The sequence below is a fragment of the Burkholderia sp. YHN3-13 genome (assembly GCF_055810675.1).
Genome location: NZ_JBVVNQ010000018.1, coordinates 56392 through 112470, shown reverse-complemented (window position 1 = coordinate 112470; position 56079 = coordinate 56392). Strand labels below are relative to the sequence as shown.

Below are 56079 nucleotides of genomic sequence, written 5' to 3'. Positions count from 1 at the left end.
CGCCGCGTCCAGCGGGCGGCTCGTCACGCGCAACGCGATCTCGCTGGTGTTTCCGCTGCCCGTCAGCTACGAGAACCGGATCCGCGGCGTCGACGGCGTGACGGCCGTGGTCCGCTCGAACTGGTTCGGCGGCATCTACCGCGACCCGAAGAACTTCTTCGCGAGCTTCGCGGTGTCGGACAACTACCTCGACCTGTATCCGGAATTCATCATCCCGGCGCAGCAGCGCGCCGACTACGACCGCGACCGCCGCGGCTGCCTGGTCGGCCGCCAGCTCGCCACGCAGTTCGGCTTCAAGATCGGCGACGTGATCCCGTTGAAGGGCACGATCTATCCCGGCACGTGGGATTTCGTCGTGCGCGGGATCCTCGACGGCCGCGACGACTCGACGATCACGCGCCAACTGGTGTTCCACTGGGATTACCTGAACGAGACGGTGCGCCAGCGCACGCCGAAGCAGGCCGACCAGGTCGGCGTGTTCGTGCTCGGCGTCGCGAACCCCGACGACGGCGCGTCGATCGCACGCAACGTCGACGCGGTGTTCAAGAACTCGCTCGCCGAGACGCTGACCGAGACCGAGCAGGCGTTCCAGCTCGGCTTCGTCGCGATGTCGAACCAGATCATCGCGGCGATTCGCCTCGTGTCCTACGTGGTGATCCTGATCATCATGGCCGTGATGGCCAACGCGATGGCGATGAGCGCGCGCGAACGCACGGCCGAGTACGCGACGCTGAAGGCGCTCGGCTTCGGCCCCGGCTTTCTCGCGCTGATCGTGTTCGGCGAATCGGTCGTGATCGCGCTGGCCGGCGGCGGCCTCGGGATCCTCGCGACACCGCCCGCCGCGAGCCTGTTCAAACAGGCGGCCGGCGGCATCTTCCCGGTGTTCAGGGTGTCGGCCGGGACGGTCGCGCTGCAGGCCGCATGCTCGGTCGCGGTCGGCCTCGCGGCCGCGCTCGTGCCGGCGTGGCAGGCCGCACGCGTGCGCGTCGTCGAAGGCCTGCGGGCGATCGGGTAACGACGCGCATGGCGATCCCGCTCACCTACATCGCGCGCAACCTGTGGACCCGGCGCCTCACCACCGCGCTCACCGCCGGCGGGATGGCGCTCGTGATCTTCGTGTTCGCGACCGTGCAGATGCTCGACGCGGGGCTCACGCAGACGCTCGTGTCGACCGGCGAAGCCGACAACGCGGTGGTGATCCGCAAGGGCGCCGAGACCGAGATCCAGAGTTCGATCGACCACCAGCAGGCCAACGCGCTCGAGATGCACCCGGCCGTCGCGCTCGGCCCCGACGGCCGGCCGCTCGTGTCGAGGGAAGCGGTCGTGCTGATCTCGCTCGTGAAGACGTCGAGCGGCAAACCGTCGAACGTCGTGATCCGCGGCGTGTCGCCGGCCGGGCTCGCGCTGCGCCCGCACGTGAAGCGCGTGGCCGGCCGGATGTTCGCGCCGGGCTCGTCGGAGATCGTCGTCGGCAGCGCGATCGCGAAAGGCTTCAGCGGCACGCAGCTCGGCGACAGCCTGCATTTCGCGCAGCGCGACTGGACCATCGTCGGCATCTTCGACGCGGGCGGCAGCGGTTTCGATTCGGAAATCTGGGGCGACGTCGACCAGTTGATGCAGTCGTTCCGGCGCACCAGCTATTCGTCGATGGTGCTGCGCATCCCGGGCGCCGACGGCTTCGCGCGCTTCAAGGCCGACATCGACGTCGACCCGCGGCTGACCGACGAGGCGAAACGCGAGCAGACGTTCTACGGCGACCAGTCGAAGTCGCTGTCGACGTTCATCAACATCCTCGGCATCACGCTGTCGACGATCTTCTCGATCGCCGCGATGATCGGCGCGATGATCACGATGTATGCGTCGGTCGCGAACCGCGTGGCCGAGATCGGCACGCTGCGCGCCCTCGGCTTCAAGCGCAGGAACGTGCTCGCCGCGTTCCTGCTCGAAGCGCTGCTGCTCGGCTTCGTCGGCGGCGTCGCGGGGCTCGCGTGCGCGTCGCTGATGCAGTTCGCGTCGTTCTCGACCACCAACTTCCAGACCTTCTCGGACCTGTCGTTCCGCTTCGTGCTGACGCCCGCGATCGTCGTGAAGACGCTGCTGTTCTCGCTCGTGATGGGGCTCGTCGGCGGGTTCCTGCCGGCGATGCGCGCCGCGCGGCTGAAGATCGTCGACGCGCTGCGCGCGCAGTGACGCGCGCCGCCGCTCACGTTCAACGCTCGCGCGGTACCCATGCGCCGTGGAACCCGGCCGGCACGCGGCGCGGCAGGTGCACGGTCGCGACTGGTTCGTCATCGATCGCGCGCGCATCGAGGATCACCACGTCGCTCGTATCGGTCGCCGCGCGGTAGACCATCACCAGCAGCCAGCCGTCGTCCTCGTCGGTGCCGCCCGGGCGCGGCACGAACACCGGCTCGCCGTTCTGGTCGCCGGGCGGCACGGCGTAATGCGTCGTCGTGCCGCGCGCGTGATCGAAGCGCATCACGCCGCGCATTTCCGCGTTGTTCGGCTGCTCGACCGCATACAGGTAGCGGTAGCGGCGCCCCGTCCGGCTGTCGTTGATGCGCGGCAATTCGATACCGCCGTCGGCGAGCGGCCCTTCGTCGACCAGCCCGTTCGCCGTGTCGATCACGTAGCGCCACAGCTCGCCGACCGGGTTGTCGGCGAAGCGGCCCGTGCGCGCATCGAACCGCAGGAACGACGGATAGCGCACCACGTCGAGCACGATGCACGACGCGTCGCAGTCGTATGCGTTCACGACGTGCTGGATGAAGCACGGCTCGACACCGAACCAGCGCACGGCGCCGCCGTGCCGCGGCATCACGCCGATGCGCGCGGGCCGGTCGTCGTGCCAGCGCAGCGGCATCCGGTGGCCCTGCTTCAGCAGCGAGAAGTCGTAGCCGACGTTCAGGTCGAGCAGCAGGCTGCGGGTTTCGGTGATCGCGAGGTCGTGCATCATCGACGGCGCATTCAGGTCGATTTCGACGTCGACGCGCTGCACGCCGTGCGCGTCGATCACGCCGTAGCGCAGCCACGGCGCGCGCCAGTCCGCACGGAACGCGATCAGTTCGCCGGTCACCGGATCGACCTTCGGATGCGCGGTCATTCCGCCGCCGAAGCCCGCGTGCCGCGCCGCCACGCCGAGCGAATCGAGCGCGGGCGTGATCGCGAGGGGCGCGCCGCCCTCGGCCAGCGCGAGCAATTCGCCCGCATGCTGCAGCACGTTCACGTTGGGATTGGTGTCGGGCAGATGCTGCACCTGCCCCGGCGCATGCACGGCGGCCCAGCGCTGCGTGCGCGCCCAGCGGTTCCGGTAGCCGGTCGCGCGGCCACGGTCGAACGCGATCGCGTGCAGCATCGCGGCTTCCGGCCACCACGACAGCATGTCGTTGCCTTCGAAGCGGCCGCCCGGCGGATTCGGGCCGTTGCGCAGCAACGTGCCGTCGAGTTCGCGCGGAATGGCGCCCGTCACGCGCAGGTCGACGACATCGACTTCGTCGGCGACCGGCGCGATCGCGCCGTGGTTCAGGTCGAATGCGGTCATCGCGTCGGCGCTCCGTCAGCAGTCTTCGGCGGACGGCGGCAGGTCGCCGCGCGCCAGCGCGAGCGCGTGGTCGCGCACGTCGTCCGGCCAGCCGGCAACCAGTTCGGCCAGCCGCGCCGGCTCGTTCGCGTACAGCGCCCGCGCGGCTTCCTCGAAACCGGGCAGGTCGCCCGCCATCGCCGACATGAAGTGATAGGCGCGCGCCTGCGCGTCGCGGTGCCGGTCGGCCGCCGCATGCGTGCGCCGCGCGTCCTCGACCAGCTTGCGCAGCGCGACCGACGCGCCGCCCGGCTGCGCGCCAAGCCATTCCCAGTGACGCGGCAGCAGCGTGACCTCACGCGATACGACGCCAAGCTTCGGCCGACCGCGGCCGCGCTGCTCGCCCGCGCCTGCCGGCGCGCCGGCGGCGCCGGGCACGTCGCCCGACGGCGGCGCATAGCGCACGCGGATGTCGTCGTCCGTGCCCCGCAGGTCGAGGTCGATCGAGCGGCCCGTCGCGTCGTCGAAGATCAGGATCGTGCCGTGCGTCGCGTCGCCGGCCGCCTGCCGGACCGCGAGCGCAACTGTCGCGAGCGGCCCCGACGCGAGCCGCCGGTGGCCGTCGAAGGCCGTGTACGAAGGAAGAAGCGTGGAGGTTGTCATCGTGGTCGCCCGCAGGCCGGGATCAGAATGGCGCTATTTTTATCCGGGTATTAATTGGATGTCAATATTATCCGGGTAAAAATTTGACGGCAGTGCCTCCCCCTCGGGCGACCACGGCGCCGGTCAGGCCGCCCGGACGGGCAACCAGGGCGGCTGCAACGCGACGGCGACACCGCCGACGGCGCTCCGCGCTGGCGTCCGGCACGCTCGCGCGCGTCCTGCCGGCTGGCGCGGACGACGCGCGCGCCGGACCGATCGATTCAAATGCTGAATCGATCAAGTCAGCAATTGGCATGAAAGCGAAGTTTTCGACATGACAGAATGGCCCGGACGCCTTGCCCGACTCGGCGCCCGGTGCCCTGCCTCCGGCCGGCGGCACCCATACGACAACATCACGCGCGCGCCGACGCGCCCGCCGCACGACGGCACCTTCCGTCCTTCGGAGGAGACAAGTCATGAATCCGCTTCACGCGCTGCCGGCGTCCGCGTCGGCAACGGTCCGGCGCACGCGCGTGCGCTGGCTCGTGCTGGCCGTCCTGTTCGCGGTCACGACAATCAACTACGCGGACCGCGCGGCGATCGCGATCGCGGGCCCGAGCCTTGCCCGCGCGCTGCACCTGAGCCACGTGCAGATCGGCTTCATCTTCTCCGCGTTCGGCTGGTCGTACGTGGTCGCGCAACTGCCGGGCGGCTGGCTGCTCGACCGCTACGGGTCGCGCATCGTCTACGCGTTCAGCATCTTCTTCTGGTCGCTGTTCACGCTGCTGCAGGGCTCGATCGGTTTCTTCGGCGGCGCGGCCGCGTTCGCGCTGCTGTTCGGGCTGCGCTTCCTCGTCGGCGCGGCCGAGGCGCCGTCGTTCCCGGCCAACAGCCGGATCGTGTCCGCGTGGTTCCCGGCTGCCGAGCGCGGCACCGCGTCCGCGATCTTCAACGCCGCGCAGTACGCGGCGACCGTCGTGTTCGCGCCGCTGATGGGCTGGCTCGTGCACGCGTTCGGCTGGCAGTCGGTGTTCGCGGTGATGGGCGTGCTCGGTTTCGCGTTCGTCATGGTGTGGAACCGCACGATGTACGACCCGAAGGACCACCCGAACGTCAACCGCGCGGAACTCGACTACCTCGCCGAAGGCGGCGCGCTCGTCAACATCGACCAGGCGACGGGCGGACGCGACGGCGGCCCGTCGATGCGTCACGTGAAGGCGCTGCTGAAGAACCGGATGCTGATCGGCGTGTACGTCGCGCAGTACTGCATCAACGCGCTCACCTATTTCTTCATCACGTGGTTTCCCGTCTATCTCGTGCAGGCGCGCGGGATGTCGATCCTGAACGCGGGGCTCGTCGCGTCGATCCCGGCCGTGTGCGGGTTCCTCGGCGGGATTCTCGGCGGCGTCGTGTCCGACGCGCTGCTCAAGCAGGGCCGGTCGCTGTCGGTCGCGCGCAAGGTGCCGATCGTGGCCGGCATGCTGCTGTCGATGTCGATGATCGTCTGCAACTACACCGATTCGCACGTGCTCGTCGTGCTGTTCATGGCGCTGTCGTTCTTCGGCAAGGGGCTCGGCGCGCTCGGCTGGGCCGTCAACGCCGACACCGCGCCGCGCCAGATCGCCGGGCTGAGCGGCGCGCTGCTCAACACCTGCGGCAACCTCTCCAGCATCACGACGCCGATCGCGATCGGCTACATCGTCGACCGCAGCGGCTCGTTCAACGGCGCGCTCGTCTATGTCGTCGCGCACGCGCTCGTCGCCGTGATCTGCTACCTGTTCGTCGTCGGCGAGATCGGCCGCGTCGAGCTTCAATGAACGGCGCGGGCCGCGCCGGCGCGTCCGGCGGCCCGCGCGCCACCGGAACCAGGAGCGAACCGATGTCCGAACCCAGCCGCGCGGGCACGCCGCGCGTCACGCGCATGCAGGTGATTCCCGTCGCCGGCCGCGACAGCATGCTGCTCAACCTGTGCGGCGCGCACGCGCCGTACTTCACGCGCAACCTGGTGATCCTCGACGACAGCAGCGGGCATACGGGCGTCGGCGAAGTGCCGGGCGGCGAAGGCATCCGCCACGCGCTCGAGCGCATGACGGATCTCGTGGTCGGCCAGTCGATCGGCCGCTACCAGGCGACCCTCAACGCGGTGCGTGCGGCGCTGTCCGGCGCGGGTGCCGGGGCGGGCCGCACGATCCGGCACGAGGTGACGTCGGCCGGCGAGGCCGCGGTGCTGCGGCAGCCGCACGAGATCAACCTGCGGCTCGACAACGTGATCACCGCGATCGAAGCCGCGCTGCTCGACCTGCTCGGCCAGCACCTCGACGTACCGGTCGCGGCGCTGCTCGGCGAAGGCCAGCAGCGCGAAGCGGTGCCGATGCTCGCGTACCTGTTCTATATCGGCGACCGGCGCCGCACCGACCTGCCGTATCGCGACGAGGCGCATGCGGCGAACGCGTGGTTCCGGCTGCGCAACGAAACGGCGCTCGCGCCGGCCGACATCGCGCGGCAGGCCGAAGCCGCGGTCGACCGCTACGGCTTCGCCGATTTCAAGCTGAAGGGCGGCGTGATGGCCGGCGCCGACGAGCTGGAAGCGATCGCGGCGATCAAGGCGCGCTTCCCCGATTCGCGCGCGACGCTCGACCCGAACGGCGCGTGGTCGCTCGACGAGGCCGTCGCGCTGTGCCGTGGGCAGGGCCACCTGCTCGCGTATGCGGAAGATCCGTGCGGGCCCGAAGGCGGCTATTCGGGCCGCGAGGTCATGGCCGAATTCCGCCGCGCGACGGGGATCCCGACCGCGACCAACATGATCGCGACCGACTGGCGGCAGATGGATCACGCGGTGCGGCTGCAGGCGGTCGACATCCCGCTCGCCGACCCGCATTTCTGGACGATGCAGGGCTCGGTGCGGCTCGCGCAGCTGTGCCGCGACTGGGGACTCACGTGGGGGTCGCACTCGAACAACCACTTCGACGTGTCGCTCGCGATGTTCACGCACGCGGCGGCCGCCGCGCCCGGCACGATCACCGCGATCGATACGCACTGGATCTGGCAGGAAGGCGACGCGCGGCTCACGCGCGAGCCGCTCGCGATCGTCGGCGGCAAGGTGGCCGTGCCGGAACGGCCGGGGCTCGGGATCGAGCTCGACATGGCGCAAGTCGAGACGGCGCATGCGTTGTACAACGCGGTGGGCGGCACCGCGCGGGATGACGCGGTCGCGATGCGCTATCTGGTACCGGGGTGGGCTTACGATCCGAAGCGGCCGAGTTTCGGGCGGGGGTGAGGGGAATGCGGGATGACGGGTGGCGGTTGCCAAATGCCGAAAACGGCCGCATCCTGCCGGCTGCCCGGATCGGCCCGCGCGGCGGATGGTCGGGCGCTCCCGCTCATCCGCGAAAGAACGCTCTCCATGACGTCATCCGATCCGACACTTCGGCAAATCATCGTCTTCATGCTGTATTCGGTGTTGTGTCTGCCGGCGAGCGTGACCGTCGCCAGCTATGTCGCAGCTCGGATTACGCGCAACGTATCGAATTTCGAAGGCGGTGCCGGTTACGCAGCGCTATGGTGGATCATCCTGCTGACCTGCGCGTTCTATGCGCTATCGATCGTCGTCGGCGCGCTGCTGCGGAAAAGAACGGCGATTCTCGCGGTCGTTACGGTGGGGGCGGCCGTGTTGTCGGTGCCGACGTTCCGGTTGGTTCAGGATCTGGCGACGTAGTCCGCCGGCTATCGGACCCGCAAAAACAAAAAGGCCCGATCTCGCGATCGGGCCTTTCGAATTCCGTTGGTGGAGCGGAGGAGGATCGAACTCCCGACCTTCGCATTGCGAACGCGACGCTCTCCCAGCTGAGCTACCGCCCCAACAGTCGACCATCATACACACGCATTTCTGCGCTTGGCAAGAGGGGTTACATCCCTCCGAGACATTACTTTGACGGCGCGCCGGCCAGCACCCATTCGACCACCGAACGGACATCGGCGTCGGTCATGCGCGGATGCGCGGGCATCGGAATCGCGCCCCAGACGCCCGAGCCGCCGTCCTTCACCTTCTTCGACAGCTTCGCGACGGCCTGCGGATCGGACTTGTAGCGCGCGGCAATATCCTTGAACGACGGGCCGACGAGCTTGCGGTCGACCGCGTGACAGCCCATGCAGGCGTTGCTGCGCGCAACCTTCAGGCCATCGCCGACGTCCGCGTGCGCTGCGCCCAGCGTGCCGACCACGAGCGCCGCGCCGGCGGCGCCCTGCACCATCCACTGTTTCATCTGCTTCATCCGCGCGCCCTTCATTGCGCCGGCGCCTTCGGGTTGCCCGGGTGCACGCTCGACGAATTCGAGATCGGGGCGGGCGACTGCAGCGGCGCGGACTGCACCGACGCGTCGGGTACCGCGCCGACCGTCGCGCTGTCCGCCGGCGCGGCGGCAGCCGGCACGCCGGATGCGCCGCTCGCGGGCGAGGCGGCCTGCAGCGCCTGCGCGTCCTGCGGCTTCACGTACTGGAACACCTTCACGACCTTCTCGACGCCCGGCACCTGGCTCGCGGCTTCCGCGCCGCGATTGCCTTCGTCCACCGTCACGAGGCCCATCAGGTAAAGGTTGCCGCGTTCGCTGACGACCTTGTAGTAGTTCGCCGAGATGCCCTTCGTCGCGATCAGCTCGGACTTCACGCGCCCTTCGAGATACGAGTCGTTCGCGCGCGACGACAACGACGACGCCGGCTCGACCGACAGCTCGTTGACGATGCCGTTCACGTTGTTGATGCCGCGCACGATTTCCTCGGCGCGCTGCTTCGACGCATCGTTCGGCACTTCACCCGTCAGCAGCACGCGGCGGTTGAACACCGTCACGTTCACGTGCGACTGGTCCGGCAGCCCGTTGTTGATCTGCGAAAGCGCCTTGACCTGGATCTCGCGGTCCTCCGTCTGCGCGCCGAGCGTCCGGCGATCGGTCGCGATCAGCGCGCCGCCGCCGGCCGCTGCACCCACGACTCCGAGCACACAACCCTGCAGCGACACGGCGAGGCCCGCCGTCAGCGCGGCGAGCAGCGTGGTTCTGACGAGCGTCTGTTTGACGCGGCTTTGATTCATCGACGGCTCTCCTTCGTTCAATCCTCACCCAGCAGCATCGCGTCGATGCCGTCGCACAGGCAGTGGATGGTCAGCAGATGGACTTCGTGGATGCGTGCCGCGCGAACGGCGTGCACGCTGATCGGAATATCGGTATCGGACAGCGCGGCCGCGACTGCATGGCCATTGCCGCCCGTCAGCGCGACGACGGTCATCTCGCGCTCGTGCGCCTCGTCGATCGCCGCCAGCACGCGCGGCGACGCGCCGCCCGCATCGAGCACCAGCAGGATGTCGCCGGTCTGGCCGAGCACGCGCACCTGCTGCGCGAACAGCTGCTCGGCGGCCGCCGCCCCCATGAGGCCGGCCTGCGACGCATCGGTGGCCAGCGCGATCGCCGGCAGGCCCGGACGCTCGCGCTCGAAGCCGCCGACGAGCGACGCGGCGAGATACTGCGCGGCAGCAGCCGACGGGCCGTCACCGCACGCGACGATCTTGTTGCCGTTCGCCAGCGCGGCGAACATCGCATCGACCGCGGCTGCGATCGGCAACGACAGCGCGTCGGCCGCTTCGGCGTGAAGCGCGGCGCTGTCGTGGAATTGTTGCTGAATACGTTCGACTGACATCGATTCCTGGTGAACTGGGCGCGTGGCACATTTCGCGCGACATCGTGGGTGCGGCGAGTTTACCGTACTCCGGCACCCTCTCCGGGGGTCCGGCAAGAACTCTTTACATCTCGTCACACGTCGCGGCTACGCATCGTCGGTACGAAATGCGTCGCGCAGCCACGCGAGCCGGCCGGCCTCGAACGCGACGACATCGAACCGGCACGCGGCACCGGCACCGTGCCGCGCCCAGAACTGCAGCGCCGCCGCCACGAGGCGCCGCCGCTTGCGCCAGCCGACGCTCGCGGCCGCGCCGCCGTGCCGGACACTGCGCCGTGCGCGCACCTCGACGAACACGAGCATGCCGTCGGGCTCGCGCATCACGAGATCGAGCTCGCCGCCGCGCATCGTCACGTTCGCCGCGACGAACCCGAGGCCGCGGCGCTCGAGAAACTGCCGCGCGCGCTGCTCGAACGCCGCACCGACCGGTTTGGATCGTGCCGCGCGGGAAAAGTTGTCGCCCGCGTGCGGCAATCCGCGCCCGTCGCCCGGGCTGGCCGGCGCCGCGTGGCACAATGCCGACCTTGTTCCGCTTGCGCCGCGATTGCGTGCATTGCCTGCCATGACTGCCCTCCTCGAACTCGCGCACACGCAGCACTACCCGGACGCCGCGCTTTACGTGGTCGCCACGCCGATCGGCAATACGGCCGACATCACGCTGCGCGCGCTGCACGTGCTCGGCCTCGCCGACCGCATCGCGGCCGAAGACACCCGCAACACCGGCCAGTTGCTCGCCCGCTACGGGATCTCGAAGCCGCTCCTGGCCGTGCACGAACACAACGAACGCGAAGCCGCGCAGCGCGTGATCGAACTGCTGCGTGGCGGCGAACGCGTGGCTTACGTCTCGGACGCCGGCACGCCCGGCATCTCGGACCCCGGCGCGCGGCTCGTCGACGCGGTGCGCGAGGCCGGCTTCGCGGTGATCCCGCTGCCGGGCGCGAGCGCGGCCGTGACCGCGCTGAGCGTGGCCGGCGACTGGGCCGGCGCGTTCACGTTCGCGGGCTTCCTGCCGCCGAAGGCCAAGCAGCGCGCCAGCGCGCTGCAGGCGCTGGTGTCGCACCCGTATGCACTGGTGTTCTACGAAGCGCCGCACCGGATCGCCGAAACCGTCGCCGCGCTCGCCGATGCATTCGGCCCCGCGCGTCGGCTGCTGATCGCGCGCGAACTCACCAAGCTACACGAGCAGCTGTTCCAGGGCACCCTGTCCGAAGGACAGACCTGGCTGGCCGGCGATGCGAACCGGCAGCGCGGCGAGTTCGTGCTGGTCGTCGAAGGCGCGCCGGCGTCGAGCGGCGAAGCCGACGACACCGCGCACGACGCGCTGCTCAGGCTGCTGCTGGAAGAAGTACCGGTGAAGAGCGCGGCCAAGCTCGCGGCCGCGCTGACGGGCGCATCGCGCAACACGCTGTATGCGCGTGCGCTCGCGCTGAAGGAAGGCTGACGCGGAACGACGCCGCGCCGAAACGACAAAGGGCTGCCGGAAGGCAGCCCTTTGTACTTGATGCTGGATGCTCGACGCGTGAGCGGACGAACCGCCGCGTTACTTCGCCGAGATCGACGCGAGCATTTCGTCGCGCGCCTCGCGCGCTTCCTGCGGCGACAGCCCCTCGATCTTCACGCGGCCCGTGCCGGCATGCACGAGGCCGATCAGCTTGGCAGCGGCATACGACAGGTCGAGCACACGGCCGCGCTTGAACGGCCCGCGATCGTTGACCTTCACGACGACCCACTTGCCGGTCGACGCATTCGTCACCTTGATGTACGACGACAGCGGCAGCGTGCGGTGCGCGGCGGTAAGCGCGTTCATGTTGAAGCGCTCGCCGTTCGCGGTGCGGCGGCCGTGGAAATCCCGCCCGTACCACGAAGCGCGGCCCGTCTGGCGGAAGTCGGATACATCCTTGCCGTCGATCGGCTCGGCGTCGGCCAGCGACGGCTTCTTCGCGTCCTTGCTGTCCGCGGCCGGCAGCGATGCCAGCGCGGAATCGAAATTGAGCGGCTGCTTGTCGTCGTCCGCCTTGGCGGCCGCGGCCGTCTTGTCGACCGCCTTCTTCTGGTTCACGCTGCCGGTGGTCTGGCTGGATGGCACCGCGCAGCCCGTCAGCGCAAAAAACAATGCAATGGTTCCGAATCGACTCGGAAAACGTAAATTCATCGACGTGTCGCCTTCTGGTTCGGGCCGCTCCGATACAACGCTGCTTCACAACGCAGATACGCGGCCCGGACGGCAAATGCGTGCACGCCCCGCTCGGATGCGAGCAGGCGGCTAGCATGGGCGCGGCTTTCGTCTATGCCGCAACCGTCCTGATTAGTTTTCACGTCTGGCGCAACCTGTCCCCAACAGCCTGACCAGACCCCACATGCCGCCATCGAACATGGCTCCACGTTCGCGCGCGTCGATACGACCAACGCACAGGAACGGCGGCACAGGCCTCATCCGGCGGCGCGGCAGCAGGGCCGCAGGCGGGCGCGCAGCACCCGGCCGGACAAGACGTGAGCACCGAATGCTCGGTGCTGGATACACCGCCGGACTCCCCGGCGGCTGATGCTTGACGGTGAATCGGACGCCTCTTTTAACGGGGCCGAAACACCAGCGAATGGCGTGAAATTCACGCGCAATGGGGCGCATTATACATAAATCAAAACGCCATCTCGAAAAGCACCCCCGACGGACCATTGATTCTCACTATGGCTGTAACAATCGGCATGCTCCGGGAATGCCCTCACCCGCGCGCCGCGGCACGCGTCGCACGAGCGGCAGGCGGCGCGCGCGACCGGTACAATCGCTCCTTTTAGCCGCCGGTGCCTCCATGAAAGTCACGCTCATTCCGGTCACGCCGTTCCAGCAGAACTGCTCGCTGCTCGTCTGCGAGAAAACGGGCCGTGCCGCCGTCGTCGATCCGGGCGGCGATCTCGACCGGATCCAGCAGGAAATCGCGCGGCAGAACGTGCAGGTCGAGAAAGTGCTGCTCACGCACGGGCACATCGATCACTGCGCGGGCGCGAAGACGCTCGCGACGCACTACGGCGTGCCCATCGAGGGGCCGCAGGAAGAAGAACGCTTCTGGATCGAGAAGCTGCCGATGCAGAGCGAGCGCTTCGGCTTTCCGGCCGCCGACACCTTCGAGCCCGACCGCTGGCTGAACGACGGCGACACCGTGCAGTTCGGCGACGAGACGCTCGAGGTCTATCACTGCCCGGGCCACACGCCCGGCCACGTCGTGTTCTTCAGCCGCGCACACCGCATCGCGATCGTCGGCGACGTGCTGTTCGCGGGCTCGATCGGCCGGACCGATTTCCCGCGCGGCAACCACGAGGATCTCGTCCGTTCGATCAAGGAGAAGCTGTGGCCGCTCGGCGACGACGTCACGTTCGTGCCGGGCCACGGCCCGGTGTCGACGTTCGGCGACGAGCGCCGCACGAACCCGTTCGTGTCAGACAAGGTATTCGGATGAACCAGACCGCCATCCCGGAAATCTACGTCAGCACCGACGTCGAGGCCGACGGCCCGATTCCCGGCCCGCACTCGATGCTGAGCTTCGCGTCGGCCGCCTATACCGAGGACAAGCAGCTAATCGCGACGTTCTCGGCCAACCTCGAGACGCTGCCCGGCGCGCAGGCGCACCCGGTGCAGGAAGCGTGGTGGAAGACCGAACCGGAAGCCTGGGCCGCGTGCCGGCGCGACCTGCAGGCGCCCGAGGCGGCGCTGGTCGCGTACGTCGACTGGGTCGAAGCGCTGCCCGGCAAGCCCGTGTTCGTCGCGATGCCGGCCGGCTTCGATTTCACGTTCATGTTCTGGTACATGATGCGCTTCGCGGGACGTTGCCCGTTCTCGTGGTCCGCGCTCGACATCAAGACGCTCGCGTTCGCGATGACGGGCCTGCCGTACCGCAAGGCGATCAAGCCGCGCTTTCCGAAGCACTGGTTCGACGACCATCCGCACACGCACGTCGCGCTCGACGACGCGATCGAGCAAGGCGCGCTGTTCTGCAACATGCTCGCCGACCTGCGCCGCCAGCAGGCCGCGCTCGCCGGCCTCGCCGTATCGGACACCGATCGGTCGGAGCGCGCGGGGGCGGGACAAAACCCCACGGATCCGCGAGCAAATTAGCGAATCTCGCTCACCAGCGCCACGCCAGATTGCCTTTCCTTTCCCGGCCCTCTAACATTCAGCATGTTGTTGCTGCCGCATGGAGGCGCAGGTGACGCTCGATTCCTTTTCGCAAAAAATCCTTCGCCTGTTGCAGCTCGACGCGCGCCGTTCCGTTCAGGAAATTTCCGACCAGGTCGGCCTGTCGAGCACGCCGTGCTGGCGCCGCATCAAGGACATGGAACAGTCGGGCGTGATCCAGCGCTACACGGCGCTGCTCGATCGCGAGAAGCTCGGCCTGCACGTCTGCGCGCTCGCGCACGTGCACCTGACACGCCACAACGAAGGCGGCGTCGAGCAGTTCGAGCGCGAGATCGCGACCTGCCCGGAAGTCACCGAGTGCTACAGCACGACGGGCGAAGCCGATTACATCCTCAAGATCGTCGCGCCGGACATCAAGGCATACGACGTGTTCCTGCACGAGCGCATCTTCAAGATCCCCGCCGTGTCGCAGGTGCGCACGAGCGTCGTGCTGCGCGAAATCAAGTTCGACACGCAACTGCCGCTGTAACGCGCGGGCCGGCCCGGCCGGTGCGCGGCGTGCGCGGCGTGCGCGGCCGCCGGCCGCCGGTCACGCACGCGCGGGCATCGCGCGCGTGAAGCCGATCCGGCGCGCGCCGAACTCGCGCTCCAGCGCACCGACGTCGATCCGGCCGGCCAGCGCCGCATCGGTATCGTGCGGATCGCTGACGAGCGTCACATCGATCTCGAGCCCCGTACTCAGGTAATGCAGGTTGATCGCCGCTGCCTGCAGCCCGCGCTGCGCGAGCGCGGCCTCGAGCCGTGCCGCGATCTCGCCGCGCGGCGGTAGCGCGAGCGCCGGACGGCGCGCCGCGTCGTTCTCCGGATCGACATGGATCAGCGCGTCGAGCACGCGCGGGTCGGACAGCACACGCGCACGCGCGGTTTCGGCAATGTAGTGCCCTTCGGATACGGAAATCTTCGGATCGACGAGGATGTGCGCGTCGACGAGCGCGGCATCGCCCATCTTGCGCGTGCGCAGGTCGTGCACGTCGCGTACGCCGGGCGTCGCCGCGAGCAGCGCGCGGATCTCGGCCGTATCGCCCATATCGAGCGCGCGGTCGGACAGGTCCTGCAGCGCGTCATAGCCGAAAGTCCAGCCCATCCGCGCGACCATGAAGCCGACGATCGCGGCCGCGATCGGGTCGAGCAGCTTCACGCCGGCCAGGCTGCCGACGATGCCGATCGCGACGACCAGCGACGAGGCGGCATCCGAACGCGCATGCCATGCATTCGCGACGAGCATCGCCGAACGCACGCGCCGCGCCTCGCGCAGCATGTAGCGAAACAGCGCCTCTTTCGACACGAGTACCGTCAGCGCCACGACCAGCGCGGAAAAATGGACGGCGGGGATATTGTCGAGATTGACGAGGCGGTCGCCGGCGCGCCAGAGCATGCCGATCCCGACCGCGATCAGGATCGCGCCGAGAAACAATGATGCGACCGTCTCGTAGCGGCTATGACCGTAATTGTGGTCGGCATCGGGCGATGCGCCACTATGACGATTCGCAACCAGCACGACAAAATCCGAGATCAAATCGGATATCGAATGCACACCGTCGGCAATCAACGCCTGCGAATGCGCAATCGTACCGACGACGATCTGAAATGTGGCGAGCACCACATTCAGCACAATACTGACGAGCGTGCTCTTGCGCGCAACCGTGTGCTTATCTGCGCTCTGCGCGTCGCCGGAAAACGTGGACATGAAATATGAGATATCGGTGTGCGATACGCAATTCTATCAAACGCGCGTCGCGAACCCGCTCAATACCCGAAAATTTCTTATTCAAATCAATCGCTTATACGAACGTGTCGCATTTTCATTCACATGGCGATTATTACATTTTCATGACAGTGTTTGCAGGGCGGCTGCGTCCGGAAACAAAAAAGCCGCGCTCCTGAACGGACACGCGGCTCTTTCGAAGCGCAGACGACTTAAACAAACGTTTAAATCGCAAACTGTTCGCGGTTCTTGCCTGCAATCCAGCGCGGCGGCTTGCCACGGCCCGACCACGTCGCGCCCGTTTCCGGATCGCGGTACTTCGCGGCCACGCCTGCGCGCGGACGGCCAACCTTGCCTGCCTTCGCGCGGCTGAGACCGAGTTCGGCGAGCGAAAAGCCGTAGTCGGCAATTTTCTGCTTCACGTCATTCAGCACTTCAGCGTATTCACGCGACTTCGCTTCTTCGATTTGCTTCTCCAGCTTCTCCCGCTGGGCCAGCAGGTCCTTGTAAGAAGACATAGTTTCCCTTTCTATCTGACTAATGGCGCCGGTCTGCAGCCAGCTCACCATTCATGAAATATATGTGCCTCGGATTTTCGAAGGCAGAGATTAGCACAAAAAAGATTTGATAGAAGCGAGATTCACGAAAATCCCGAGATCAATTGTAATTCGCGCATGTCATTTTGACCGGCCGCGGCCTTTTCTCAAATTTTTACGTCTCCGTACAGAGATTAGGACATTAGCGATTGCCTATTCTGACTATCAACATACGCAATTACCCTGTATTCGGGAAAATAGAAGCTTTCATCGGACGACAGCTTTGCGAAAACCACATGACGCGGTTTGCTAAACGGACAAATCACTGACCCGCGACGTCACGTCACACCGCGTGCGCATGCCGTCAGCCGGTCGCGCAGCGCGCCGAGATCGGCCGACGGCGCATCGAAGGGCGTACGCACCCGGCGGCCGTCGTATCGCCAGTCGGCGCCGTGGCAATCGACGCCGAGCAGGTCGAGCCCGTCGCGGCGCGCCTCGCCCGTCTCGTAGGCGTTCCACAGCGCCTGCTCGTCGTCGAACGCGAGCGGCGGCCGTGCATCGAGATGCGGGCCGTCGACCCAGCCCATCCGCCCGAAACCGCCGATATAGCGCAGCCGCTCGATCTCGAGCGCCCAGAACGCGAAATCGCCGAGTGCGAGATAGCGCGCGGCGTCCGGCTCGTAGCGCAGGTAGCGCGCGGCGACATGCGGATCGTCGCCGAGCGGCACGAACCGGCCGAGCAGCGTCGCACGCTCGGCGTTCAGCACGTCGCCATCCGGCGCGTCGACGACCAGGAAGCCCGCGCGCGGATCGGCGGCGAGATTGCGCGTGTGCTCGGCCAGGCCGCTGACGAGGATCACGGGCCGATGGCTTGCATCGGGTGCAAACGGGACGACCGTCGGATACGGGAAACCCTGTGGTTCGCGCGTATGAGTGGCGAGCGTGCCGAGCGCGCAACGGTGCAGCAAATGCAGCGCGAGGGCGGGATCGATGTTCAAGAGGACTCCTGCGGTCGAAGGGCGGCGCGTCGTTCATGCCGCATACGATTCGATGTTACCCGCCGGCGCGACGCGCCGCGCATCGACCGAATGGCCAATGCGGCCCGGCCGTCCGATCGTCGGCCGAACGGCAGTGCCCGGCACGATCGTAAGCGGTTCGATAGAATCGGACGATTCCGACGGACGCCGCGTGCGTCCGCGCATTTCTCCTGGCGAGCCTTTCCGTGTCCGAATCCTCTTCTCCCGAATCGTCGTCCCCGTTCGCCGCGCCGCCCGACGCGCACCGCGTGCTGCCGCTGCCGGCCCTCCAGCGCGCGCGCACGGCGTCGATGGCGCTGTTCTTCGTCGCCGGCATGATGTACGCGTCCTGGGGCGTGCACGTGCCGACCGTACGCGACAAGTTCGCGCTGAGCCCCGGCCTGCTGTCGATCGCGCTGTTCGCGGTCGCCGGCGGCTCGATCGCCGCGATGCTGACCATCGCGCACTGGATCACCCGCGTCGGCTCGCGCACCGCGTGCCTCGCCGGCGGGCTCGTGATGTCAGCGTGCGCGGCGCTGATCCTCGTCGTGCCCGACTACTGGATGCTGCTCGCGGTGCTCGCGCTGTTCGGCTTCTCGATGGCCACGCTCGACGTCGCGATGAACGCCGAGGCGAGCGCGGTCGAGATCGCGCTCGGCAAGCCGATCATGTCGTCGCTGCACGGGATGTTCAGCATCGGCGGGATGGCGGGCGCGGCCGCCGGCGGCGCGCTGCTGTCGGCGGGCATGGCGCCGGCCGTGCACCTCGCACTCGCGGCGGCCGTGAGCGCGGCGGTGCTCGTGGCCGCCAGCCCGGCCGTGCTGCCGCACGTGCCGCACCACGAACACGCGCACGGCGGCGGCAACCGCTGGCGCTCGCCCGCGTTGTGGATGCTCGGCGGCATCGCGCTGATCGCACTGGTCGCCGAAGGCGCGATGTACGACTGGGCGACGGTCTACATGCGCGACGTCGTCGCGGCGAGCCCCGCGCTCGCGAGCGCCGCGTATGCGGCGTTCTCGGGCGGGATGGCCGTCGCGCGCTTCGCGGGCGACGCCGTGCGTGCGCGCTTCGGCGCGCCGCAGCTCGTATTCGCGAGCGCGTCGCTCGCATGCGCGGGGATGATCGGTGCGCTGCTGCTGCCGAATCCGGCCGCGGTGCTGACCGGCTTCACGCTGATGGGCCTCGGCCTCGCGAACATGATGCCCGTGCTGTTCGCGGCCGCCGCGCGCGTGAAGGGCATCCACGCGGCCGAAGGGCTCGCGCACGTGGCGGGGCTCGCGTATTTCGGACTGCTGTTCGGTCCGGTCGTGATCGGTGCGGTCGCGCAGGCCGCGAACCTGACGATCGGCCTGTCGGTCGTCGCGCTGTGCGCGGCACTCGTCGCGCTCGTCGCGCCGAGGGTGCTCGCCCATCTGAAGATCTGACGGTACGACGCACACCGACCCGAACGGCCCAAAGGAAACCAAAAGAAAACGCGCATGCGTTGCCGCATGCGCGTTTTCACCCCTTCTGTTGACCGCTTGTCGCGTTACATCTTCACTTCGTCGAGCAGCGACTTCTTGCCGCCCTTGTAGTTGTACAGCGAGATCACGCCGTGCTGCAGGTCGCCCTTCGAGTCGAAGGTCGTCGTGCCGATCACGCCCGAGTAGTTCGTCGTCGGCATCGCCGCGAGGATCTTCGCCGGGTCCGTCGAGTTCGCGCGCTTCATCGCGTCGACGATGATGTACACGGCGTCATACGTGAACGGTGCGTAGATCTGGATCGGCTGGCCGAAGCGCTTCTCGTACTTCGCCTTGAACGCCGCGCCGCCCGCCATCTTCTCGAGCGAGGCACCGGCTTCCGAGCACACCACGTTGTCGGTCGCATCGCCGGCCAGGTCGGCCAGCTTTTCCGTGCACACGCCGTCGCCCGCGAAGATCTTCGCGCGCAGGCCGAGCTGCTTCGCCTGTTTCGCGAACGGGCCGCCGGTGGCGTCCATGCCGCCGTACATGATCGCGTCGGGGTTCTCGCCCTTGATCTTGGTCAGAATCGCGCGGAAGTCGACCGCCTTGTCGTTCGTCGCGTCATGCGACATCACCTTCAGGCCGAGCGCCTTCGCCTTCTTCTCGAACTCGTTCGCGAGACCCTGGCCGTATGCGGTCGAATCGTCGACCACCGCCACGCTCTTGATGCCCTTCGAGTGCGCGTAGTTCGCCAGTGCCGGGCCCTGTTGCGCATCGGTCGCGACCACGCGGTACGTGGTCTTGAAGCCTTGCTGCGTATAGGCCGGGTTGGTCGCCGACGGCGAGATCTGCACGATGCCCGCATCGCTGTAGATCTTCGAGGCCGGGATCGACGTGCCCGAGTTCAGGTGGCCGACCACGGCGACGACCTTGTCGTCGACGAGCTTCTGCGCAACCTGCGTGGCCTGCCGCGGGTCGGCCGCGTCATCCTGCGGGTCGAGTTGCAGCGTGATCTTCTGGCCGCCGATCGTGAGACCCTTCGCGTTGATCTCCTCGACTGCGAGACGCGCACCGTTTTCGTTGTCCTTGCCCAGGTGTGCAATGCCGCCCGTCAACGGCGCGACGTGGCCGATCTTGACGACTTGATCGGCGGACGCGTTGCTTGCAGCTGCAGCGCACAGCATTGCTGCGGCGGTGATCGGCAACAGCTTTTGCATCTTGATATTCATGTAAGTCTCCAGTTCGGTCCCAATAAACGCCATCGCCCGGTGCCCCGCTGCCATCCCTGTGTTTGCAATCACTGGACGATTCGCCGGATGCATCGTTCATGCACTTGGCCTCAAGCACGTGAAAACAGCCGCTTTTAGCAGCCGCCCCCGTCCGTACTTGCGCGCAAGTGTAGGCGATCAAATTAATTTGTGGGACTTTTTTGGGGTAGTGGTAACACTACCGATATGCGCACTTTGGAAGGGTGACTCGAATATCGCCGCAAGCCCCGCCGGATAAGGGTTTCCGCTAATTTCCGGCAGCTTCCCGACAGATCGATTCAAAAGATTCCCGGGTCATTTCGATTCGGTATTTTGTGCCCGGGATCATTGAATGAAACGCGCGTGACAACACGCGCGCTTCGTCGTCCGGCATGAACCATTCAGGCGGCCGATGCGCGCCATTCGGCATCGAGCGCCGCGACGAGCTGCGACGTCGTCAGCGCATCGCCGCGGCGCCGCGCGAGCGGCGCGCCCTGTCCGGCCCATAGCGACAGGTAGTCGCCGTCGTTCGCGCGCGCGGCGGCCTGACGCAGCGGCTGCGTCAGCGCGTTCTGCACCGGGTACGGCGCGACGCCGGCCACGTGTGCGCCGAGCCGCGCCATCAGCGTGTTGCGCAACCCGCGCGCATGGCGGCCGGTGATCGCACGGGTGACCTGCGTCGACGTATCGGTGCTCGCGAGCAGGCGCGCCTTCCAGTCCGCCGCGATCGCGCTTTCCATGCAGGTGAGGAACGCGGTGCCGAGCTGGGCGCCCTGCGCGCCGAGCGCGAGCGCGGCCGCGATCCCGCGGCCGTCCATGATGCCGCCCGCGGCGAGCACGGGCAGGCCGGTCGCGTCGACGAGCTGCGGCACGAGCGCGAGCGTGCCGATCAGCGCATCGTCGGCGCAACCGATGAACGTGCCGCGATGGCCGCCCGCCTCGGCGCCCTGCGCGGACAGCGCGTCGGCGCCGGCCGCCTGCCACGCGAGCCCTTCGGCCACGTGCGTCGCGGTGCCGATCACATAGGTGCCGGCCGCCTTCAGCCGCGCGACGTCGGCCGCGTCGAGCACGCCGAACGTGAAGCTCGCGACCGGCACGCGCAGCGCGACGAGCGCGTCGAGCTGCGCGCGGAAGTCGGGCGCGTAGCGGACCGGCGCGGTGCCCGGCGGCAAGCCGAGCGCCGCGTTCAGCGGGTCGATCGCGGCCAGTGCGCGCGCGACGGTCGCCGCGTCGGGCGTGGCGTCCGGCAGCACGAACAGGTTGACCGCGAACGGGCGATCGGTCGCCGCGCGAATGGCGTCGACTTCGGTGGCGAGGCGCTCGGGCGCGAACGCGGCGGCGCCGAGGCTGCCGAGCGCGCCCGCGTTCGATGCGGCGGCGACCATCGCGGTCGTGGTCGCGCCGACCATCGGCGCCTGCACGAGCGGCAGGCGCAGGCCGAAGCGTTCGGAAAAGGGCGTGGCAAACAGACGGGCAGACATGGCGAATCCTTCGATGAACGATGCGCGAAAGCGCTTTGTAAATGCCGGCACATCGACTCTATCGAAGCCGCGCGGCGCCGAAAAATGAATAATCGAGATCGAAACGATCGTTGCGCGAGAAGCCGGCGCGTGCGCTGCAGCACCCGGCGATTGGTGGCACACTAGGCCGCCCTCTTTCACCCCGGGGTGCGCATCGCGCATCCCGTTCGCCAGGAGTTCAGAACGTGACTGCCCAATGGATCGACATCCCGACCGGTAACGACAGCTTCGGCGGCTATCTCGCGCTGCCCAAGCGCGGCAAGGGCCCTGCCGTCATCATCATCCAGGAGATCTTCGGCGTGAACGCGCACATCCGCGCGGTCGCCGACCAGTACGCGTCCGACGGCTTCGTCGCGCTCGCGCCGGACGTGTTCTGGCGCACGCAGCCGCGCGTCGAGCTGACCTACGAAGGCGCGGATCGCGACAAGGGTATCGAGCTGATGAAGAAGACCGACGTGGGTCTCGCGGTTGCCGACATCGGCGCGGCGGCCGACGCGTTGCGCGCCCGCCCCGAAGTAGCCGGCAAGGTCGCCGCGATCGGCTACTGCTTCGGCGGCCAGCTCGCATATCGCGCGGCCGCGACCGGCAAGCTCGACGCGGCCGTGTCCTATTACGGCGGCGGCATCCAGAATGCGCTCGACCTGGCCGGCAAGGTCACGCAGCCGATCCTGTTCCACTACGCGGAAAACGATCACGGGATTCCGCTCACGGCCGTCGATGCGGTGAAGGCCGCGTTCGCCGGCCATGGCCACGCGTCCTTCCATGTGTACGCGGGCGCCGAGCACGGCTTCAACTGCACGGACCGCGCGTCGTACAACCAGCGCGCGGCGGCGCTCGCGCACGGCCGCACGCTGACGTTCCTCGCCGAGCACCTGTAAACAAGCCCGGCCGCGGGCCCGGCGCACCGGGCCCGCGTTATGCTCCCCTCATCGCCACGAGTCACAACGGGGGTGACAGCGATGCACTCGGACTATCTCGCGCATGACGCGATCGGCCTCGCGGCGCTCGTGCGCGACCGCAAGGCCAGCCCGCGCGAACTGCTCGACGCCGCGATCGGGCAGGCCGAAGCGGTCAACGGCGCGATCAACGCGATCGTGCTGCAGGACTACGAAGCCGCGCGCCAGCGCGCGGGCGCCGCGCCCGAACCCGGCGCCGATGCGCCGTTCGCGGGCGTGCCGTATCTCGTCAAGGATCTCGGCGCGGCGGTCGCCGGGCTGCCGCTGTCGATGGGCAGCCGGCACTACCGCTATTTCGTCCCGGCCGACGATTCCCCGGTGATCGCGCGCAGCCGCGCGGCGGGCCTGAACCTGTTCGGCAAGACCAACACGTCGGAAATCGGCCAGATGCCGTACACCGAACCCGAGCTGTTCGGCGCGTGCCGCAACCCGTGGAATCTCGACCACACGCCCGGCGGCTCGAGCGGCGGCGCCGCGGCGGCGGTCGCGGCCGGCATCGTGCCGCTCGCGCATGCGTCCGACGGCGGCGGCTCGATCCGGATTCCCGCGTCGTGCTGCGGGCTGTTCGGCCTGAAGCCGAGCCGCAACCCGGTGCTCGTCGACCAGCCGTCGAACGGCGAACTCGTCGTCCAGCATGCGGTGTCGCGCAGCGTGCGCGACAGCGCGCTGCTGCTCGACGTGACGACCGGCCAGACGCTGCCGGCCGGCGCGCCGGGCACCTTCCTCGGCGCGATCGACACGCCGCCCGGCCCGCTGCGGATCGGCTTCGTCGTCGATCCGATGCTCGCGCCGGCACTCGCCGACGACACGCGGGCGGCGCTCGACGATGCGGCCGCGCTGCTCGAATCGCTCGGTCACCATGTCGAACCGGCGACGCTGAACGTCGACTACGCCCGCGCGGCCGAAACCTTCCTCACGCTGTGGGCGACGATCGCCGAGGAGATGGTGCTCGGCGCGCGCGCATTGACCGGCCGCACGCCGCGGCGCGGCGAATTCGAGGCCGCGACGTGGGCGATGGCCGTGGTCGGCCGGCGCCTCGCCCGCACGCGCCTGCCGGACGTGCTCGAATGGCAGCGCCAGCTGACCGTGCAGGTTTCCGGTCTCGTCTCGCGCTACGACGCGATCCTGTGCGCGTCGCTCGCGGCGCCGCCGGTGAAGATCGGCGAGCTGCAGCCGACGCCGTTCGAATCCGCGCAGATGAAGCTGGTCGCCGCGCTGCCGGTCAAGCCGCTGCTGAAGGAAATGCTCGCGAAGTCGTCGGAAAAGGCGTTCGCGTGGGCCGGCTGTACCGAGCTGTTCAACCTGACCGGCCAGCCGGCGATGTCGGTGCCGCTCTACTGGAATGCGCGCGGGCTGCCGATCGGCGTGCAGTTCGCCGCGCGCCACGCCGACGACGCGCTGCTGCTCAGGCTCGCGCGGCAGCTCGAGCAGGCGCGGCCGTGGTTCGATCGCCGCCCGCCGCTGATGCAGGCGCAGCGCTGACGCGCCGGCGCTTGCGCCACGCGTCACGAAAAAAAACCCCGCCGGGAACCCGGCGGGGTTTTGGCGCATGCAACCGCGCGACCGCGCTTACACGGCGAGCCGTTCGCAGATCGTCCGCGTGGCGGTCGCTGCGTTCAGCGTATAGAAATGCAGCCCCGGCACGCCCGCATCGATCAGGCGCTGGCACAGGCCCGTGACGACGTCCGCGCCGAACGCGCGGATCGACTCGCGATCGTCGCCGAAGCTTTCGAGCCGGCGCGCGACCCAGCGCGGCACTTCGGCGCCGCACATCTCGGAGAAGCGCATCAGCTGCGAGAAGTTCGTGATCGGCATGATGCCCGGCACGATCGGCACGTCCACGCCCAGCTTGCGCGTATCGTCGACGAAGCGGAAATACGCGTCGGCGTTGAAGAAGTACTGCGTGATCGCGGAATTCGCGCCGGCTTTCACCTTGCGCGCGAAATTCTCGAGATCGGCCTTCGGCGAACGCGACTGCGGGTGGTACTCCGGGTAGCCGGCGACTTCGATGTGGAACCAGTCGCCATGCTCGGCGCGGATGAAGCTGACGAGCTCGGACGCATAACGCAGCTCGCCGACCTCGCCCATCCCCGACGGCAGGTCGCCGCGCAGCGCGACGATGTGCCGGATGCCGTGCGAGCGGTACTGGTCGAGGATCGCGCGCAGGCTGTCGCGCGACGAGCCGATGCACGACAGGTGCGGCGCGGCCTCGAGGCCGTCCTTCTGCATGTCGAGCACGGTATCGAGCGTGCCCTGCTGCGTCGAGCCGCCGGCGCCGAACGTCACGGAGACGAATTTCGGCTTCAGCGGCAGCAGTTGCGCACGCGTCGCGCGCAGCTTTTCGACGCCGTCCGCCGTCTTCGGCGGGAAGAATTCAAACGAGAGTTCGATCGGTTTCATGATTCGGTGGGTTCAGCCCTCAGCCGATGTCGCGCTGGCCGAAGATCAGGGCGGACAGCAGCCACGACACGATGCTGTACAGGATCGACCCGAAGAACGCGGACCAGAATCCCGACACCTCGAAGCCCTTCAGCAGCGACGACGCGAACCAGAAGCACAGCGCGTTCACGACGAGGATGAACACCCCCAGCGTGACGATCGTCACGGGCAGCGTCAGCAGGATCAGCACCGGACGGATCACCGTGTTGATCAGGCCGAGCACGACCGCGATGATCAGCGCGGTGCCGAAGCTCTTGATGTGGATCGACGGCACGAGATACGTGATGATCAGCAGCGCGAGCGCGTTGATGACCCAGGTGAGGATGACGCTCATGGAGTGCTCCGGTTCGGTTGTCGATCTGTACGATCAGTGGCCGCCGCCGGCCGTCGCGCGGGCCCGAAGGCGCCGCGCGGCAAGCCGGCGATCCGGCGCCGGGCCGCTGCCGCACCGTGCGTCCCGCAGCGGGGCGCGCACGGCACGGCGGCGGCCGCGACGCATCAATAGCGGTAGTGGTTCGGCTTGAACGGGCCGTCCTTCTGCACGCCGATGTACGAAGCCTGCTCGTCCGACAGCACGGACAGGTTCGCGCCGATGCGCGCGAGGTGCAGGCGCGCGACCTTTTCATCGAGATGCTTCGGCAGCACGTACACCTTGTTCTCGTACTCGTTGCCGCGCACGAACAGCTCGATCTGCGCGAGCGTCTGGTTCGCGAACGAGTTCGACATCACGAACGACGGGTGGCCGGTCGCGCAGCCGAGGTTCACGAGGCGGCCTTCCGCCAGCAGGATCACGCGCTTGCCGTCCGGGAAGATGATGTGGTCGACCTGCGGCTTGATGTTTTCCCACTGGTACTGGCGCGTCGACGCGACGTCGATTTCCGAGTCGAAGTGGCCGATGTTGCAGACGATCGCGTTGTGGCGCATCGCCTTCATGTGATCGTGGTTGATCACGTGGTAGTTGCCGGTCGCCGTCACGAAGATGTCGGCCTTGTCGGCCGCGTATTCCATCGTCACGACGCGGTAGCCTTCCATCGCCGCCTGCAGCGCGCAGATCGGATCGATTTCGGTGACCCACACGGTCGCGCCCAGGCCGCGCAGCGACTGCGCGCAGCCCTTGCCCACGTCGCCGTAGCCCGCGACGACCGCGACCTTGCCCGCGATCATCACGTCGGTCGCGCGCTTGATGCCGTCGACCAGCGATTCGCGGCAGCCGTACAGGTTGTCGAACTTCGACTTCGTGACCGAATCGTTCACGTTGAACGCCGGGAACGGCAGGCGGCCGTCCTTTTCCATCTGGTACAGGCGGTGCACGCCGGTCGTGGTTTCCTCGGTCACGCCCTTGATGTGCGCGAGGCGCTTCGAGTACCAGGTCGCATCGATGTCGAGGTGCTTCGCGATCGACTTGTACAACGCGACTTCTTCCTCGTTGGTCGGCTTCGCGATCACCGAACGGTCCTTCTCGGCCTTCGCGCCGAGGATCAGCAGCAGCGTTGCGTCGCCGCCGTCGTCCAGGATCATGTTCGCGAATTCGCCGTTCGGCCATTCGAAGATGCGGTGCGAGAACTCCCAGTATTCGTCGAGCGACTCGCCCTTGAACGCGAACACCGGCGTGCCGGCTTCGACGATCGCGGCCGCGGCGTGATCCTGCGTCGAGAAGATGTTGCACGAGGCCCAGCGGACGTCCGCGCCGAGCGCCTTCAGCGTCTCGATCAGCACGCCCGTCTGGATCGTCATGTGCAGCGAACCGGCGATGCGCGCGCCCTTCAGCGGCTGCTGCGCCTTGTATTCGTCGCGGATCTGCACGAGGCCCGGCATTTCGGTCTCGGCGACGTTGAGTTCCTTGCGGCCCCAGCCGGCCAGTGCCATGTCGGCGACGACGTAATCGTGGGAAGCCTTGGAATCGATAATGGCGTTCATCACGCCCTCCTTTCTAAAAAAGTTCTAGATTGGTGACGTGAGCGCCGTTCAGGAAGCGGGGCCGGCGCGACGATCGCTGAACGCGCCGCACGGCTGCTTGGTGAAGCCTTCCGAGCCTGGCGGACACGGACGGTCCGTCGCAACGCTCCTCGGAAAACGGAGGGGATTGTAGCAAATCGGCGCGCAAAATGCGCGAGCACGGCGACGCAAGCACGGCACAAGCGCGCGGCGTCGGCGCGCGTGGCCGCCCTGACAGGGTCAGGACTCCGCGCCGACCCAGGCCTGTTCGCGCAGCCGCGCGCGCAGGCGCGCGACGGCCTGGCTGTGCAGCTGGCACACGCGCGACTCGCTCACCTCGAGCACCGCGCCGATCTCGCGCAGATTCAGACCCCGTTCGTAGTACAGCGACATCAGCAGCTTCTCGCGCTCCGGCAGCCGCTCGATCGCCTCGACGAGCGCCTCGCGCAGGTGCTCGTCGAGCAGCGCCGACAGCGGATCGGCGTGATCGACGCGATAGCGGTCGAGAAACGGCTCGTCGTCGGCCGCGCGGTCGAAATCCTCGTAGTAGATGAGCTGGCTGCCGTGCAGGTCCTGCAGCATCCCCTGGTATTCGTCGAGCGGCATCTTCAGGTGCTCGGCGATCTCGGTCTCGCTCGCCGAGCGGCCGAGATGCTGCTCGACCTGGTGCACCGCGTGCTCGACCTCGCGCGACGTCTTGCGCAGGCTGCGCGGCAGCCAGTCGTTGCTGCGCAGCTCGTCGAGCATCGCGCCGCGGATGCGCTGCGTCGCGTAGGTCTCGAACTGCGCGCCCTGGTCTTCCTTGTAGCGGCCGGCCGCGTCCATCAGGCCGATCATGCCGGCCTGGATCAGATCGTCGAGGTCGACGCTCGCCGGCATCTTCGCGACGAGCTGCAGCCCGAGGCGACGCACGAGCGGCGCATATTGCGCGAGCACGTCGGCCTGGGACATCTTTCCTTGAGCGTTGTACATCATGGCTCTCTCCTTCCGGTGGCGCTCACGCGGCGTGTGCCGCGCCGGCCTCATACGACGGCTTGCCGCCCGCGTGGACCGCGCGCCCCGTGCCCGGCCGCGGGCGCATCGGCCAGTACAGCAGGTCGGCGGCAATCTGCCGGTAGTCGCGCGCAGCCGGCGACGACGGGAACGCATCGACCACCGCGTGCATCAGTTCGCGCGCATGCTCGACGAGCGGATCGGCGCTCACGCAGCCCGCGTCGGCGATCGACACGGTCAGGTAGCGGCTCGCGACGCCCGCGAGGTTGTCGAAGGCCGTCTTCGCGTCCGCGTGGCTGCCGACGTGATTGGTCAGCACGCGGAACTGCGCGAACGCGTGCGCGAAATGCAGCCGCTTCATGCATGCGTACGCCTCGGTGATCGCCTGCGCGGCGACCCGCGTGACGACCAGCACGTCGTGGGCCTCGCGGGCGAGCGCCGAGAACGAACCGTCGGCGCCGAGCTGCGCGTCGACCAGCACGATGTCGGCCGGGCCGTCGATGAAATCGCTCAACTGCGCGTCGCTGTAGCCGGCACGCGCGAGCCGCGCGGCCGCGCACAGGCCGAAGCCGGCAGCCACCCGCGTGCGTTCGCCGTCGCGCAGCCACGCGCCCGCCAGGGTCGCGCTGGCCGAATGCACGTCGGCGCGTTCGTCGACGACGAGCACGTCCTTGCCGAGCGACGCGAGCGCCGTCGCCAGATTCACGATGGCGGACGTGCAGCCCACCCCCGTCGGCCCGCCCGTCACCGCGACGATGCGCGACGCGCGCCCGGCCAGCAGGCGCCGCAGCCCTTCGGCCTGGTCGATGATCCGTTTATCCAAATCGCACCTCGTGCAGCTCGGCGGTGGAACGTGCGGTCAGTGCGGAAAGCAGCGTCGGCATGTCCTCGTCTTGCGGCACGAAGGGGGAGCCGTCGCGCGGCACACAGAACGCGCTCTTCAGCAGGAATTTGGTCGAGGCGACGTACAGGTTCTCCGGCACCTTCTGGCCGGTCGACACGTAGTGGACCGGCAGCTTGTAGCGGATCACCGTGTCGAGCACGCCGCCGAGGTGGGTCGCCTCGTCGAGTTTCGTGAGGATGCAGCCGGCGAGATCGGAGGATGCCGCGTGCGGATGCTCGCCCGCGCTGCGGTATGCCTGCACGACTTCGTTGAGCGTGTCGCCGTGGCTCGTCGCGTTGAGCAGCAGCAGGCGCTGCACCGGCGCGTTCGCGCCGTGCAGCATCGCGATCTGGTCGGACACCGCGCGGTCGCGCTGGCTCATGCCGATCGTGTCGATCAGCACGATGTGCTTGTTGCGCAGCTCGGACAGCGCGAGCGCGAGATCGCCCGCATCCTTCACCGCGTGCACCGGCACGCCGAGGATCTTGCCGAAGATGCGCAACTGCTCGTGGCCGCCGATCCGGTAGCTGTCGGTGGTCAGCAGCGCGACCTTGCTCGCGCCGAAGCGCATCACGCAGCGCGCGGCCAGCTTCGCGGTGGTGGTCGTCTTGCCGACGCCCGTCGGCCCCATCAGCGCGAACACGCCGCCGCGCTCCATCAGCGCGTCCTCGCTGTCGAGCACCGGCAGATTCGACGCGAGCACCGACTGCGCCCATTCGGCGGCCTGTTCGAAGGTCTGCGTGCCGTCGCCGGACGGCAGGTTGTCGACCAGCATCCGCACGAGCTGCGCGGAGAAGCCGGCCGCGAACAGGTGCTTCGTCAGCGCGCCGTGCACGGCGCTGCGACGCTGGCGGTCGTGCCACTTCAGGCTGTCGAACTGCTCTTCCATCATCCCGCGCAGTTCGCCGAGTTCCTGCATCACCGTGTCGTTGACGATCCGCTCGATGCGCGACTTCACCGCGTCGGCCACCGCGGCGGCCGTGTCGGCGGACAGGCGCGTGCGCTCGGCCGTCTTTGCCGCGTGCGCGGCGCCCGTGTCGGGCGCGCGGGAGGCGGCCGGCATCCGGCGCTCGGCGTCGCGCACGATGTCGCGCGCCCAGTCGGGCGGCGTCGCGCGCGCGGCGGCCTGCGGCGCGGGTGCGCTCGCGGGCGGCGTGGCCGGCGCCTGCGCGCGTGCGATCAGCGCGTCGCGCTGCTGCGTCAGGCGCTTCGCGTGCTCGACCAGCCAGGGGGCGGGTTCGGCCGCGCCGGCGGCCGGGGTGTCGGCGGCGATGCCGGCGGCGGGCGTGGCGATCGGCGGCGAGGCCGCAGCCGGCGGCATGCCGGCCGGCGCATCCGCATCGAGCGCCGACGCGTGCGCGTCCGGCTCCTCCGCGTCGGCGCTCGCGCCGAACACGGACGAGAACACGTCCGGCAGCCCGCCTTCGCCGGCGGCATAAGGATTCATGACCGGGCGCGCCGGTACCGCGCCCGGGCGCGACACGATGCCCGGCACGGCGGCGGCCGGCACGGATTCCGGCAGGCGCGGCGTGGCGAGGCGCGAGCGGGCGGCCGGCGGCGTCACCGCGGCCAGGTCCGAATCGGCGAGTGCAACGATTTCGACGCTGCCGTCATCGAGCGTGCGGTTCGACAGCACGACCGCGTCGGCGCCGAGCGCCTCGCGCACGAGACGAAGTGCGTCGCGGCTCGTTGCGCCGGTGAATTTGCGAATGTTCAAGCGGAACCCCCGATGACGTTAACGACCTTGATCGTGCGTGTGTCCGGCACTTCGGCATACGACAGCACTTTCAATTGCGGCAGGCTGCGGCGCAGGAAACGCGCGAGCATCGCGCGCAGCGCGTGCTGCACGAGCAGCACGGGCGGCAGCCCGAGATTCTGTTGACGCAGCATCGCTTGCTGCGTGCCGGTCAGAAGGTTGTGCGCGAGGCCGGGTTCGAGGCCCGGGTTCGCGCCGGTGGCGAGCGCCTGCGACAGCACGCGCTCGAGATTCGCATCGAGGCCCATCACCTGCATTTCGCCGGCGCCCGGATACCACTGCTGCGTGATCGCGCGGCCGAGCGAGAGCCGCACCGCGGCCGTGATCTCGTACGCGTCGCCGCGGCCCGCGTGTTCGGACACGGCCTCGAGGATCGTGCGCATGTCGCGGATCGGCACGCCTTCCTCGAGCAGGTTCTGCAGCACCTTCTGCAGCGTCGTCAGCGAAATCGTCTTCGGCACGAGGTCCTCGACGAGCGACGGCGCGTCCTTGCCGGTGCGCTCGATGAGTGCCTGCACTTCCTGGCGGCCGAGCAGTTCGGCCGCGTGCTGGACGACGAGATGGTTCAGGTGCGTCGCGACGACCGTGCTCGCGTCGACCACCGTGTAGCCGTACACCTGCGCCTGCTCGCGCAGCGCGACGTCGATCCACACGGCCGGCAGCCCGAACGCGGGATCCTGCGTGACCGCGCCCGGCAGCGCGGCCGTCACCTGGCCCGGGTTGATCGCGAGCCACTGGCCCGGGAACACTTCGCCGACGCCGATCTCGACGCCCTTCAGCGCGATCCGGTACGCGTTCGGCCGCAGCTCGAGGTTGTCGCGGATATGGATCACCGGCGGCAGGAAGCCGATCTCCTGCGCGAATTTCTTGCGGATGCTCTTGATGCGCTTGAGCAGCTCGCCGTCGCTGCCCTTGTCGACAAGCGGGATCAGCCGGTAGCCGACTTCGAGGCCGAGCGGATCGATCAGCTGCACGTCGTCCCAGGTTGCCTCGTGGCTGTCGGACGGCAGCACCGCGGGCGGCGCGATGTCGGTCACGTCGCCGGCCGCCTTGCGGGCCGCCGCGCGCCGGGTCAGCGCGCGGGCCAGCCAGATCGCGCCGCCGCCGAGCGCGAGAAACGCGAAGTGCGGCATCCCCGGGATCAGCCCCATGACCACGATGATCACGCCGGTGATCGTCAGCACGCGCGGGTTCGTGAACAGCTGGCCGGTGATCTGCGTGCCGATGTCCTCGTCGGTCGCGACACGCGACACGATCACGCCGGCTGCAGTCGAGATCACGAGCGACGGGATCTGCGCGACGAGGCCGTCGCCGATCGTCAGCAGCGTGTAGTTCGTGCCGGCCGCGGCGAACGACATGTCGTGCTGGACCATCCCGACGATCAGCCCGCCGATCACGTTGATCGCCATGATGATCAGGCCGGCGATCGCATCGCCGCGCACGAACTTCGACGCGCCGTCCATCGACCCGTAGAACTCGGCTTCCTGCGACACGGCGAGACGCCGCTTGCGCGCCTGTTCCTCGTTGATGAGGCCCGCGTTCAGATCGGCGTCGATCGCCATCTGCTTGCCGGGCATCGCGTCGAGCGTGAAGCGCGCGGACACTTCGGCGATCCGCCCCGCGCCCTTCGTGATCACCATGAAGTTGATGATCATCAGGATCACGAACACGACGATGCCGACCGCGAAATTGCCGCCGACGAGGAAGTGGCCGAACGCCTCGATCACCTGGCCGGCGGCGTCCGGCCCGGTGTGGCCCTCGAGCAGCACGACGCGCGTCGACGCGACGTTCAGCGACAGGCGCAGCAGCGTCGAGAACAGCAGCACGCTCGGGAACGCCGCGAAGTCGAGCGGCTTCATCGTGTACATGCTGACGAGCAGCACCATCACCGACAGCGCGATGTTGAACGTGAACAGCAGATCCAGCAGCATCGGCGGCAGCGGCAGGATCATCATCCCCAGGATCATGCAGATGAGGATCGGGCCCGCGAGCGCGCGCAGGTTCGTGCCGGCGAACGGGTTCTGGCGCTTGGCGAACAGGCCGGTGGTCGGGGTGCTCATGCTGCCTCCGGCCGGGCCGCGTCAGGGGCGGTAGCCGCTACGGGGAACGGCGCGCGCGGGTGAGCGTGGGGGCGGATCATTGCGACGCTCCTTGCTGGCCGAGCGTGTCCTCGGCTTCCTCGCGTTCGTCGCCGGCGGCGACCGACGTGCCCTTGTCGAGTTCGGCCGGCACGTCGAGATCGACCGGCACCGCCGGAAACGCGCCGCCTTCCGAGCGGAAGCGCTTGAGCTGGTAGACCCACGCGAGCACCTCGGCGACGGCCGAGTACAGCGAGCCGGGGATCTCGCGCTCGAGTTCGACGTTGTGATACAGCGCACGCGCGAGCGGCGGCGCCTCGAGCAACGGCACGTTGTGTTCGGCCGCGAGTTCGCGGATGCGCGCCGCGACGAGGTTCACGCCCTTCGCGACGACCTTCGGCGCGCGCATCTCGCCGTCCGTGTATTGCAGCGCGACGGCGAAGTGCGTCGGGTTCGTGACGACCACGTCGGCCTTCGGCACGGCCGCCATCATCCGGCGGCGCGCGATCGCGCGCTGCTGCTGGCGGATCCGCCCCTTCACGTGCGGATCGCCTTCGTTCTCGCGATGCTCGCGCTTCACTTCTTCCTTCGTCATGCGCAACTTCTTGTTGTACTGCCAGATTTGGTAAGGCACATCGAGCGCGGCGACCACCAGCATCCCGGCGACCGTCGTGCCGCAGCACACGGCGACCAGGTGCAGCGCGTCGGGGAGCGCGACGCCGAGCGGCTGCGTCGCGAGGCCGAGCAGTTCGTCCTTGCTGCGCCAGATCGCGACGCCGCCGATCCCGCCGACGACGATCGTCTTCGCGACCGACATCCCGAGCTGGATCGGCCCCTGGATCGAGAAGATCCGGCCGAGGCCCGAGATCGGGTTCAGGCGGTCGAACTTCAGCTCGAACGTCTTCTGCGAGATCAGCCAGCCGCCGAGCGCCATCGGCGCGAGCAGCGCGGCGAGACCGGTGAGCGCGAGGATCGGCAGCAGCGCGGTGAGGCCCTCGAGGCTCGCGCTGCCGGCCGCCGACAGCATCCGGTTCGTGTCGAATGCGGTCGCGCGATCGAACGTGAACGCGCCGCGCAGCATCGTCTGCAGATGCGCGCCCGACGGGCCCGCGAGCAGCCATGCGCCGTAGAACCCGGCCGCGAGCAGCGCGAACGAAGCCAGCTCGCGCGAACGCGCGACCTGCCCCTCCTCGCGCGCCTTCTCGCGGCGCCTGGGAGTGGCGGCTTCGGTCTTGTCGAGATCGCTCTCGTCTGCCACGGGGCCTCCAGTCGGGTACGGCGGAATGCCGCTTTCCAGTGACACCGATTATTCATGCAGGCGTCAAACGCCGATCGGTCGAGCAAAGCCGGGAAAGGGGGGTATTTCGGAGAATCGGGCGAGCCGGTGCGAACGCGGCTGGCGCGGGGGCGCAGCGACGCGCGGCAACGCGGAAAAACGTGCCGATCGGCGCGATGGCGAGGGGTCGGCCGCGGGCAGGACGCCGACGGCGGGAAGCGGGGAAAAGGGTGAAACGACTGCGGTGAACCGACGGGCGGGAAAGGCGGGATATTCAGGCCCCGGCGCGACGCTCGCGCGCCGGGGCGGGGCGGGACCGGTCAGACGGCCGGAATCGGATCGGCGCCGAAGCGGTTCGGGCCGTCGGTGCCGCGCGAGCACATCCACACGAGCAGCAGGATGCCGCCGACGACGGGAATCAGCGCGATCAGCAGGAACCAGCCCGAGCGGCCCGTATCGTGCAGGCGGCGCACGCTGACCGCGATGCCCGGAACGAGCAGCGCCAGCGAGACCAGGCAGATGACGCCGAGCAGCAGCAGGGTGATCAGGCCGCCATCGCGGCCGGCCGCGCCGATGACCTGGGCCGCGATCGAAAGAATGACGCTCAGCAGCGTGAAATACCAGTATTCGGCACGACGCGCACGGCCTTCGAATGTCGCGTATTTATTGAGTGCGGTACGAACGGCTTCGGAAAAACCCATCTTATTACCCTCCTGTTTTATATTGGCACCCCGGAAACAACGCCGGCATTATATGTTTGATTTTCACCGGACTCCATCTCTTTCGCCTGCCGGCCGGCGCTCGCCCGTTCGCATGGACGCCGATGCCGCACGGGAAAGGCCGCTCCAGCATAATTCGGTACCGCGGCCTTGCATGCCGCGTCATTTTAATAATCTTGAAGACCTGACAGAAACGACAGCCCCCGATAATCCGGCATTTGATTACATTCGAATGAAACCGCGCCCCAACGATAATCGCCTGACGTGCGCGGCATTCGATTATCTGGCCTGATCCGCCGCCTGCTGCAGCGCGGCGAGGTCGAGCTTCTTCATCGTCATCACCTGCGCCATCACGCGCTCGGCGCGCGCCGGGTCGCCCGTCATCAGTTCGGCCATCTGCACCGGCACGACCTGCCACGACACGCCGAAGCGGTCGCGCAACCAGCCGCACTGCTGCGCGCGCTCGTCGCCGCCTTCGGACAGGCGTGCCCAGTAATGATCGATCTCGTCCTGGTCGCGGCAGTTGACGACGAACGACACGGCCGGCGTGATCTGGAACACGGGGCCGCCGTTCAGCGCGACGAACGCCTGCCCGTCGAGCTCGAACGCGACGGTCATCACCGCGCCCTCCGCGCTGCCGGACGCGTGCGCGCCGGCCTTGCCGTAGCGCGCGACGTGCACGATGCGCGCGTTGTCGAACACCGACACGTAGAAGCCGGCCGCCGCCTCGGCGTCGCGGTCGAACCACAGGAACGGCGTGATGCGCTGGATACGCGGGTTCATGACGTTGTCTCCTCGATGTCGTGCCGGCACCGGTGCCGGTCTTACATCGTAGGCGCTGCGCCCGCGCGCGGCGGAAATCCGGCCCATCGGACACGCACGGCGGCGCGATAAAAAAAGGGGGCGATCGTTCGCCCCCTTTGTTCCCGCGTGCCGCCGCGCCCTGTCAGAACGCGACGAACGGCTGCGCGCCGCCGCTCGCGGTCTTGTCCATCCCGAAGTAGATCGTCTTGCCGTAGAAGTGCGGCATGCCGATGTCCAGCCAGCTGGTCGAGCCGAACGGGCCCGCGATGTCGTTGAACGCGAACGTCGACGGGTTCGAGAACAGCGAATCGGCGTTCGAGACGGGCATCGACACGACACCCGACGCGCCGTTCTGGCCGCTCAGCGTCGCCGAGTAGGTCGTCGCGGACGACGGGCAGTAGAACTCCGTGTTCCGCGAACAGACCGTCTGCGCCGAATCGTTGAAGAAATACGCGTTCGAGCCCGTATCGAAGAACGCGGTCACATTGCGCCCGAGGAACGTCGCGCTGACGTCGCCCGTCGTGGTCGACGTCAGGACCGTCTTGCCGCTCAGGCTCGGCAGGCCGAACGTCAGCGTCCCGGTCGCGCTCGCCTGCCCGTTGCTCGAGATGGCCGGCATCTGCACGCTCACGCCGTCGCTGTTCGCGAAACGATGGACCGGGTTGGCCACCTGCTGCGACAGCGGCACGAGCGCCACCGTGCAGCTCGCGTTGTCGCCGTTCGGGCACGCGTAGTAGTTGTTGCTCGACGACGTCGACGTCGCGCAGGTCGTGCCGCAATCGTACGGCGCGGGCCCGATGCCGAGGATCCCGTTCGCGCCCAGCGCACCCGCCGAGTTGGCCGACGCGCCGCCGTTCGTGCACGAGCTCGGCACGTTGGTCGTGCCGAGGTCGCCGATGATCTGTACGGGCAGCGCGCTCGCCTGCTCGATGCCGATCGACAGGTCGACCGTGCGTACCGATCCCCACGTGTAGCTCGACACGAACTTGCCGCACTCGGCCACCGGCGCGCCGCCGCTCGTCACCTGCGGCAGGCTGCCCAGCACGCCCGACACCGCGCTGCCGACGAGCCGCAGCCCGTAGGACGCGGTATCGACCAGCACGTTGTTGACCACCTGGCAGTTCGACGTGCCCGGCGCGCAGACCTTCACGCTGATGGTCGGGATGTTGATCACGTTCGCGACGCCCGTGGCGACCGTGATGACGGCGGTATTTCCGGAATTGCCGTCCGATCCGCCGGATCCGTTGTTGCCGTTGTTGCCCGTGTTGCTGCCGCCGCCGTCGCCGCCGCCGCATGCGGTGACGAGCACGGCCGTCGCGGCCGCGAGGCCCAGCACGCCGAGCCAGCGCTTGAATGTACGATGAATGCTCAAGATCGCTCTCCCGCTGTCACTGGATGTCGGTGCCGGCCAGGCCGGCCGGCAGCGCCGCCGGCAGCCACGCCTGACCCGAGAACGCGCCCATGTGGCCGCCCGTCCGGATCACGAGGCCGCTCGTGTCGACGGCCACGGGCGCACGCCAGCCGCGCGCCTTGTGCGCCGCCTGGACGCCTGCGGTGTACTGCGGGAAATAGCTGCCGAGCAGCGACGCGAGATCCGGCATCGTCGGCCCGCTCCACGCGAGGCCGAACACGCTGCCGGCGGCCGACGTGTATTCGTGGATGACGGTGCCCGACCCGAGCGTGATCTCGCGGACGGTATAGCCGGCCGTGCTCGTCTGCACGCCGTCCGCCGAACGCATCGCGCGCTGCAGCGCGCGCACGGTGGCGGCCTGATCGTCCGCGGGCGGCGACATCGGCGCGCCGCCCAATTCAGCATGTGCGTGGACGGCCCACAGCACACCCATTGCGGCCGCCGCCTGCGCGACGGTCCAGCCCAAGCGTTTCAGCTTCACGTTCCCCCCCAAGGGATTGGCTTCGTTGCGGCGGCGCCGCCATCGGGCCTGCGCCGCCTGCCAACCGATGATTCGTACGAATGACGCTACGTTGCTGCTGACGCGTAGTATGCCTGCTGAGTGTGACCAAGTGTCAATTCGACGCAGGATCACGCCGCGCCGCAGGGACGCGGCGCGCACGGGGAAACGAGGCGGGAACGGGAAAGGCGCGCGGCGGGCGCCCCGCGAAACGGGGCGCGCCGACGCGTGGCGGCAAGGTCAGAAGCCGAGGCTCGCGAGCAGGTCGTCGACCTGCCCCTGGTCCTGGACCACGTCGGATTTGCCTTCCGGCGCGATCTGCGGGCCGTTGAGCAGCGACTCGGGGCTGCCGGTCGCACTCATCTGCTCGGCCGCGAGCGCGGCCGCGGTGGCCGCGAACTGTTCGCGCCGCTCGGGCGCGATGTTCTCGACGAGCACGGTGAGGAGCTGCTGCTCGATCAGGTAAACCATGTCCATGATCTTCTTGATCACCTGCCCGGTGAGATCCTGGAAATCCTGCGCGAGCATGATCTCGAGCAGCTGCGCGCTGGTGGCCGACGTCGCCTCGGGCAACGTGCGCAGGAACGCGCGCGTATCGTCCATCAGCGCGCGCACTTCCGCGTGCTCGATCGGCGCCGCATACCACTGCGTCCAGCGCGCGTCGAGCGCCTCGGCCTCGTTCTGGATGCGCGCCTGCATCGGCTTCGCGACCTCGATCGCATTCAGCACGCGCACGGCGGCCTGCTCGGTCATCGTCGCGACGTAGCGCAGCCGGTCGCGCGCATCGGGCACGGCCTCCGCCGCGCGCTCGACGTGCTTGTCGAGCCCGAGCTCGCGCATCGAGTCGCGCAGCGTGCGCGTGACGTGGCCGATGCGCGCGAGGATGCGGTCGCTCGCGAAATCGGCGCCTTCTGGCTGGCTGTCGGCGCTGAATCCCGCGCCGGCGAGCGCCGCATGGATCGGCTCGTTCACGTCAGCTCCCGGCCTTCGCCATCTTGTCGATGATCTTGTTCAGCTTCTCGTCGAGCGTCGCGGCCGTGAACGGTTTCACGACGTAGCCGCTCGCACCGGCCTGCGCGGCCGCGATGATGTTCTCCTTCTTCGACTCGGCCGTGACCATCAGCACCGGCAGGTGCGTGAGCGTCGCGTCCGCGCGGATTTCCTTCAGCATCGCGAGGCCATCGAGGTTCGGCATGTTCCAGTCCGAGATCACGAAGTCGTAGCCGCCGCCGCGCAGCCGCGCGAGGCCGGCCAGGCCGTCCTCGGCCTCGTCGACGTTCGAATAGCCCAGTTCCTTCAGCAGGTTGCGGACGATCCGGCGCATCGTCGGGAAATCGTCCACCACCAGGATTTTCATGCTCTTGTCCATCGTCGTTCCTTTCCAGATTCGTTTCCGTCGGGACGCGTATCGTGGCACGCGCCCCGTGACATTCCATTCAAACGCGCTGCACGCGGTCGCCCATCGTCGCCAGGCGCGCCATCACGCGGCGGCTCATGTCGGCGAGCGGCGCGACCTCGTCCGCGCCCCCGAGCGCGATCGCCTCGCGCGGCATCCCGAACACGATGCAGCTGGCTTCGTCCTGCGCGAACGTGTAGGCGCCCGCGCGCTTCATTTCCAGCAGGCCGGCCGCGCCGTCACGGCCCATCCCGGTGAGGATCACGCCGATCGCGTTCTTGCCCGCGTGCGTCGCCGCCGAACGGAACAGCACGTCGACCGACGGGCGGTGCCGGTTCACCGGCGGCTCGTCCGACAGTTGCGCAATATAGTTCGCCCCGCTTCTCGCAAGCAACAGGTGCGCGTGGCCCGGCGCGATATACGCATGGCCCGGCAGCACGCGCTCGCCGTGCTCGGCTTCCTTCACCGCGATCCGGCACAGGCCGTTCAGCCGCTGCGCGAACGACTTCGTGAAGCCCGGCGGCATGTGCTGCGCGATCAGCACGGCCGGCGCATCCGGCGGCAGCGGCGTCAGCACTTCGCGAATCGCCTCGGTGCCGCCCGTCGACGCGCCGATGATGAGCAGCTTCTCGGTACTGACGAGCGGGTTGTTGATCATCGGCGCGGCCGCCGGGCTGTCGGCCGAGCGCGCGGCGGCTTGCGGCTGCGGCGCCTGGCGCACGCGCGCGCGCGACGCCGCGCGGATCTTGTCGGCGAGCTTTTCCGCGTAGTCGAGCATCCCGTCGCGAATCCCGACGCGCGGCTTCGTGACGAAATCCACCGCGCCGAGTTCGAGCGCGCGCAGCGTGATTTCGGAGCCGCGCTCGGTCAGCGACGACACCATCACGACCGGCATCGGCCGCAGGCGCATCAGCTTCTCGAGGAAGTCGAGCCCGTCCATGCGCGGCATTTCGACGTCGAGCGTGAGCACGTCGGGGTTGTGCTGCTTGATGAGCTCGCGCGCGACGAGCGGATCGGGCGCGGTCGCGCACACCGTCATGTCGGGCTGGCTGTTGATGATCTCGGTCATCAGGCTGCGGATCAGCGCCGAATCGTCGACGCACAATACTTTGATCTTCTGCACTGCGGTCATGCCTCCTGCTTTCTTGATAGGTTCGCCGCATACGGGTTCGCCGCCCGCACGCCGCCGGCACCGCCCGCGCTGCCGCCGCCGGCCGGCGCGGCGCCGCGCGCGCCGAACAGCTCGATGCGCGGGCGCGCCGCGCGCAAGCGGTCGGCCTCGCGCGCCAGCGCGGCTTCGCGCTCGGTCACGCCCGGCACCTGCAGCCGCAACTTCTTCACCATCGCGCGCCCCGTGCGCGGCATGAACGCGACCTTGCGCGGATGGACGTCCTGCAAGTCCTCCGCGGTGATGCGGATGCGTTCGAGCGCGAGGTAGCGGCGCACGAAATCCGCGTTGCGATCGCCGATGTTGATCGTCGTCATCCCGGCCAGCACGGCCGCGCCGCCGAACACCTTCGCCTCGAGGCGTTCGCGGCGCCCGCCGGCCTTGATCAGTTCGTTGATCAGCACTTCCATCGCGTACGCGCCATAGCGCATCGATTCGGACGCGGCCGCGCCCGCATCGGCGCCGTCGTCGGGCAGCATGAAGTGGTTCATCCCGCCGATGCCCGCGTACGGATCGTGAATGCACGCGGCGACGCACGAGCCGAGCACGGTCATCAGCACCATGTCCTCGGCGGTCGTGTAGAACTCGTTCGGCAACAGCTTCACGCCGGGAAGGCCGAAGTGGCTGTCGAAATAGCGATTGGTCGCGATCGGCAGTGCGCTCATCCGCGCTCTCCATAGGCAGGCACGGCGCCCGCGGCCCGCGCGCGCACGGGCGACGGCATCGCGGCCGCCGCGGGCGCCTGCGCGCCGCGCGGCCGCGCGCCCTGCGCGGCGTCGCGTGTCAGTTCGTACACCGTCTGCCCGCGCAGCCGGAACGCCTGCGTCACGTACGTGAAGTTTTCCGAATGGCCGGCGAACAGCAGCCCGCCCGGCTTCACGAGCGGCTCGAAGCGCGACAGCACCTGCCCCTGCGTCGGCTTGTCGAAATAGATCATCACGTTGCGGCAGAAGATCGCATCGAACGGCTTCGCGATCCCGTAGTCCGCATCGGTCAGGTTCAGTTGCTCGAAACGGATCATCGCGCGCAGCTCGGGGCGCACCTTCACGCGGCCTGACTGCGGACCCGTGCCTTTCAGGAAGAAGCGCTTGAGCCGCTCCGGCGACAGGTGCTTGACCTGGTCGTACGTGTAGATGCCGGCCTCCGCCTTCGCGAGCACCTGCGTGTCGAGATCGGTCGCGAGGATCGACGCGCCGCGCGCCGCCGATTCGCCGAGTGCCTCGATCAGCGTGATCGCGATCGAATACGGTTCCTCGCCGGTCGACGCCGCCGAGCACCAGACCGACACCGGCGCCGGGCGCCCTTTCACGAAATCCGACAGGATCGGGAAATGGTGCGACTCGCGGAAGAACGCGGTCAGGTTGGTCGTCAGCGCGTTGGTGAACGCTTCCCACTCGAGCGGATCGTCCTCCTGCTCGAGCAGGTCGAGGTAGTCGCGGAACGTGTCGAGGCCGCGCGCACGCAGCCGCCGGGCGAGACGGCTGTACGCCATGTCGCGCTTGTGCTCGGACAGCGAGATCCCCGCGCGTTGATGGATCAGCGCGCGAATGCGTGCGAAATCCGCGCCCGTGAACGCGAAGTCGCGCCCCGGATCCCCTGCGCGAGGCGAGGCATCCGGTGCATCGGGTCGAAACGGCGCGCGCGCGTGCGACATGGCTTAGAAGGTCTCCCAGTCGTCGTCGGACGCGCCGGCCGCCGCCAGCGCCGGCTTCTCGCCGTTCAGCGCCGGGCGCACGAGCGCGGGCTTCGCGGCCGGCTTGTCCGCCGGTGCGGCCGACTTCGCGAGGCGCGGGCCATAGCCGCCCGCGCCGGTGCCGCGGGAAGCCGTTGCATCCTTCTGCGTGCGCGCGGTGTCGGCCGTGCGCTTCGGTTCGGCGCCGGCGCCCGACGCGGCCGCACGGGCGGCCGGCGCGGCGCGCCGTGCCGGTTGTGCCGCCGCCTGAGGCGCCGGCAGCGCGGCGACCGGCGCCGCGTCGTGACGCGGCTCCGACGGCAACGCAGGCACGGCCGCCGGTTCGTGCGCGACCGGCCGCGCGACGCTGCGCGCCGGCGCGAGCGCGATGCCGCCCGCGACGCGCCAGCCCGACACGATCGCCTTCATCTGGCGCGTCTGCTCCTCGAGCGACGCGGCGGCCGCCGCCGCCTGCTCGACGAGCGCCGCGTTCTGCTGCGTGACCGAATCCATCTGGCCGACCGCGCGGTTGACCTGCTCGATGCCGGTCGACTGCTCGTCGGACGCCGCGCTGATCTCGCCCATGATGTCGGTCACGCGGCGCACGGCCTGCACGATCTCTTCCATCGTCGCGCCGGCACGCGCCACGAGCGCCGACCCGCTGTCGACCTTCTCGGTCGAATCGCCGATCAGCTGCTTGATTTCCTTCGCGGCGCTCGCGCTGCGCTGCGCGAGCGAGCGCACCTCGCCCGCGACCACCGCGAAGCCGCGGCCCTGTTCGCCCGCGCGCGCGGCTTCGACCGCCGCGTTCAGCGCGAGGATGTTGGTCTGGAACGCGATGCCCTCGATCGTGCCGATGATGTCGACGACCTTGCCCGAGCTGGCCGCGATGTCCTGCATCGTCGACACGACCTGGCCGACCACGTCGCCGCCCTGCGTCGCGATGTCCGACGCGTTCACCGCGAGCTGGCTCGCCTGCCGCGCGTTCTCCGCGTTCTGCCGCACGGTGCCCGTCAGCTGCTCCATGCTCGACGCGGTTTCCTGCAGCGACGCGGCCTGCTCCTCGGTGCGCTGCGACAGGTCGATGTTGCCGGTCGCGATCTCGCGTGCGCCGACGTCGATCGACTCGGTGCCGCGATGCACGGCCTGCACCATCGTCGTCACCGCGTCCTGCATCCGCTTGATGCCGCCGAACAGGCGGCCGATCTCGTTCGTGCTGAACACGCTCACCGGCTGCGTGAGGTCGCCGCCGGCGATGCGCTCGAAGTGCGCGATCGCGTCCTCGATCGGCTTCACGATCAGGCCGCGCAGGACGAAGCGGATCGCGATCACGACGACGAACGCGATCGCGATGCCGGCGGCGATCAGCGCGACCATCAGCGAGATCTGCGACTGCGTCGCGGCCTGACGCTCTTCCGCGCGCTTCTGCAGCGATGCGATCACGGCCGCCGCCGTCTGGTCGAACGCGACGAACATCGGGCTGATCTTCGCGTCGGCAATCGCGTGGTACGCCGCCATGTCGCCCGCGCGCGCCGCCGCGAATTCGGGCTCGACGCCTTCCTTCACGATCGTCGTGTAGCGGGCGGTGAGCTCGTCGAGGAGCGCCTGCTCGACGCCGAGCTTCGGCAACGACTGGAACGCCTGCCAGTTCTGGTTCGACTTCGCGAACAGCTCCTGCGCGCGGTCGAGCACCTTCGCCGCGTCGGCCGCATTGCCGCCTTCGGTCAGCGTACGGAAGCGGTCGAGCGCGACGCGCGAGCGCAGCAGGTGCGCGGCCGTGTCGTCCAGCGTGTGAATCGCCGGCAGGTCGACGTGCGCGATCTCGTCGAGCGAACGGCTCGCGTGATTGAGCGCGTAGAGGCCGAGCCCGCCGACCGCGGCGGCCAGGCACACGAGAATGAGTCCGACCGCGGTGAGCGTCGTACGGATCGACCAGTTGTGCAACATTGCAGATTCTCCCGAAATTGCTGCGCGCGCGGCGCGCTTACCCGCCGAGTGTCTCGATCAGCGCCATTTCACGGCTCGACATCAGCTTCTCGATGTCCATCAGGATCAGCATCCGGCCGTCGACCGTGCCGAGGCCGGTCAGGTACTCGGTCGTCAGCGTCGCGCCGAATTCCGGCGCCGGCATGATCTGGTCGGTCTGCAGCGTCAGCACGTCCGACACGCCGTCGACCACCATCCCGACCACGCGGTTCGACACGTTCAGGATGATCACGACGGTCTGGTGGTCGTACTCGACGCGGCCGAGATGGAACTTGATCCGCATGTCGACGATCGGCACGATGATCCCGCGCAGGTTGATCACGCCCTTGATGAACTCCGGCGCGTTCGCGATGCGCGTGACGCTGTCGTAGCCGCGGATTTCCTGCACTTTCAGGATGTCGATCCCGTATTCCTCGTCGCCGAGCGTGAACACGAGGAATTCCTGGCCCGTCGCGTCGCCCTGCTCCGCGTCGCGGCGGCTCGTTGCCGCGTTCGCCGCGGCCGGATTGATCATTTGGACTTCAGCAGACACGTTTGCCCCCAATCGGTTGATGGCGAGAGTCAGAACATCGCGAGCTCGGCGCCGGCACGGGCGCCGTGCGTCGCACGGGTTTCACGGTTCAGCGCCGCGACGTCGACGATCAGGGCGACGCTGCCGTCGCCGAGGATGGTCGCCGCCGAGATGCCGTGGACCTTGCGGTAGTTGGTTTCGAGGTTCTTCACGACCACCTGCTGCTGGCCGACCAGCTCGTCGATCAGCATCGCGAAGCGGCGGCCCTCGGTTTCCATGATCGTGACGATCCCCTGCGTCGGGTCGGTGCGCGCGTCCTCGACCGAGAACACCTCGTGCAGCGCGACCAGCGGCAGGTATTCGCCGCGCACGCGCACCACGCGCTCGCCGTTGCCGACCGTGTAGATGTCGTCGGTCGACGGCTGCAGCGACTCCATCACGAAGTTCAGCGGCAGGATGAAGATCTCGCTGCCGACCTTCACCGACATCCCGTCGAGGATCGCGAGCGTGAGCGGCAGCACGATCCGCGTGGTCGTGCCGCGGCCGGCCTGCGACGTGATCTCGACGTGGCCGCCCATCGACTGGATGTTGCGCTTCACGACGTCCATCCCGACGCCGCGGCCCGACACGTCGGTCACCGTCTCGGCCGTCGAGAAGCCCGGCGCGAAGATCAGCTGCCAGACTTCGTCGTCGCTGATGTTGTCGGACACCTGCATGCCCTGCTTCGCGGCCTTTGCGAGGATCCGCTCGCGGTTCAGGCCCGCGCCGTCGTCGCTCACCTCGATCACGATGTTGCCGCCGTGATGCGCGGCCGACAGCACGAGCTGGCCGACCGCATCCTTGCCGGCGGCGACGCGCTTGTCGACGGTTTCGATCCCGTGGTCGAGGCTGTTGCGCACGAGGTGGGTGAGCGGATCGATGATCCGCTCGATCAGGCTCTTGTCGAGCTCGGTCGCCTGGCCGAACGTGACGAGCTCGACCTGCTTGCCGAGCTTGCCGGCGAGGTCGCGCACGAGGCGCGGGAAGCGGCTGAACACGTAGTCCATCGGCATCATGCGGATCGACATCACCGCTTCCTGCAGGTCGCGCGCGTTGCGCTCGAGCTGCGCCATCCCATTGAACAGGCGGTCGTGCAGCGCCGGATCGAATGCGCTCGCGGTTTCCGCGAGCATCGCCTGCGTGATCACGAGCTCGCCGACGAGGTTGATCAGCTGGTCGACCTTCTCCACGCCGACGCGAATCGAGCTGCCTTCGGCGCCCGCGGCGGCGGCCGCGGCCGGGCGCGCACGCTTGTCGTCGTGGTGCGCGGCGGCCGGCGCCGCGTGTTCGGCCGGCGGTTGCGGCGCGGGTTGCGGCGGCTGGGCCGGTGCGGCCGCGGCGGCCGGCTCGGCGGGCGCCGGCGCGGCCGGTTGCGGCGCGGCGGCCGGCGGCGCGAACACCTCGACGCGCGCCGGTTGCGCGGCGGCGGCCGGTTCGGCAACCGGCGCCGCCGTGTCCTGCGCGGCAGCCGGCGCGGCCGGTGCGGCCGGCGCCGTGCCGTGCGCGACGCGGATCTGGCTTTCGTCGATCACGAAGCAGCACACGGCGACGATGTCGTCGGACGGCACATCGGATTCGAGCCACAGCGACAGGTCGGCGCCCGCTGCCTCGCGGCCGACGATCCGGCCGAGGTTGCCGAGTTCCTCGGTGAGCAGCGCCTGGTCCTTCGCGTCGACACCCACCAGCGTGATCTTCAGGTGCGGGCCGCCCGCGCCCGCGTCCGCGTCACCCGCCGGATGCGCGGCCGCGACGGCCTGCTCGACCACGTGATCGGGCGCGCGCTCGCCACCGGCGGCGGGTTCCGCGGCCGGAGCGGCGGCAGCGGGTGCGGCCGCGGGCGCAGGTGCCGGCGCGGCGGCCGCCGCCGGTTCACCCGCGCCGCTCTCGGCCTTCAGCCGTTCGAGCTTCGCGCAGATCGTCGCGGCAGCCGCCGCGTCCGGTTCGGCGCTCGCGCGGTAGTCCGCGAGCTGGTCGGACAGCACGTCCTTGGTCTCGAGGAACGCGTCGACCATCTCCTTGGTCAGCGTCAGCTCGTGGTTGCGCGCGCGGTCGAGCAGCGATTCGAGGATGTGCGTCGTATCGGTCAGCGCGGAAAAGCCGAACGTCGCCGCGCCGCCCTTGATCGAATGCGCGGCGCGGAAGATCGCGGCCAGGTCTTCGGGGTCGGGCGAGTCGACGTCGAGGTTCAGCAGCAGCTGCTCCATCTGCGCGAGCAGCTCGTCCGCTTCGTCGAAAAAGGTCTGGTAGAACTGAGTGATGTCGAGAGTCATGCCCGGTCACCGGTTGAATTCGTCGCGTTCATGTCAGGATGCGGCCGGCTCGGAGAGCGTCGCGACCAGGTCGACCAGCACGGCCGGGTCGATCGGCTTCTCGATCCAGCCCGTCGCGCCCGCGTCGCGCGCGGCATCCTTGAAGGCATCGCTGCCCTCGGTCGTCAGCACGAGGATCGGCGTGTCCGCATACGCGGTCAGCTTGCGCAGCGCGGCGATCACCTCGAGCCCGTTCTTGCGCGGCATGTTCTGGTCGGTCAGCACCAGGTCGTACGGCGCGGTCGCGGCCATGTCGAAGCCGGCTTCGCCGTCCGGCGCCACCGTCACGTCATAGCCGGCCTGTGCAAGCGTCGCCTGCAGCAGGGCGCGCATGGTCGCGGAGTCGTCGATGGCGAGAATGGTTCGGATCATGTCTGTCTCGGAGCGGGTCTTGTCGATATCAGGGTTTCGGCACCGCGACGGCGGACGCCGCGAGCGCGGGGCGCACGGCCGGCGCCGCGCCGAGCTGCTGCGCGAGCTGCTTCGAGCCGGCCGCATCGGCCGACAGCGTCGTGGTCGTCGCGTCGTCGCGCATCAGCGCCTCTTCGGATTTGCGGTTCAGCACGATCACGCTGATCCGGCGGTTTTCCGGATCGAGCGGGTCGGCCTTGTTCAGGTTCTGCGTCGACGCGAGGCCGAGCACGCGCAGCACTTTCGCCTCGTCCATGCCGCCGGAGATCAGCTCGCGGCGCGACGCGTTCGCGCGATCGGCCGACAGCTCCCAGTTGCTGTAGCCGCCCTCGCCGCCCGCGTACGGCACGGCGTCGGTGTGGCCCTGGACGATGATCCGGTTCGGCACGTCGTTCAGCGTCTTGCCGATCTCGCGCAGGATGTCGCGCATGTACGGCTCGACGCGGTCGCTCGACATCGCGAACATCGGCCGCTTCTGCGAATCGACGATCTCGATGCGCAGCCCCATCAGCGTCGAATCGATGCGGATCTGCTGCTTGAACTGGCGCAACGTCGGATTCGCCTCGATCGCGGCCATCAGCTTGATCTGCAGGTCGTGCAGGCGCGCCTGCTCGAGCCGGTCCTGCGCGCCCTGCGCCTGCGAGCGCGTGTTGTCGTCGCCGGCCTTCGCGACGCGATCGGCGAGCTGCGTCGAGCCGTCGGTGCGGCGCAGCGTGCCGGCGTCGACGCTCGACAGGTCGCGGCCGCCGGCGTTGAGGATGCTGGAGTCCTGCGAATTGCGGTCGCCGCTGCCGAACAGCGCGGCCTTCAGCGGCGTGTTGAAGTATTCGGCGATGCCCTTCAGCTGCACCGGCGTGACCGAGCTCAGCAGCCACATCAACAGGAAGAACGCCATCATCGCGGTCATGAAATCCGCGTACGCGAGCTTCCATGCGCCGCCGTGGTGGCCCTTCTTCGCCGGGGCCACCCGCTTGACGACGATCGCGCGATCCTTGCTCTTGCTCATCGTGCGCTCCGCGTCACTTCGCCTTCACGCGGCGCACGTGCTCTTCGAGCTCCGAGAACGACGGGCGCTCGGTCGAGAACAGCACCTTGCGGCCGAACTCGACGGCAATCGCCGGCGCATAACCGTTCAGCGTCGCGAGGATCGTCACCTTGATGCACTGGAACATCTTCGTCGACTCGGCGACGCGCTGCTCCGCCAGGCTCGCGAGCGGCCCGATCAGCCCGTACGACAGCAGGATCCCGAGGAACGTGCCGACCAGCGCCTGCGCGATCATCGCGCCGAGCACCGCGGGCGGCTTGTCGGCCGACGCCATCGTGTGGACCACGCCCATCACGGCCGCGACGATGCCGAACGCCGGCATCGCGTCGCCGACGCGCATCAGCGCGTGCGCGGGGCCTTCGCCTTCCGCGTGGTGCGTCTCGATCTCCTCGTCCATCAGGCTCTCGATCTCGAACGCGTTCATGTTGCCGCCCACCATCAGGCGCAGGTAGTCGGTCAGGAACTCGACGATGTGATGATCGGCGAGGATCTTCGGGTATTGCGTGAAAATCGGGCTCTTTTCCGGATCGTCGATGTCGGCCTCGAGCGTCAGCGTGCCTTCCTTGCGCGCCTTCGCCAGCAGCACGTAGAGCAGCGCCATCAGCTCCATGTAGACGTCCTTCGTGTACTTCGACCCTTTGAAGAGGGTCGGCAGCACGCGCAGCGTGGCCTTGATGGTCTTGCCGCCGTTGCCGAGGATGAATGCGCCGACGCCGGCGCCCACGATCATCAGGATCTCGACCGGCTGGATCAATGCGCCCAGATGCCCGCCTGCCAGCGCATAGCCGCCGAAGACGGACAACAGCGTCACGAGTGTTCCCACGATAATCAGCACTGCCTGTCCCTCACGAAAGACCGGCGGGAAGACCGCCGTTAAACAGGTTTACGGCAGTCGGCAGGAAAACTTTCGCGGCCGCCCGGCGGCGGCCCGGCAGTGTTTACCAGCACGGCACGGACGATTCGCGCGGCCCGCGGCAACCGCCCGCGCCCCGCCCGGCGGCGCTCAGGCCGCGGTGGCAGCCAGTTCGGCGCGCGCGGCGGCGGCCTTGCGGGTCTTGCCGGCACGCGACGGCGGCTGGCAGAGGCCGCACACGAAACCTTGATGCGGATCATGCGCATGCGCGACGAAGTGGCCGCCGCAGCGCGTGCACGGGGTCATCTGCAGCATCCCCGAATCGAAGAAGCGCACGAGCGTCCATGCCCGCGTGAGGCTCAGCGCGGCCTCGTCGCCGGACAGGTTCACGTGCTCCTGATAGAGCCGGTACGCCTTCACGATCGACTGGATCGGCTCGCAGCGGCCGTGGTCCTGCATGAACCGGTAGATGTTGTAGAACAGCGACGAGTGGATGTTCGGCTGCCACGTCATGAACCAGTCGGTCGAGAACGGCAGCATCCCCTTCGGCGGCGACACGCCCTTCAGTTCCTTGTACAGCTTGATCAGACGGTCCCGCGACAGGCTCGTCTCCGCCTCCAGCAGCTGCAGCCGGGCGCCCAGTTCGATCAGTTCGATGGCGAGGGTGATTTCCTTCACCTCGATCACGACGCTTTTGCTTGCCATGGTGATAACCGTCCGCTTGACGTTGTTCGAATGGATGGCCAATACGCTGCCCTCCGGCGCGGTACGCCGGGACACAACGCAAGGCGGGATGGATCAGCGGACGCCTTCGACCTGCTGCCCGGCCATCAGGATGGCCGAGTGGGCGTGCGCGACGACATCGCTACGGCCCTTGTCGGCGAGCGACGACAGCAGCGCGTGATCGTCGAAGCGGAAGCGGCACAGCATCTGGTTCGACGCGGCGAGCTTCACGGTCTGTGCGAGCGTGAGGTTGGCGAGCACGTCGGCGAGTTCCTGGGAAATTCCCATGCGGAACATGCCCATCGCCTTGTCTTCCCGCAGCAGGCGCTGCGCGAGGAGGAGGTACGACAGGTTGACCTCTTTGATCTCACTGAGCATTTCGCTGGTAGCGCTCATGATTCCCCCGTTATAAGAGCTTTGCTTTGGCCATTCGTGTTATGAAAACGTTTGCTCGATCGGAGCGCTCCTGGCGCACTGTCGGCTCGTTTATAGTCTTACAGGGCGAATTTTGGCCAAACGCCATTTATGTCGGTATCAGCGAAGTGGCGTATGCCATGCAGGATTTGTCTGTAAACCGTGTAGGAATTTTTCCGACAAAGCGAATTGAAAGGGGCAATCGGGAAAGCGGATGACAGCGCGCATTCGGCTGCGAGGGTGCCGATGGCCGCCCGCTCGATGGCGGAAGGCTTGCCGGCAGGGCTGCCGACAATCGGATCGGTAAAAATTATAGTGGTTTTTCACGATCGCGCAACAATAGTTGCGGCCATCTCGATTCATGATTCCGCGCCCTTTTTCTCGGGGTTTTCGCGTATTTCATCGTGTAACAAGCCTTAAGTGTTTGAAAAAACACTCGAACCCCGCAGGGCGATATCGATAATGGACTCCAATGGGCGGCGGCGCGAGCCGTGCCGGCCCGCCCCGCAGCTTGCCGTCCGGCGCCCCGCGCACCCCGTCCAGGGCCCGGCCACGTACGCCAGACGCGTGCGTCGGCGAGTTCCGCAACGTTGTATGGGATCCGCGTCGGCGCGATGGCGCCCACGGATCGAAAACCGGAGAACACCGATGCGAATTGCCCAGATCGCGCCGCTTTACGAAGCCGTTCCGCCGAAACTCTACGGCGGCACCGAGCGTGTCGTGTCCTACCTCACCGAGGCGCTCGTCGAACTCGGCCACGACGTGACGCTGTTCGCCAGCGGCGACTCCGTCACGTCGGCCCGTCTCGAGGCGGCGTGGCCGCGCGCCCTGCGGCTCGACCCGTCGATCCGCGATTCGATGGCACCCCACATGCGGCTCCTCGAGCAGGTGGCCCGGGTCGCGCACGAATTCGACGTGCTGCATTTCCACCTCGACTACCTGCCGTTCCCGCTGATGTCGCGCCTCGACACGCCGTACGTGACGACGTTGCACGGCCGCCTCGACCTGCCCGAGCTGCAGCCGGTGTTCGACGCGTTCCCGGACGCGCCGGTCGTGTCGATCTCGAACAACCAGCGCAAGCCGCTGCCGCAGGCCGCGTGGGCCGGCACCGTGTATCACGGGCTGCCCGACACGCTGCTGACGCCGCAGCCGGGCGTGAAGCCCGAATACCTCGCGTTCCTCGGCCGGATCTGTCCCGAAAAGCGCGTCGACACCGCGATCCGGATCGCCGCGCAAAGCGGGCTGCCGCTGAAGATCGCCGCGAAGGTCGACAAGGCCGACGCCGACTATTTCAAGGAAGTGATCGAGCCGCTGCTCGGCCAGGCGCACGTCGAATTCATCGGCGAGATCAACGAGGCGCAGAAGCCCGCGTTCCTGTCCGGCGCGAAGGCGCTGCTGTTCCCGATCGACTGGCCGGAGCCGTTCGGCCTGGTGATGATCGAGGCGATGGCCTGCGGCACGCCGGTCGTCGCGTTCAACCGCGGCTCGGTGCCGGAAGTGATCGAGGACGGCGTGACCGGCTTCATCGTCGAGGACGTGCAGGGCGCGGTCGGGGCGCTGCACCGGATCGACACGCTGTCGCGCACCGCGATCCGCCAGCGTTTCGACACGCGTTTCAGCTCGAAGGCAATGGCGCAGCGTTATGTCGAAACTTACGAATCGCTTTGCGCGGCGGCCAAGCAACCGGTATTGCGCCGGGTCGCGAGCGCCTGACGCGGAAATCCGCGCGGAAATACTCAGCAAAATCCGCGCCGAAATCGGCGCGTAAAACAAAAGAGCCGCATCGACGATGCGGCTCTTTCTTTTCGGCTTCCGGTCATTCGATCAGGAAACGATCGCGGTTTTTCCCGACGATCCAATTCGGCGGCTTGCCGCGCCCGCTCCAGGTTGCACCCGACTTCGGATCGCGGTATTTCGGCGGCAGCGGCGCCTTCTTCGGCGGGCGCCCGCGCCGTGCCCGTTCCGCGAAGCCCAGGTCCTGGGCCGTCAGGCCGTATTCCGCAATCATTCGCTGGACGTCGGCAATGACCGCCGCCACTTCCTGGCGGCGCACGTCGTCCGCCTGAGCCTGCAGATCAGCGATCTGCGCCTTGAGTTTCGCGTATTGAGACATTTTTCGACTCCCCTTTTCGATGATGCGGCCCCGGCGAATCCGGCCGGGACGCCAACACCCGTTACGTCATCCGCACTGCCGCCCTGCCCTTCGAAATAAATACTGTCATCTTTAACCGATTCGGCTTTATCGAGAATGCGGACTTATTCTAATAAAAGGCATTCGTCAGCCATTCAAATTTAACAATCGTTGACCCTCCCGGACGCGATTCATTTCCTATAATCCAGACCAATTCCGGGCGAGGGATTAAATCCGCAGTGTCGTCCGGTGGTCTTCAACCCACTTGAACGAGGTCCTTACATGAATCTTTCTCAGCGTCTCGCTGCAGAGGTATTCGGCACGTTCTGGCTGGTGCTCGGCGGGTGCGGAAGCGCCGTGCTGGCCGCCGCCTTTCCGGGCCTCGGCATCGGCTTTGCCGGCGTCGCACTTGCCTTCGGCCTGACCGTGCTGACGATGGCATTCGCAATCGGCCACATCTCGGGTTGCCACCTGAATCCGGCGGTGAGCGTCGGCCTGACGGTCGCCGGCCGCTTCCCGGCACGCGATCTCGCTCCGTACATCGTCGCGCAGGTCGTCGGCGCCACGCTCGGCGCGTTCGTGCTGTACCTGATCGCCACCGGCAAGCCGGGCTTCGACGTCGTCGGCAGCGGCTTTGCGACGAACGGCTTCGGCGATCGCTCGCCCGGCCACTACTCGCTGAGCGCATCGTTCATCTGCGAAGTCGTGATGACGGGCTTCTTCCTGTTCGTGATCCTCGGCGCGACCGACAAGCGCGGTGTGCCGGCCGGCTTCGCGCCGATCGCGATCGGCCTGTGCCTGACGCTGATTCACCTGATCTCGATCCCGGTCACCAACACGTCGGTGAACCCGGCGCGCTCGACCGGCCCGGCGCTGTTCGTCGGCGGCGACGCGATCGGCCAGCTCTGGCTGTTCTGGGTGGCGCCGATGATCGGCGCGGTACTCGCAGGGATCATCTACCCGCTGGTCGCCGGGCGTGACGACGCCGTCGACCTGCTTCCGGCATCGGCTCGCACAAGCGAATAAAACACTACGGGGTCAAGCGAGCAGAGCAGCGAGCCTCACGCTGTCCAACAACATCGAGGCAGGCAATTTCGACGGGCGCCACTGGCGCCCGTTTTTCATTTCCGCACGGGACACGCGCCCGGGGCCGGACGCTCAGGAAGCGGCGACGTTGTCCTCGAGCGAAAACAGCGAGCGCAGGTGCCGGGCGACCCCCGCATCGAAGTTGTTGCCGATCCGCGGAATGTGCGGCAGCCGCGCGACCAGGTCGGGGTTCGCGTTGTTCATCATGAACGCGTGACCGGCGGTTTCGAGCAGGTCGATGTCGTTCATGTTGTCGCCGAACGCGATGCAGTGGCCGGTATCGACGCCGAGCCGCCCGAGCACCGTGCGCAGCGCGCGGCCCTTCGATACGTTCGCGGTCATCACTTCCAGACAGTCGGGCAGCGAATACGTGACGTACAGCGCATCGCCGAAGCGCACGCGCATCTGCTCGGCGACGACCGCCAGATCGGCCGGCTCGCCGATATACAGCACCTTCGCGATATCGGCGCCGTCGTGCGCGGCCATGTCGATCACGTCGTAGCGGAAGCCCGAATCCTGGTGGAAGTCGAGCAGGTGCGGCGCGTCGCGGTCGATCAGCCAGCCGTCGTTGGTGAACAGGTTGACGATCGTGCGGCCATGCGCGCCGGTGACCTCCGGCCGCACGAGGCTGCGGACGATCGCGGGATCGATGTCCTGCGCGTGAATCGTCGTGTCGTCCGGCGCATGCACGCGCGCGCCGTTCGACGTGATCAGGTACGGCCGGATGCCGAGCACGTCGCGAATGCCGGCGACGTCCGCGTAATGGCGCCCCGTCGCGATCACGAACTGCAGGCCGTCGCGGTCGAGCCGGCGGACAGTGTCGATCGTGTACGGATCGAGCTGGTGGTCGCTGTTCAGCAGGGTACCGTCGAGATCGGTGGCGATGACTTTGTACATGGGACGGGAGAATGGCGCACAGGACGCTGCGGAATCGCCATTTTAACGTCGTGCCCGGCGGCGCGCCGGGCGGTTCCCGGTCAAGCCGCCTTCGGCGCTGCGCCGACGCGCCTTCCACCCCGCCCTGGCCCGCGTTGCGTCGCTTCAGCCGCCTTCCGCCGCCCGCAGCGCCTGCAGCGCGAGCCGCAGCGCGCCATGTGCGGAATCGTCGAGCGGCGCGCGCAGCCGCGCGGCATGGCGCGCCGGCACGGCCGGCGCGAGTGCATCCGCCAGCCCGCCGCACAGGGCGACCGGCAGCGCGTGCTGCGGATCGAGCGCGTCGATCATCTTGCCGATCTCGTCGCCGGCCTGCGCGATCAGCGCGCCCGCCACCGGATGCGTGCGGTGCGTGAACACGACCGGCGCGAGGCGCGCGTAGATCGTCTGGTTCGCATCGCACGACCACTGGACGAGCGCGTCGCGATCCTGCGCGCCCGTTTCCGCGAGCAGCGCATCGGCGAACGCATCGCGCGGCACGCGGCCGTCGAGCGCCTGTTGCGCGTATGCGAGCGCGCGCACGCCGAGCCACGCGCCACTCGCCTCGTCGCCGGACGGAAAGCCGAACCCGCCGGCGATCCGGCACGCGCCGCCCGCATCGAGCGCCGCCGCGATGCTGCCGGTGCCGAGCGCGACGATGAGCCCCGGCGCGCCGCCGTGCGCACCGACGACCGTCGTATATGCATCGCTCTCGATCGCGAGCGCGCCGAGCGGGGCCTGCGCCCGGAACGCCGCGAGCCACGCCGCATTGTTGACGCCCGCGAGCCCGCAGCCGAGCGCGCACTGCGACCAGTCGAACGCAAGGCCGGCCTGCGTGAACGCGTCCGCGCACGCCGCGCCGATCGACGCCCACGCGCGCTCGATGCCGAGCCCGAGCCCCGACGGGCCGCCGCGCCCCTGCGCGAGCTCGCGCCCGTGCCGGTCGGCCAGCACCGCGCGCGTGCCCGTGCCGCCGCCGTCGATGCCGATCGCAAAAAGTAATGCCGCCATGCCTTCATCCCGCTGATTCGAACAGGCGCCAAGCTTAACCGGATCGGCGCCGCGCGCCCATCTGCCGTTCGGCCGGCTATCCCGCAAAATGGGCTTCCGCTATGCTGGCACGATCGATTCGACACTGAAAACGAGGCAGACGATGTCGCAGCGGTGCAACTGGGTGAAGACGGAAGCGGACGCTCACTATCACGACACCGAGTGGGGCGTGCCGTCGCACGACGATCGCCACCTGTTCGAAATGCTGATCCTGGAAGGCGCGCAGGCCGGGCTGTCGTGGTCGACGATCCTGAACAAGCGCGCGGGGTATCGCGACGCGTTCGCCGAGTTCGACGTCGACGCCGTCGCGCGCTTCACGCCGAAGCGCATCGACAAGCTGCTGGAGAATCCGGGCATCGTGCGCAACCGCGCGAAGGTCGAATCGGCGGTCACCAATGCGCGCGCCGTGCAGCGCATCCGCGACGAACACGGCTCGCTCGCCGCATTCCTGTGGTCGTTCGTCGGCAATACGCCGATCCAGAATGCATGGCAGTCGTACCGCGACGCGCCCGCGTCGACCGAACAGTCCGACGCGCTCAGCAAGGCGCTGAAGGCATACGGCTGCAAGTTCGTCGGCTCGACGATCTGCTATGCACTGATGCAGGCAACCGGCATGGTCAACGATCACGAGATCGGCTGCCCGTGCCACGCGCGGTGCACGGCGCTCGGCCGGAAACAGCCGGCACGCAAGCGCAAGGCGGGCTGACCGCGCAGGCGCGGGCACCGGCGCCAGCCGGGCACCCGTCCTTCAACGCCGCCCGCGGCGACGGTGGCCACGGCGCCACCCGTCGCTTACCGCGCGGCGCGTGACGACGCCGGCACGGCCGACCGTGCGCTTCGCGCGGCCCGCACGCGTGCGCTGCGCTTCTTCACCCAGATGCAGATGCCCGTCACGCTCAGCATCGCGATGACGATGCCGAGCGCGCTGATCGCGACGCGGCCCGCGACGCCGGCGATCCGCCCCGAGTGCAGCGGAAACTGCGCCTGCATGAACAGGTCGCCGGCCGAGCCGCGGCCGGGCACCTGGGCGGCGACCGGCTTGCCCGTCACCGCATCCCAGTACAACCACGCGTTACCCAGCCC

Annotated in this window: 56 protein-coding genes, 1 tRNA gene and 1 riboswitch (2 of these 58 cut by a window edge); of the genes, 15 read left to right on the top strand and 42 right to left on the bottom strand. The window is 68.2% G+C overall.

Annotated elements, in window-relative coordinates; all coding sequences use genetic code 11:
• Both AC0KUR_RS30380 and AC0KUR_RS30375 read left to right on the top strand, forming a co-directional pair.
• A protein-coding gene (locus AC0KUR_RS30380) for an ABC transporter permease (RefSeq protein ID WP_175028537.1) crosses the window boundary here: on the top strand, nt 1-1015 show its 3' portion. It extends 140 nt beyond the left edge of the window; the window shows 1015 of its 1155 coding nt (coding positions 141-1155); its start codon lies off the left edge, out of view; its stop codon occupies nt 1013-1015.
• Between the two features lie 8 nt (nt 1016-1023).
• Nucleotides 1024-2190 (top strand): ABC transporter permease, encoded by a 1167-nt coding sequence (locus AC0KUR_RS30375; RefSeq protein ID WP_034188040.1) that lies wholly within the window; start codon nt 1024-1026, stop codon nt 2188-2190.
• Between the two features lie 19 nt (nt 2191-2209).
• Here AC0KUR_RS30375 and AC0KUR_RS30370 read toward each other — a convergent pair whose 3' ends face one another.
• Nucleotides 2210-3541: a carotenoid oxygenase family protein gene (locus AC0KUR_RS30370; RefSeq protein WP_473376801.1), complete on the bottom strand. Its 1332-nt coding sequence runs from the start codon at nt 3539-3541 to the stop codon at nt 2210-2212.
• 15 nt (nt 3542-3556) lie between these two features.
• Nucleotides 3557-4183 (bottom strand): DUF2239 family protein, encoded by a 627-nt coding sequence (locus AC0KUR_RS30365; protein WP_473376800.1) that lies wholly within the window; start codon nt 4181-4183, stop codon nt 3557-3559.
• Between the two features lie 455 nt (nt 4184-4638).
• On the opposite strand from AC0KUR_RS30365, the gene AC0KUR_RS30360 reads away from it, so the two are divergent.
• The 3 genes from AC0KUR_RS30360 to AC0KUR_RS30350 all read left to right on the top strand — a co-directional run bounded on the left by AC0KUR_RS30360 (nt 4639) and on the right by AC0KUR_RS30350 (nt 7877).
• Nucleotides 4639-5979 carry an MFS transporter gene (locus tag AC0KUR_RS30360; RefSeq protein WP_473376799.1) on the top strand — a complete coding sequence of 447 codons (1341 nt, stop codon included), beginning with the start codon at nt 4639-4641 and terminating at the stop codon, nt 5977-5979.
• Nucleotides 5980-6041: 62 nt separating this feature from the next.
• Entirely contained in the window at nt 6042-7439 is a 1398-nt protein-coding gene (locus AC0KUR_RS30355; RefSeq protein WP_473376798.1) for an enolase C-terminal domain-like protein, read from the top strand.
• A 126-nt stretch (nt 7440-7565) separates the two neighbouring features.
• The gene (locus AC0KUR_RS30350) at nt 7566-7877 is read left to right on the top strand and encodes a hypothetical protein (protein WP_034188044.1); all 312 of its coding nucleotides are present in this window, start codon (nt 7566-7568) and stop codon (nt 7875-7877) included.
• Nucleotides 7878-7944: 67 nt separating this feature from the next.
• Here AC0KUR_RS30350 and AC0KUR_RS30345 read toward each other — a convergent pair.
• The 5 genes from AC0KUR_RS30345 to AC0KUR_RS30325 all read right to left on the bottom strand — a co-directional run bounded on the left by AC0KUR_RS30345 (nt 7945) and on the right by AC0KUR_RS30325 (nt 10402).
• Nucleotides 7945-8020 (bottom strand) — tRNA-Ala (locus AC0KUR_RS30345).
• Nucleotides 8021-8085: 65 nt separating this feature from the next.
• Nucleotides 8086-8433, bottom strand: a complete 348-nt coding sequence (locus AC0KUR_RS30340) for a c-type cytochrome (RefSeq protein ID WP_404824023.1) — start codon at nt 8431-8433, stop codon at nt 8086-8088.
• 11 nt (nt 8434-8444) lie between these two features.
• Complete coding sequence (locus tag AC0KUR_RS30335) at nt 8445-9245, bottom strand: BON domain-containing protein (RefSeq protein WP_069707016.1); 801 nt, start codon at nt 9243-9245, stop codon at nt 8445-8447.
• A gap of 17 nt (nt 9246-9262) precedes the next feature.
• The gene (locus AC0KUR_RS30330) at nt 9263-9847 is read right to left on the bottom strand and encodes an SIS domain-containing protein (protein WP_059559351.1); all 585 of its coding nucleotides are present in this window, start codon (nt 9845-9847) and stop codon (nt 9263-9265) included.
• A 126-nt stretch (nt 9848-9973) separates the two neighbouring features.
• The gene (locus AC0KUR_RS30325) at nt 9974-10402 is read right to left on the bottom strand and encodes a YraN family protein (protein WP_473376811.1); all 429 of its coding nucleotides are present in this window, start codon (nt 10400-10402) and stop codon (nt 9974-9976) included.
• 46 nt (nt 10403-10448) lie between these two features.
• Here AC0KUR_RS30325 and rsmI point away from each other — a divergent pair, with 46 nt between their 5' ends.
• Nucleotides 10449-11327: a 16S rRNA (cytidine(1402)-2'-O)-methyltransferase gene (gene rsmI, locus AC0KUR_RS30320; protein WP_034188058.1), complete on the top strand. Its 879-nt coding sequence runs from the start codon at nt 10449-10451 to the stop codon at nt 11325-11327.
• Nucleotides 11328-11426: 99 nt separating this feature from the next.
• Here rsmI and AC0KUR_RS30315 read toward each other — a convergent pair whose 3' ends face one another.
• Nucleotides 11427-12038 (bottom strand): septal ring lytic transglycosylase RlpA family protein, encoded by a 612-nt coding sequence (locus AC0KUR_RS30315; RefSeq protein WP_034188059.1) that lies wholly within the window; start codon nt 12036-12038, stop codon nt 11427-11429.
• Between the two features lie 655 nt (nt 12039-12693).
• On the opposite strand from AC0KUR_RS30315, the gene AC0KUR_RS30310 reads away from it, so the two are divergent.
• The 3 genes from AC0KUR_RS30310 to AC0KUR_RS30300 all read left to right on the top strand — a co-directional run bounded on the left by AC0KUR_RS30310 (nt 12694) and on the right by AC0KUR_RS30300 (nt 14544).
• Nucleotides 12694-13338 carry an MBL fold metallo-hydrolase gene (locus tag AC0KUR_RS30310; RefSeq protein WP_175028533.1) on the top strand — a complete coding sequence of 215 codons (645 nt, stop codon included), beginning with the start codon at nt 12694-12696 and terminating at the stop codon, nt 13336-13338.
• On the top strand, nt 13335-13994 hold the full coding sequence (locus AC0KUR_RS30305; protein ID WP_049030364.1) for a 3'-5' exonuclease family protein: 660 nt from the start codon (nt 13335-13337) through the stop codon (nt 13992-13994). Before AC0KUR_RS30310 ends, AC0KUR_RS30305 begins: the two co-directional genes overlap by 4 nt.
• 79 nt (nt 13995-14073) lie before the next feature.
• Nucleotides 14074-14544 carry an Lrp/AsnC family transcriptional regulator gene (locus AC0KUR_RS30300; protein WP_006477376.1) on the top strand — a complete coding sequence of 157 codons (471 nt, stop codon included), beginning with the start codon at nt 14074-14076 and terminating at the stop codon, nt 14542-14544.
• A 60-nt stretch (nt 14545-14604) separates the two neighbouring features.
• On the opposite strand, the gene AC0KUR_RS30295 is transcribed toward AC0KUR_RS30300, so the two are convergent.
• The 3 genes from AC0KUR_RS30295 to AC0KUR_RS30285 all read right to left on the bottom strand — a co-directional run bounded on the left by AC0KUR_RS30295 (nt 14605) and on the right by AC0KUR_RS30285 (nt 17314).
• Nucleotides 14605-15762 (bottom strand): cation diffusion facilitator family transporter, encoded by a 1158-nt coding sequence (locus AC0KUR_RS30295; RefSeq protein ID WP_034188062.1) that lies wholly within the window; start codon nt 15760-15762, stop codon nt 14605-14607.
• A 242-nt stretch (nt 15763-16004) separates the two neighbouring features.
• The gene (locus tag AC0KUR_RS30290) at nt 16005-16298 is read right to left on the bottom strand and encodes an H-NS histone family protein (RefSeq protein WP_006491875.1); all 294 of its coding nucleotides are present in this window, start codon (nt 16296-16298) and stop codon (nt 16005-16007) included.
• 356 nt (nt 16299-16654) lie between these two features.
• Nucleotides 16655-17314, bottom strand: coding sequence for a HugZ family pyridoxamine 5'-phosphate oxidase (locus AC0KUR_RS30285; protein WP_059559362.1), 660 nt, complete (start codon nt 17312-17314; stop codon nt 16655-16657).
• A 224-nt stretch (nt 17315-17538) separates the two neighbouring features.
• Here AC0KUR_RS30285 and AC0KUR_RS30280 point away from each other — a divergent pair, with 224 nt between their 5' ends.
• Nucleotides 17539-18756 carry an MFS transporter gene (locus tag AC0KUR_RS30280; RefSeq protein ID WP_175028532.1) on the top strand — a complete coding sequence of 406 codons (1218 nt, stop codon included), beginning with the start codon at nt 17539-17541 and terminating at the stop codon, nt 18754-18756.
• A 104-nt stretch (nt 18757-18860) separates the two neighbouring features.
• Here AC0KUR_RS30280 and AC0KUR_RS30275 read toward each other — a convergent pair whose 3' ends face one another.
• A complete protein-coding gene (locus tag AC0KUR_RS30275; RefSeq protein WP_034188065.1) occupies nt 18861-20003 on the bottom strand; it encodes a branched-chain amino acid ABC transporter substrate-binding protein in 1143 nt (380 codons plus the stop codon).
• Nucleotides 20004-20422: 419 nt separating this feature from the next.
• Nucleotides 20423-21502: an NAD(P)H-dependent flavin oxidoreductase gene (locus AC0KUR_RS30270; RefSeq protein WP_473376797.1), complete on the bottom strand. Its 1080-nt coding sequence runs from the start codon at nt 21500-21502 to the stop codon at nt 20423-20425.
• A 224-nt stretch (nt 21503-21726) separates the two neighbouring features.
• Here AC0KUR_RS30270 and AC0KUR_RS30265 point away from each other — a divergent pair, with 224 nt between their 5' ends.
• Both AC0KUR_RS30265 and AC0KUR_RS30260 read left to right on the top strand, forming a co-directional pair.
• Nucleotides 21727-22419 carry a dienelactone hydrolase family protein gene (locus AC0KUR_RS30265; protein ID WP_049033307.1) on the top strand — a complete coding sequence of 231 codons (693 nt, stop codon included), beginning with the start codon at nt 21727-21729 and terminating at the stop codon, nt 22417-22419.
• 81 nt (nt 22420-22500) lie between these two features.
• Nucleotides 22501-23979: an amidase gene (locus AC0KUR_RS30260; RefSeq protein WP_473376810.1), complete on the top strand. Its 1479-nt coding sequence runs from the start codon at nt 22501-22503 to the stop codon at nt 23977-23979.
• An 87-nt stretch (nt 23980-24066) separates the two neighbouring features.
• Here AC0KUR_RS30260 and metF read toward each other — a convergent pair whose 3' ends face one another.
• From metF to flhD, 25 genes are all read right to left on the bottom strand, one after another.
• Complete coding sequence (gene metF / locus AC0KUR_RS30255; RefSeq protein WP_034188068.1) at nt 24067-24897, bottom strand: methylenetetrahydrofolate reductase [NAD(P)H]; 831 nt, start codon at nt 24895-24897, stop codon at nt 24067-24069.
• Nucleotides 24898-24916: 19 nt separating this feature from the next.
• The gene (locus AC0KUR_RS30250; RefSeq protein ID WP_006477367.1) at nt 24917-25270 is read right to left on the bottom strand and encodes a phage holin family protein; all 354 of its coding nucleotides are present in this window, start codon (nt 25268-25270) and stop codon (nt 24917-24919) included.
• 164 nt (nt 25271-25434) lie between these two features.
• Nucleotides 25435-26853 (bottom strand): adenosylhomocysteinase, encoded by a 1419-nt coding sequence (gene ahcY / locus AC0KUR_RS30245; RefSeq protein WP_473376796.1) that lies wholly within the window; start codon nt 26851-26853, stop codon nt 25435-25437.
• 32 nt (nt 26854-26885) lie between these two features.
• Nucleotides 26886-27010: riboswitch (S-adenosyl-L-homocysteine riboswitch) on the bottom strand.
• Nucleotides 27011-27111: 101 nt separating this feature from the next.
• On the bottom strand, nt 27112-27846 hold the full coding sequence (locus tag AC0KUR_RS30240; RefSeq protein WP_034188070.1) for an RNA polymerase sigma factor FliA: 735 nt from the start codon (nt 27844-27846) through the stop codon (nt 27112-27114).
• Nucleotides 27847-27868: 22 nt separating this feature from the next.
• Nucleotides 27869-28687, bottom strand: a complete 819-nt coding sequence (locus AC0KUR_RS30235) for a nucleotide-binding protein (protein WP_034188071.1) — start codon at nt 28685-28687, stop codon at nt 27869-27871.
• A complete protein-coding gene (gene flhF / locus AC0KUR_RS30230) occupies nt 28680-30464 on the bottom strand; it encodes a flagellar biosynthesis protein FlhF (protein ID WP_200087054.1) in 1785 nt (594 codons plus the stop codon). Before flhF ends, AC0KUR_RS30235 begins: the two co-directional genes overlap by 8 nt.
• On the bottom strand, nt 30461-32563 hold the full coding sequence (flhA, locus tag AC0KUR_RS30225; RefSeq protein ID WP_473376795.1) for a flagellar biosynthesis protein FlhA: 2103 nt from the start codon (nt 32561-32563) through the stop codon (nt 30461-30463). Before flhA ends, flhF begins: the two co-directional genes overlap by 4 nt.
• Before the next feature lie 76 nt (nt 32564-32639).
• A complete protein-coding gene (gene flhB, locus AC0KUR_RS30220; protein ID WP_034188074.1) occupies nt 32640-33839 on the bottom strand; it encodes a flagellar biosynthesis protein FlhB in 1200 nt (399 codons plus the stop codon).
• A gap of 338 nt (nt 33840-34177) precedes the next feature.
• Entirely contained in the window at nt 34178-34558 is a 381-nt protein-coding gene (locus AC0KUR_RS30215) for a DUF805 domain-containing protein (protein ID WP_034188075.1), read from the bottom strand.
• Nucleotides 34559-34855: 297 nt separating this feature from the next.
• Nucleotides 34856-35359 (bottom strand): VOC family protein, encoded by a 504-nt coding sequence (locus AC0KUR_RS30210; protein ID WP_473376794.1) that lies wholly within the window; start codon nt 35357-35359, stop codon nt 34856-34858.
• A gap of 163 nt (nt 35360-35522) precedes the next feature.
• Nucleotides 35523-36752: a DUF3443 family protein gene (locus AC0KUR_RS30205; protein ID WP_473376793.1), complete on the bottom strand. Its 1230-nt coding sequence runs from the start codon at nt 36750-36752 to the stop codon at nt 35523-35525.
• Between the two features lie 16 nt (nt 36753-36768).
• Nucleotides 36769-37272: a DUF2844 domain-containing protein gene (locus AC0KUR_RS30200; RefSeq protein ID WP_034188078.1), complete on the bottom strand. Its 504-nt coding sequence runs from the start codon at nt 37270-37272 to the stop codon at nt 36769-36771.
• Between the two features lie 258 nt (nt 37273-37530).
• Nucleotides 37531-38262: a protein phosphatase CheZ gene (gene cheZ, locus AC0KUR_RS30195; RefSeq protein ID WP_034188079.1), complete on the bottom strand. Its 732-nt coding sequence runs from the start codon at nt 38260-38262 to the stop codon at nt 37531-37533.
• A gap of 1 nt (nt 38263) precedes the next feature.
• A complete protein-coding gene (cheY, locus tag AC0KUR_RS30190) occupies nt 38264-38659 on the bottom strand; it encodes a chemotaxis response regulator CheY (RefSeq protein WP_006485893.1) in 396 nt (131 codons plus the stop codon).
• Between the two features lie 67 nt (nt 38660-38726).
• The gene (locus tag AC0KUR_RS30185) at nt 38727-39818 is read right to left on the bottom strand and encodes a protein-glutamate methylesterase/protein-glutamine glutaminase (protein WP_034188080.1); all 1092 of its coding nucleotides are present in this window, start codon (nt 39816-39818) and stop codon (nt 38727-38729) included.
• Nucleotides 39815-40519 (bottom strand): chemoreceptor glutamine deamidase CheD, encoded by a 705-nt coding sequence (cheD, locus tag AC0KUR_RS30180; RefSeq protein WP_473376792.1) that lies wholly within the window; start codon nt 40517-40519, stop codon nt 39815-39817. The genes AC0KUR_RS30185 and cheD overlap by 4 nt, the downstream gene beginning before the upstream one ends.
• Nucleotides 40516-41508: a CheR family methyltransferase gene (locus AC0KUR_RS30175; RefSeq protein ID WP_034188082.1), complete on the bottom strand. Its 993-nt coding sequence runs from the start codon at nt 41506-41508 to the stop codon at nt 40516-40518. The genes cheD and AC0KUR_RS30175 overlap by 4 nt, the downstream gene beginning before the upstream one ends.
• 3 nt (nt 41509-41511) lie before the next feature.
• A complete protein-coding gene (locus AC0KUR_RS30170; RefSeq protein WP_473376791.1) occupies nt 41512-43473 on the bottom strand; it encodes a methyl-accepting chemotaxis protein in 1962 nt (653 codons plus the stop codon).
• A 37-nt stretch (nt 43474-43510) separates the two neighbouring features.
• Entirely contained in the window at nt 43511-44026 is a 516-nt protein-coding gene (gene cheW / locus AC0KUR_RS30165; RefSeq protein ID WP_006486165.1) for a chemotaxis protein CheW, read from the bottom strand.
• 47 nt (nt 44027-44073) lie between these two features.
• The gene (gene cheA / locus AC0KUR_RS30160; RefSeq protein WP_034188084.1) at nt 44074-46332 is read right to left on the bottom strand and encodes a chemotaxis protein CheA; all 2259 of its coding nucleotides are present in this window, start codon (nt 46330-46332) and stop codon (nt 44074-44076) included.
• 33 nt (nt 46333-46365) lie between these two features.
• Complete coding sequence (locus AC0KUR_RS30155) at nt 46366-46743, bottom strand: response regulator (RefSeq protein ID WP_034188085.1); 378 nt, start codon at nt 46741-46743, stop codon at nt 46366-46368.
• A 28-nt stretch (nt 46744-46771) separates the two neighbouring features.
• Entirely contained in the window at nt 46772-47788 is a 1017-nt protein-coding gene (gene motB, locus AC0KUR_RS30150; RefSeq protein WP_034188086.1) for a flagellar motor protein MotB, read from the bottom strand.
• A 13-nt stretch (nt 47789-47801) separates the two neighbouring features.
• Entirely contained in the window at nt 47802-48662 is an 861-nt protein-coding gene (motA, locus tag AC0KUR_RS30145; protein WP_011350592.1) for a flagellar motor stator protein MotA, read from the bottom strand.
• Between the two features lie 168 nt (nt 48663-48830).
• Nucleotides 48831-49385 carry a flagellar transcriptional regulator FlhC gene (flhC, locus tag AC0KUR_RS30140; RefSeq protein WP_034188087.1) on the bottom strand — a complete coding sequence of 185 codons (555 nt, stop codon included), beginning with the start codon at nt 49383-49385 and terminating at the stop codon, nt 48831-48833.
• A gap of 93 nt (nt 49386-49478) precedes the next feature.
• Nucleotides 49479-49799, bottom strand: a complete 321-nt coding sequence (gene flhD / locus AC0KUR_RS30135) for a flagellar transcriptional regulator FlhD (RefSeq protein ID WP_011350590.1) — start codon at nt 49797-49799, stop codon at nt 49479-49481.
• 666 nt (nt 49800-50465) lie between these two features.
• Here flhD and AC0KUR_RS30130 point away from each other — a divergent pair.
• On the top strand, nt 50466-51530 hold the full coding sequence (locus tag AC0KUR_RS30130) for a glycosyltransferase family 4 protein (RefSeq protein WP_034188088.1): 1065 nt from the start codon (nt 50466-50468) through the stop codon (nt 51528-51530).
• Between the two features lie 103 nt (nt 51531-51633).
• Here AC0KUR_RS30130 and AC0KUR_RS30125 read toward each other — a convergent pair whose 3' ends face one another.
• The gene (locus AC0KUR_RS30125) at nt 51634-51930 is read right to left on the bottom strand and encodes an H-NS histone family protein (RefSeq protein WP_006489320.1); all 297 of its coding nucleotides are present in this window, start codon (nt 51928-51930) and stop codon (nt 51634-51636) included.
• Between the two features lie 300 nt (nt 51931-52230).
• On the opposite strand from AC0KUR_RS30125, the gene aqpZ reads away from it, so the two are divergent.
• Complete coding sequence (gene aqpZ, locus AC0KUR_RS30120) at nt 52231-52974, top strand: aquaporin Z (RefSeq protein WP_034188089.1); 744 nt, start codon at nt 52231-52233, stop codon at nt 52972-52974.
• Between the two features lie 132 nt (nt 52975-53106).
• On the opposite strand, the gene AC0KUR_RS30115 is transcribed toward aqpZ, so the two are convergent.
• Nucleotides 53107-53931 carry a Cof-type HAD-IIB family hydrolase gene (locus AC0KUR_RS30115; RefSeq protein ID WP_473376790.1) on the bottom strand — a complete coding sequence of 275 codons (825 nt, stop codon included), beginning with the start codon at nt 53929-53931 and terminating at the stop codon, nt 53107-53109.
• 144 nt (nt 53932-54075) lie between these two features.
• Nucleotides 54076-54957 carry a glucosamine kinase nucleotide-binding domain-containing protein gene (locus AC0KUR_RS30110; RefSeq protein WP_034188091.1) on the bottom strand — a complete coding sequence of 294 codons (882 nt, stop codon included), beginning with the start codon at nt 54955-54957 and terminating at the stop codon, nt 54076-54078.
• A gap of 142 nt (nt 54958-55099) precedes the next feature.
• Here AC0KUR_RS30110 and AC0KUR_RS30105 point away from each other — a divergent pair, with 142 nt between their 5' ends.
• Nucleotides 55100-55702 carry a DNA-3-methyladenine glycosylase I gene (locus AC0KUR_RS30105; RefSeq protein ID WP_473376789.1) on the top strand — a complete coding sequence of 201 codons (603 nt, stop codon included), beginning with the start codon at nt 55100-55102 and terminating at the stop codon, nt 55700-55702.
• Nucleotides 55703-55788: 86 nt separating this feature from the next.
• Here the strand turns inward: AC0KUR_RS30105 and AC0KUR_RS30100 are convergent, their stop codons facing one another.
• A protein-coding gene (locus AC0KUR_RS30100; RefSeq protein WP_034188093.1) for a PepSY-associated TM helix domain-containing protein crosses the window boundary here: on the bottom strand, nt 55789-56079 show its 3' portion. 945 nt of this gene lie beyond the right edge of the window; only the last 291 of its 1236 coding nucleotides appear in the window; its start codon lies off the right edge, out of view; its stop codon occupies nt 55789-55791.

Coding starts and splice junctions, on each gene's coding strand:
- AC0KUR_RS30375 (WP_034188040.1), top strand. CDS start 1,024: ATGGCGATCCCGCTCACCTACATCGCGCGCAACCTGTGGACCCGGCGC.
- AC0KUR_RS30370 (WP_473376801.1), bottom strand. CDS start 3,541: ATGACCGCATTCGACCTGAACCACGGCGCGATCGCGCCGGTCGCCGAC.
- AC0KUR_RS30365 (WP_473376800.1), bottom strand. CDS start 4,183: ATGACAACCTCCACGCTTCTTCCTTCGTACACGGCCTTCGACGGCCAC.
- AC0KUR_RS30360 (WP_473376799.1), top strand. CDS start 4,639: ATGAATCCGCTTCACGCGCTGCCGGCGTCCGCGTCGGCAACGGTCCGG.
- AC0KUR_RS30355 (WP_473376798.1), top strand. CDS start 6,042: ATGTCCGAACCCAGCCGCGCGGGCACGCCGCGCGTCACGCGCATGCAG.
- AC0KUR_RS30350 (WP_034188044.1), top strand. CDS start 7,566: ATGACGTCATCCGATCCGACACTTCGGCAAATCATCGTCTTCATGCTG.
- AC0KUR_RS30340 (WP_404824023.1), bottom strand. CDS start 8,433: ATGAAGCAGATGAAACAGTGGATGGTGCAGGGCGCCGCCGGCGCGGCG.
- AC0KUR_RS30335 (WP_069707016.1), bottom strand. CDS start 9,245: ATGAATCAAAGCCGCGTCAAACAGACGCTCGTCAGAACCACGCTGCTC.
- AC0KUR_RS30330 (WP_059559351.1), bottom strand. CDS start 9,847: ATGTCAGTCGAACGTATTCAGCAACAATTCCACGACAGCGCCGCGCTT.
- rsmI (WP_034188058.1), top strand. CDS start 10,449: ATGACTGCCCTCCTCGAACTCGCGCACACGCAGCACTACCCGGACGCC.
- AC0KUR_RS30315 (WP_034188059.1), bottom strand. CDS start 12,038: ATGAATTTACGTTTTCCGAGTCGATTCGGAACCATTGCATTGTTTTTT.
- AC0KUR_RS30310 (WP_175028533.1), top strand. CDS start 12,694: ATGAAAGTCACGCTCATTCCGGTCACGCCGTTCCAGCAGAACTGCTCG.
- AC0KUR_RS30305 (WP_049030364.1), top strand. CDS start 13,335: ATGAACCAGACCGCCATCCCGGAAATCTACGTCAGCACCGACGTCGAG.
- AC0KUR_RS30300 (WP_006477376.1), top strand. CDS start 14,074: ATGGAGGCGCAGGTGACGCTCGATTCCTTTTCGCAAAAAATCCTTCGC.
- AC0KUR_RS30295 (WP_034188062.1), bottom strand. CDS start 15,762: ATGTCCACGTTTTCCGGCGACGCGCAGAGCGCAGATAAGCACACGGTT.
- AC0KUR_RS30290 (WP_006491875.1), bottom strand. CDS start 16,298: ATGTCTTCTTACAAGGACCTGCTGGCCCAGCGGGAGAAGCTGGAGAAG.
- AC0KUR_RS30275 (WP_034188065.1), bottom strand. CDS start 20,003: ATGAATATCAAGATGCAAAAGCTGTTGCCGATCACCGCCGCAGCAATG.
- AC0KUR_RS30270 (WP_473376797.1), bottom strand. CDS start 21,502: ATGTCTGCCCGTCTGTTTGCCACGCCCTTTTCCGAACGCTTCGGCCTG.
- AC0KUR_RS30260 (WP_473376810.1), top strand. CDS start 22,501: ATGCACTCGGACTATCTCGCGCATGACGCGATCGGCCTCGCGGCGCTC.
- metF (WP_034188068.1), bottom strand. CDS start 24,897: ATGAAACCGATCGAACTCTCGTTTGAATTCTTCCCGCCGAAGACGGCG.
- AC0KUR_RS30250 (WP_006477367.1), bottom strand. CDS start 25,270: ATGAGCGTCATCCTCACCTGGGTCATCAACGCGCTCGCGCTGCTGATC.
- ahcY (WP_473376796.1), bottom strand. CDS start 26,853: ATGAACGCCATTATCGATTCCAAGGCTTCCCACGATTACGTCGTCGCC.
- AC0KUR_RS30240 (WP_034188070.1), bottom strand. CDS start 27,846: ATGATGTACAACGCTCAAGGAAAGATGTCCCAGGCCGACGTGCTCGCG.
- flhA (WP_473376795.1), bottom strand. CDS start 32,563: ATGAGCACCCCGACCACCGGCCTGTTCGCCAAGCGCCAGAACCCGTTC.
- AC0KUR_RS30215 (WP_034188075.1), bottom strand. CDS start 34,558: ATGGGTTTTTCCGAAGCCGTTCGTACCGCACTCAATAAATACGCGACA.
- AC0KUR_RS30210 (WP_473376794.1), bottom strand. CDS start 35,359: ATGAACCCGCGTATCCAGCGCATCACGCCGTTCCTGTGGTTCGACCGC.
- cheY (WP_006485893.1), bottom strand. CDS start 38,659: ATGGACAAGAGCATGAAAATCCTGGTGGTGGACGATTTCCCGACGATG.
- AC0KUR_RS30185 (WP_034188080.1), bottom strand. CDS start 39,818: ATGACCGCAGTGCAGAAGATCAAAGTATTGTGCGTCGACGATTCGGCG.
- cheD (WP_473376792.1), bottom strand. CDS start 40,519: ATGAGCGCACTGCCGATCGCGACCAATCGCTATTTCGACAGCCACTTC.
- AC0KUR_RS30175 (WP_034188082.1), bottom strand. CDS start 41,508: ATGTCGCACGCGCGCGCGCCGTTTCGACCCGATGCACCGGATGCCTCG.
- AC0KUR_RS30170 (WP_473376791.1), bottom strand. CDS start 43,473: ATGTTGCACAACTGGTCGATCCGTACGACGCTCACCGCGGTCGGACTC.
- cheW (WP_006486165.1), bottom strand. CDS start 44,026: ATGATCAATCCGGCCGCGGCGAACGCGGCAACGAGCCGCCGCGACGCG.
- cheA (WP_034188084.1), bottom strand. CDS start 46,332: ATGACTCTCGACATCACTCAGTTCTACCAGACCTTTTTCGACGAAGCG.
- AC0KUR_RS30155 (WP_034188085.1), bottom strand. CDS start 46,743: ATGATCCGAACCATTCTCGCCATCGACGACTCCGCGACCATGCGCGCC.
- motB (WP_034188086.1), bottom strand. CDS start 47,788: ATGAGCAAGAGCAAGGATCGCGCGATCGTCGTCAAGCGGGTGGCCCCG.
- flhC (WP_034188087.1), bottom strand. CDS start 49,385: ATGGCAAGCAAAAGCGTCGTGATCGAGGTGAAGGAAATCACCCTCGCC.
- flhD (WP_011350590.1), bottom strand. CDS start 49,799: ATGAGCGCTACCAGCGAAATGCTCAGTGAGATCAAAGAGGTCAACCTG.
- AC0KUR_RS30130 (WP_034188088.1), top strand. CDS start 50,466: ATGCGAATTGCCCAGATCGCGCCGCTTTACGAAGCCGTTCCGCCGAAA.
- AC0KUR_RS30125 (WP_006489320.1), bottom strand. CDS start 51,930: ATGTCTCAATACGCGAAACTCAAGGCGCAGATCGCTGATCTGCAGGCT.
- aqpZ (WP_034188089.1), top strand. CDS start 52,231: ATGAATCTTTCTCAGCGTCTCGCTGCAGAGGTATTCGGCACGTTCTGG.
- AC0KUR_RS30115 (WP_473376790.1), bottom strand. CDS start 53,931: ATGTACAAAGTCATCGCCACCGATCTCGACGGTACCCTGCTGAACAGC.
- AC0KUR_RS30110 (WP_034188091.1), bottom strand. CDS start 54,957: ATGGCGGCATTACTTTTTGCGATCGGCATCGACGGCGGCGGCACGGGC.
- AC0KUR_RS30105 (WP_473376789.1), top strand. CDS start 55,100: ATGTCGCAGCGGTGCAACTGGGTGAAGACGGAAGCGGACGCTCACTAT.